The organism is Halorubrum lipolyticum DSM 21995 (genome assembly GCF_000337375.1).
GTDB classification, from domain to species: domain Archaea; phylum Halobacteriota; class Halobacteria; order Halobacteriales; family Haloferacaceae; genus Halorubrum; species Halorubrum lipolyticum.
The window spans coordinates 1-57,671 of the sequence record NZ_AOJG01000039.1 but is presented as its reverse complement, the minus strand read 5'-3'; the positions used below and the strand labels follow the sequence as shown (position 1 = coordinate 57,671).

Below are 57,671 nucleotides of genomic sequence, written 5' to 3'. Positions count from 1 at the left end.
ATCCCCGCCGTTTATGACCTCGTCTCCATTCATGAACTCCTTGATTGTCCGATGGATACCACCGCCGTATAGGCTGGAATCAGTGCCACCGGCATAGAAGTTCACCACCGGTAGCAAATTGGGCGTCTCCAGTTCGGTATCGTTTATACTGATCACCCCACTTCGAGCGTCTCCAGCCTCGTCAACAATCTCAAATATTCCATCATCAAGGCGCTGTGAGCCGGAAGAGGCCATCAGAGAATCACCGAGGGAACAGTATCCGACCGGACGAAACGCTTCAGCTGTTTTCCCTTCTCCCCGATCCCTCCACCTTGGACTGTCGATATGTCGACATCGTATCGGTCAGATAAGTCGCCAACCGCTTCTAGGTACTCCTTCCCCAAGTTTAGGACTATCTCGTCATATCTCGATTTTTCGATACGTTTACTAATGGCACCGGTCACCTCCTCACGGAGCTCCTCAGCACGAGAAGGGGTCATTCGCCGGTCATACGTAGTAATCGTGTCTTCAGCGTCGATAAGTCCGTATTCTGCAGAGAGAATACAAATGTCGATGTCGGAATTGAAGGCATCCTCTCGTTTCGCCTTTTTGATTATTCTGAAAAAGTATCCGTCGTAGACGTCTAGTGCCCGTGTCGGCCCTGTCACCTGATTCTTTGTGGCCGAGCAGGACTGTACTAGCAGCGAAGGCATTGAGAGCTTATCCAACGCGGGGGACCTAAAATCTTCCCACGTAGCGGTCCGGCGGCTAATTCGAGAAGCACGCTCTATTATACTGCCTCCTCCGAGAGTGTATTTCGCCCTTCGTCGTCATATTAGTCAATAAGATGCCACTTCCGCTAAAAATGGAACTTTAGATAGGCAGTCACCATGTCACAGTCGATGTAACTCGGCTGTCTGTCGCTCAAGCTGGTCCGATCACCTCGAAGGCGTTGAGGACTACCTCAGTGGGAAAACTGATCGCCTTCCCTGTCACGCTCTCCAGTTCCTACCTCGTGTCTACCAACGCGTTTCACAAAGCGTTGACTCAGATACCGTAGACGAGGATCAATAACTGCCATACTGATGGGTGGCCTAGTTGGCTTCAACTAACTCTCGCATGCTCCGGCACCCGAACCGCGGCTCAGAGATGTGATTGAATCCAGTCCGATTTAACGATCTGCTTCATCCTGTCGCAACCGATCTTCGTCGGTGAAATCTGACATCGTTCCAGTTGAGCGTGCGTCACTGATACGCTGAGATGTCGAGTCGTATGCGGCTCTGGCCCCCTTCCCCGAATGAGCCATATTGAGAGATCTGTCCGCATCGATACCCATGCTATCAGCAGCTAGTGCAGCATCCTGATTCGCGCCGATGAAGAGGAATTCCCATTCACACTCCTGCTGCCGCGTTTCGATCTGCTCCCGAATAACATCCTGCGGCGTTTCGGAGGCGTTCTCCTTACCGTCAGTCAGAATCACGACGACGACCGTCTCGGGTCGGTTCGCAGGATCGATACCGTCGATGAAGCTTGTAGTATCTTCTATTGCAGTCGCGATCGCGTCGTAGAGTGCGGTCTGACCACCTGGCGTGTACGAATCTTTCGACAACGCGGGAGCGCCTTCAATCGCCGTTCCGCGATACGTTATATTGACTGTCGAATTGAAGTCAACGAGAGATACAGTTGCAGTCCCTTCCTCGTTGCGTTGATCAGCGAGAAATGTATTGAACCCGCCGATGGTATCCTCTCGAATGGCCGACATAGACCCCGACGAATCGAGGACAAAGGTAACATGTGCATTCATGATGCACTCAACGGAGGTGCACTATTCCTAATAAAGAGATATTCGTCTATACCCACTCAGTCTCCGCAATAAATTTCCTAGCCGAGTCCGCGGGCGGAGGTACGGGGTACCGCTGTCTACCCAGAAAACCTTCGGACTGTAATCTATGCGTTCCAGGGTGTTATAGAATTCTTGTCACATAGTAATTATTATGATTCTTGGATTGACTCCGCATTCTTAATTGATAAACCAAATAGTATTTCTACTAAAGATCAAACACTGTCGGAGCTTGTCTTTAGAATATTAACCTTGTTGGCCGACTGTCATACTGTCCACATAATTTATTGTTGCTACTCCGGTAGAGGTACCACGATGCCGATAGGTGAGTGGTGGGTATGTTACTGACTGCGGCGATTGTGTTGCTTCTGATTGCGCTGTTCACGCAAAGCGAAGCGTGGGATGGATTCGGTATGCTGGTTTATTTCCTTGGCGTAGGGGTTGCGGTTGTCGGTTGGGGTTTCAACGCCTTATCGACGGTTCTGCCAGTCGTATCTGGATGGGGTGGTGTCTTATTATCGCTCGTGACTGGGCCACTTGGCCTTCCAGTGTGGCAGTCGCTTGTGATTGGTACAATCCTGTTTTTTGTTGCTATCGCTACTGCTGACACGGAGTCATCAACGTCCAGTAGCACGACAGATAGCGCCTCACCTGCTTCAGATAGTGCTGTAGTCCCAAACGTTGAGGAACTCCCAGGGATTGGAGAGCAGAAAGCAGCGGCGCTGCGTGACGCTGGGTATGAAGACGCCAACGATATTCTCGCAGCGTCGAAAGCGGAGTTGACAACTGTTGATGGAATCGGGACGGCGCTCGCCGCGCGCCTCATCGTATCAGTTGAAGATCGGTATGAAGAGAGCAATGCAGATGGCTTGACAGCTGTGGAGTCAGACGGTTCGACTAATGGGGCTGGACTTTCATCCGGTACCGAGTCACCTGACCAGGCGTCCGATGACACAGCCACACTGGAAATGTACACTGACCGTGAGAAACTCCGATTAGTGGCTGGACTTGAGGCGACGTGCGACCGGATCGAAACACTGGTTGCAACCGGTGAGGTGGCTGAGGCGAACGACCGGATACCAGCGATGCGTGCCGCGGCGAGTGAGACACGAGAAGCATTAACCACACTGTCAGGAGATCGTGATTTGCGGCTGCGTGTGAATGACGTCGAAGATCGGTTAGACGCGATTCCATCCGAAGCTGAAGCCCAGTACGACAAAGTCGTAAGTGATGGAGACGCACACGTCACAACAGCGCAGGATGCAGTCGAAACTGGTGATGTCGATACGGGGCTAGAAGCCTGTAAGAATGCGCATGCCGCGTATCGGGCGGCACAGGATGTGGGACAATCAGCGGATGCAGAGTGGTTTGCGGAGGAAGAAGCTACAGTGTACAATCGGATTGAGACCGTCGAGTCGCTTACTGACCGGCTTGAACACGAGAAACAGGTGCAGCAGGCAGAAGAAACGATTAACACGCTGACGCAGCGGGGTTCATCACTCAAAGAAACGTCCCAACTAGGGGAAGCGGAAGACGTCATGCAATCGGTTGTCGAAGACGGAAAAGACGCGCTTGAGCGTCTACCTGATAACATTACTGCGTCAGAGCTGGAACACCGCGTGGCACACCTGCGCGAGCAAGTAGCAGAATTCGAATCAGTGGCCGACCAACTCGCAGCACAGTCCTCGTCCACTCCACCCACGTCGGACACTGAAGCGAGGTCTCTGAGCAGGGAAGAGCCCGGTGATAAGCCGGACTCAGCGGCGACAGCGACTGAGGAACCCCAGAACGTGGAGTCAGCTGCGTCGGAACAACCGAGTGAACCAGAACATGATGCGGCGGAGTCGCGTTCGTTCGTACGGACCGTAGACAAGATCGACGAAACGGCACAGCATTCCACACCCGTGGTGTTACAGATTCGTGAGCACCTGACTGAAGACGGTCGACGGCACGTGTTCCGCGCAGTCACCGTTGACGGGGAGTCGGTGCAGCTTGACGTGTGGAACCGACATATATGCGAATTTAACTGGGAGTCAGGTGCGTGGTACGTATTCGAGTCGGTGCGTGGCCAGCACTGGACGGTGAACGGTGAGACGGGTGTGACGGTAAGCACGACACCGAACACGATCGTCACGCAGCGCGAGTCGATACCGAACGCCGAAGCGACGACGGGGTAGCGGAACCGGCGATACTATTTTATTTGGTGGTTGATGACAGGATGGCAAGCAGTTATCACCTCAATAATGGATCCGTTCAAAAATCAAGTCGATGATCGTACTTCGTACACGGATCTTGACGAGCAGTTCTATGACGCGCGGCTCTCCAAAAACTCGTTGACACAGGGCGATTGGCCATCACAGATTGACCGCGCCGCGATAGATGTTACGTACGGCGTCGCGCTCGGAACGACTGACGCTTCCTTCGATCACGGAGCGACGATCGGCCGTATGGATTTTGGTACGGCGTGCGGATCACACTATGTTGACGGGTTGCAAGCCCTTGCTGGGTCACAGTCAGACCTGCCACAACTCATCACTGAATACGACGCAAGCGACATCGGCGACTTGGTCTTCCGACTCAATGAACTCCGCGTTGAACTCACGAAACTCGGGTTAGACGACAGCGAAATTGGAGATCTCAACCGCGCAACCGAAGCGCTCATCGAGAAACTCATCACGCAACACGGCGACGAAGAGTTGTCTCGGCAGCCACTGCAACAACCGGAAGCCGTCGCTGACCTGCTGTATCAACTGTTCTCCGACCCGGCCGTAACGAACTACGCAGATATTCTCATCGACTCAATCACCGCGGACTCTGGAAACAGTATCGGCGGGGATAGCCTATTAACACACCTCGATAGACCGCAAATGGTCACGCCACTGTGGGACCATCAGCAACGCGCGATCGCGAACTGGGTCGCCAACGGGACGACCGGGTACGTGAACATGGCGACCGCCACCGGGAAAACCGTGCTCGGCCTCGCCGCCATTGCGCACCTGTTCGGCGATTTACACCCTGCAGACACGGCTGGCATCCCGGCAGCAACACGATCACCGACGGGCCGTGCAACCGTGCTTATCGTCGCCGGACAGGATTTACTCCTTGAACAGTGGCAAAGCGAGTTCGACGAGCATCTGAACATCCCACGGAGCCGTACCGAAACAGGCAGTGACGGTGACCGGCACATCGAACTGGCGTGGGGCGACATCGAATTCCGCACCGCACAGGAACTCCTCGCAGCCGACCCCGGGCTGCACTACGACCTCGTCATTTTAGACGAAGCCCACCGATACAGCAGCGGGCGGCGTGGCAGTCGCGGGTGGCGTGACTTATTCGATGACCTCACGACGAACGCCGACAGCGTCTTGGCGATGTCCGGGTCGATCGATGACGAGTGGCTCGGCGACTCCGGCGTCAAAGACGCGCTCGAAGCGAACCTGGCTCAATGTATCGAGTTCGGTATCACCGAAGCCCGCGAGCAGAACGTCATCGCGGATTTTCGGTGGGACGTGTGTTACGCCGCGAGTAACTCCGACGACACGCTTGCCGGTGTCGCAGACTCGACCACCACGCTCACACCGACATACGACACCAACACGCACAAATTCACGCCGCAGGAACTCTCCGGTGACGTCCCAGCCACCGTCCCGGACACGTTCGAAACGCTCCGGGACCTCCGGTCGTTCGCACAGAGCAAAGACGGGAAAGACGCGCGGGATCAGTCGGAAGCGTTCGACACGTTCGCCACCGCCGCGTTCTCCCGCCGACCGAAACGCTGGCAACTGAACCCGCCGCACAACATAATCGGGCAACTCCTCACCGAACACGTCCCGGACCGGAAGGCCGTCGTGCTGGTTCAGAGTTACGCACAAGCCGACGCAGTCTCCGAATATCTTGTCGATTACTTCGACGCGAACACCGTGTACACGCCGGCGAAAGACGAAGCCGCGCCGTACGACACGATCACGGAGTTCAAACAAGCAGATGCCGGCGTGCTCGTCGGACCAGGAGACGTGCTCGGCGTCGGCGTTGACCTGCCCGACGCCGGGATCGCCGTGAACCTCGCTAAAGGCGGGGTGAACGCGTCACTCATTCAACGCATCGGCCGGATACTCCGGAACCCGACCGGTAACAAGCACGCGCACTTCTACCACGTCGTCACCATCCCGGGCGAGACCGACGCGCGAATCCCCGGCGAGGACGGCAGACGACTCCTCCGCCGTGCCAGCGAATTCCGCGCACTCGGTTCCCGATTCCGCGAACACCCCGGATTCGTCGCCGTCAGCGACACCACCAGTCAAATACTCCGGGAACTGGAGACTGCCGGAGCACGCGCCACCATCGCCGACAACCGCGATACAAGCGACATGGTTGACGACGACGTCGCCCGCGCTTTGTTAGATGAACTGATCGACGAGATTGAATCGACACTGGACGAAGCTCGGGAGCAACCTGTACTTACAACGTACTGGCAGCCCGAATCGCTCACTCCTGGCATAATGCCCGTCCAAGACTCTGTCAGTCATACCGTTACTCCGGAGCCCTCCGAAGCCACAGCCGACTCTGCTCCGACACGTCTCACCGTCACTGTAACTGACACCGACGGTGAGGCGATTAAGAACGCCGCAGTCATCGCCGAAACCACCACGGACTCAGCCGAGCAGATTACCGACGCGGACGGCACCGTTACCATCACGCCCCCCACCTCCGGAAGCGACCCATGCCTGTTCGTTTCCCGGGCCGGATACCAGAACCAAACACACGATATTCCAGGCGAAGAGGACACGGTCACGATCACGCTACCGAATGCAAGCCACACTGCTCTGAGCGCGCACACGGCCGAAAAAACGGCATCCGACACCACCACAGAGCCCGCTGAGTCGTCCGACGAGCCGAGAACTCCGAGCAGAGACGAACTCCGTACCGAAATTCAGCGTGTTGACGGTGTCCTTGCCGGATATCCAACCCTCAGTGAGATGGACACACACAGCAGATACGCGTCCGCACGCTACACGGACGCGTTCGAATCGTGGACCGATGCGCTACACGCCGCCGACATCGACCCAGACCAACGTGTAATCAGTGACGTACAACGCGTTGCTGACCAAGTCGACGGCGTCCCAACGATGGGAGATATCGCCACGCACAGCCACTTCACACCAGCCACACTCGGCGAACATTTCGGAAGTTTCGACGCCGCGATCGCTGCCGCCGGTGTCCATGACTCGGGACAGTCTCCAACACCGTCGACTAACACTGGCCCCGAACCCACAGAGAGCAACCCTACCACTGCCACACAAGATGTAGACGAGACAGCGGACACAACTAGTACATCGTCCAGTACCTCGAATCCCGACACGACCACCACGAGAACAAGCAGCGAGACCTCAACGCCCGATGACCTTATCAGCGAACTACGGGAGTTAGCCAGCGACTGGGACGAGATCGACCGAAAGCTCCTTTACTCGGTTGGTGATCACCATCCGGACGAGTACAAAGACGCTTTCGGGAGTTTAGACGCCGCACTCGTCAAAGCAGGTGTGGCCGACGAAGACACAGTGGAAACGTTCAAAATAAATCAATCATCACTAACAGAGGAACAAGAGGAGCTCATCACCGAGCTCCAAAACCTTGCGAGCGACTGGGACAAAATCGATCGAAAACTTCTGTATTCCGTCGGCAGTCACCACCCAGATGAATACGAAGATGCCTTTGGAAGTATAGAGGATGCACTCATCGAAGCAGAACTTGTTGACACTGAAACAGTAGACAAAGTAAACACGAGAAACCCAAAGCGATCACAACCACCGGATGACCATACCGGTCCGGTCACAGGGACTACCGGGCACCGCGAGACAGACCAGCCGGTGTCTGATAAAACGACATCCTCCGCATCCTCGACGGTTTCGCTGCCCGACGGCCGCGTCGACAAAGTAACAATCACCGTCCTCGAAATTGACTCGAATCCCGGTAGCAAACGCGACGCCTGCCTCCAAGTAGAACTCCAAGACGGTAGCGAACTGCCGCTTGACATCTGGACAACACACAACCTCTCGCTGGAGTGGACCATCGGGGCCACATACACAATTGAGCAAGCTCGACACAAAAGATGGGAGACAGACGCGGGGACTGGTCAGGAGCTCAGTAGCACGAAAGATTTCCAAGCCAAACGAATCGATACCAGCTCACGGAACAATACGTCTGACTCCGTTTCATCGTCATCGCCAAGCGAAGACGAAACATCGAGTAGTGGGGAAACCACCACAGGAAGCAGCGGTACTCCAAGCCGCCGTGACCTCCTTGACGCAGTTCAACACGTTGCCGGAACATTTGAACGACCGCTCAAGGCAACGGACGTAAGCGACACCACACAGTACTCAGTTAACGATATCACTCGTGTGTTCGGATCCTGGCAGAATTGCCTTGATGCGGCCGGAATCGACAACGAAGCCCGACTTATTGAAGACCTACACCGAGTGGCCAATGAACTCGGTCACAAACCCTCTACTGCTGAAATGAACGAACATGGTCATGTGACTGCTAGTACCATCGCCAACTACTTTGACACGTACACGGCAGCCACCGAGCAAGCCTTTGATAAAACGAAATCCTTCCAGCCACCGTCCGACCCCGCTAAGGACGACAACTCAGAGACTTCCAACGGAGAGAACGTCTCTACAGACACGGACACCGGCTCAGGAGAGCTAAGAGACGTAAATGGTGTCACAGACAGAATTGAACAATCGCTTCGTCAATCAGGGTTCGATACGCGAAGCAAACTGAAGAAGGCATCAGTAGACGATCTCGCCGAGGTTGACGGAGTCAGCAAACAGGTGGCGATGCGAATCAAACTTGATGTCGGCGGATAATCAGGAGACGGAAGAAATACAACCACAGAAACATCTCGTAATAACTACTCTAACTTTCTAATGCATTCACCACAGCGAACACTCGACTCCGCGATTGACCGTGCGGCAGAGATCACTTGGTGGAACCGCCAAATGACTCGACTCGATGAAGTAGTCGGCGATGAGGAAGCGACATCGTTCATCCGGAACGAAATCGTCGAACAAAAGGGTCCATACGTCGAGTTCGTCGATGCTCCGAAATTCCATGAGCGATCAGCGGCAGAGTTCCTCGGCGATCTCGACTACAGTGACGAACTCATCGACGCGATCATCGGTGACCTATTTGATGGCGACCCGGGCGGGTCGCTTTACGAACATCAGGCTGAGACGATTGAATCGATTTCGGCTGATTCGAACGACAACGTCTTAGCGGTGCCAACTGCGACGGGGAAGACGGAGTCGTTCTTTTTCCCGATCCTTGATCACTGTATCTCCACAGACGAACCGGGGTTGAAGTCGCTAATAGTCTACCCGATGAAGACTCTCGGTGTTGACCAGCTCAATCGGTTTATTTCGTACCTCGATCGGATTAACCGCCACCGTGACCCCGAAGACAGGATTACGATCGGGATTTGGGATTCCGACACACCGACTCGGATAGGGACCCGTGAACACGAAATCGAGGAGGGTTCGTACGTTCGAGGACTCGAATGTCCGCGAGAGGAGGGCGAGAAGCTCCGGATGCTCGGCGACATGACGGTGGGAACGGAAGATAACAAATATTCGTGGATCCGGGTGACACGGGACGCTATCAGAAACGGCGCAGATATCCTTCTCACGAACCCCGAGGCGCTCGACCATATGTTCGTGAGCAACAACTCCGAAACACGCCAGATACTCGGAGAAGACCCGGGCCAACACCCCGTCGAGCACGTCGTTTTCGACGAAGCCCACGTTTGGAGCGGCATCTCCGGAGCCTCAGTTCGGCTCCTCTCGGAGCGGCTCAAATCGTTCTACGCCGAGAGAGATCCCCAGATCACGATGGTCTCTGCCACCGTGGACAACCCCAGGGAACTCGCACACAAACTCACTGGAACGCCAGAAGCCGAAATCAACTCAATCGATTTCACGCCACGGAAGTTCCCGATACAATCATCGCCCTCGTTCGATCGGTTTGCGCCGTGTGACCTCGGTGAGATCGCCGCTGTACTCGCCCTTGCCGACCTCGGCGAATCAACCCCCGATGACCTCGCCGAAGCCGGCCTCAAGGATGCCTACGAAACGGTCAGCGAAGTCGGTCTCGTGTCTGTCAGTGCTGCGGATGTCGTAACCCTCCCATCAAGCCTCGATTGGGTTCGGAACCCTCTCACTGACGAAGTCGATGCTCTCCTTGCGGACAACACGTTCGACTCGGTGTCGGAGGTTGCATCCACTGAATCGGGACAGAACCATCTTGCCGACACGTTGCTTGAGGCCGGCGGCCTCGATAGCGAGTGGTTCGATTTCGTCACCTCGCAGGTCCCCGAGGCTGCGGCGTTCGCTAGCTGGTTCGACGAAGGGACGACCGGCGACGTCGGGTTCAGACACTATGACGGACTCCTCGCAGAGCTCGCCGACGAAGGTGTCGACGAGACCGCCGGAGTGCTGGACGCGGTGATGGCGTTCGGTCGCCTTGCGGGGATGGTGACGGAGAAGTACCACGTCTTCCTGAAGCCGCCGACCCAGGCTTACCTCTGTGAGTCTTGCAGCGACGTTACGCGGGATAAACACTGCACGGTGTGCGATACACGAAACGCGGAGATCCAGTTCTGTAAGCGGTGTCACTATCCGTTTGTCGAACACGATACGGCCGACGACGAGGAGAGCTTCCGACCGTTCGACCATGCTGCCCCCGTCGACGACTGCCCGGGCTGTGGTCAGTGGCCCCGGCTCACAGATATCGGCGTGCCGACGACGAGCCTTCTGTCATACATGTTGACGGAGGTCTGCCGAACAAGCCCGTCGAAGAAGACGCTCGTCTTCTCGGACTCCCACAGCGCCGCCGAGTCTGTCGGTGACAGCATCATCGGGACGGAGTACGGCTTGATGGCCGAAACGCTCTACGTACAACATCTGATCGAGAACGGGGGCAGCGCCGGCAACTACGAGGCGTTCCGTGCAGTCGCCGACGAGCTCCGGGAAGCATACTGGGAGCCGCTCATCCAGAACGAGATCGACGAGGATGGGACGGCGTACAACTTCCTCCGTACGCTTCTCGACGATATCGAAGCTCACGCGATGCTTCACAACGCGGAAAACCTCCTCGATAGCGCACTTGTCACCGCGGAGCCTGTCATCCAGTTCGACGACCCGACCGAACGGGTCGTTGCGCACGAGGCCTACAAGCTGTTCGTGAAGGATCCTCGGGTGGGATTCTCGAAGAACACCATCGACATCGAGGGGCTCTCGCTCCCCAAGATTGCCGAACGAATTTCGTCGCGCTCTGGCTACGATACCGAAACCGTCTACAACGTCCTCCCTGAGGTCCTTGATGCGTTGCTCGACGACTCAATCGTCGTCGAGCAATCGTGGGAAGAGGTCAGGCAGACGATAGCGAACGCGAACGTCAGTGAGGACCGGAAAGAGGAAACCGTTGAATACGTTGAGCGAGTCCGCGACGAGTTCAACGAGGCCGGAATTCATGACGAGGAGTCAGAAACAGGAATTCTCACCCGCGTTGTGCGCCGCGACAACTCGACGCTTACGCTCTTAGAGCGGGCGTCATTCTGTACAGACTGCTACCGCTCGTACCCCGTCGGAGACGCCTCACTTACGGAATGTCCCGACTGTGGGACCCCGATTGAATCGTACCAACGGTTCACTCGTGACGAGGACGGAACGCTCGTCGCCGACCCTGGATATGCGGACGTCGACTCCGGCTGGTCGTATGCCGTCGACCACTGGGCTCACGACATCACGACGCCGATAAGGAATGGAGCCGACCCCGAGTTCATCAGTGTCGGAATTCACAAGGGAAACGTTCCACACACGCTTCGCGGAGCGATCGAGGAGGGATTCCGGAAAGACGACCCAGATGTCAATATCGTCAGCGCGACGCCGACGATGGAACTGGGGGTCGACATCGGCAGCCTCGATACCGTCGCCCAAGTGGGTATTCCACCAACGCTTACGAACTACGTCCAGCGAAGCGGTCGAACCGGCCGGACCCGCGGGAGTTCCTCACTCGTCGCCACCGCCATTCGGGGCGAACACCCGGTTGACGGGCACTACTACGGGAATCTCGAAACGTTCCTCGATGACTTCGAACCCGTCCGTGTCCCTGACCCTTACGAGTTCGAAGAGCTCCTCGCTGGCCATGTCGTGACTGAGACGTTCGCGTATCTGGCCCGCAACCCGCACCCCTCCAACGTTTTCGAGAGGAAGTACCTCCTGAACGAGACCAACCAGAACTTGGACGCGTTCGTCCACAGTGTCGAGGAGAGCCTCGATATTCTCCAGGAGTTCCTGCTTGCGGAACGCAGAGAAGCACTCGAGCGACATCTGCGGTCGATCTTCGGTCAACAGGGCATCGACGCGTTCGAGTCCGTGTTCGTCGACAGTGGACCTCTTTCGATGCCTCACCGTATCGAGAAAACGTTCTCACAGATCATATCGATGTCGGGGTCGGCGGAGACCAACAAAGCGTTCACCGAATCGAACAACCGCCTCGATCAATGGCTGGGCCGCCTCGGTTATCTAGCGAACTACCGCAGCTTCGGCCAGCAGTTCCCCGTGAAGTTCTCGGGACGTTCCGAGGGGATCGAGTTCGAGGGGTCCGGTCGACTCTACGACATGTTCCCCGGCCCGGAGAACGACTTGGGATCGCTCGTCACCCTCCACGGTACGGACTACATCGTGGATGACGTCCGCGGAAGTTCGACACCGCTCACGACGGTTATGGTGTGTACGAACGAGGACTGTGAGCGTCCGTTCGAAAGCTACGAACTCGACACGGAGCAGTGTCCGTACTGTGATACCCTCCTCGAAGAAACGAACGTTCATGGGGTGAGTTCGGTCGAGTGTAAACCAGCACGAGGCGGACAGAAGCGATACAACACTCGTGGATTGATGACGACTGCCGTCTCCGATAGCGACGTTCCCCCGCAAAAGACCGCCTCGATGACTGTGTTCGGACTGGACTGTGAGGCAAGTTACGGGGAACTCGATGTCACGGACTTCGTGTACGCGTTCGAGCGCCGCCACTCGTCGAGCCCCGATAAGTCGGTCCTTCGGTCGCAAGCCCTCATCGAGCGCGATCCGTCTTCGCCGGCGCCTGAAAGCGGGAAATCGTGGGAGGACCGCCTCGAGGAAAGCGAGACCGAAGAGTACGCACCCGTCGGCCAACAGTATCATACGCAGGGTCTGACTCTCGAGTTCGACCAGAATGACGTTGCCAATCGACTCGATGTCGGTGACGATGAGGAGATATGGCCACAGGCGCTTGTTAGCCTGAAGCAGGCCCTCGAGAAAGCGATTGCCGTCGTTGCACAATGCGAACGGTCGGATTTCCGAGTCGATACAGACAAGACTGAATCGACAATCAGCGTTAACATCGTGGATAGCCGCCAGGGTGGGAACGGGATCGCTTGGCAGGTCTGGAACGCGCTCGATGACATCCAGGCCCGGGTCGAAGAGGTCGCCGACTGCGATCGATGCGAGGACTACTGTGACGAGTGCTTACTCCTTTCGCGCACGCCCGCCTACTACCTCGAGAACGACTTGCTCGATAATCAGGTTCTCAGTGCCCTAATCACCGTTCCCTCCAACACATGACAGAGCCATCGACGTTCAAGCGGCTCAGCAACGCCGATATCGCGGCCATCCACGACGACACCGGACAGACGTACTGGTGGATGCTACGATCGCTTCCGGCCATCAATTATCTCGGGTTCCAGACGTTCACCTACCCTACGTCGTGGCGCTCACTCAACACCGGTGGGGAGTTCCCGTCGTACACGCATCAGTACGACTACCTCGACTACGACTACAAAGTCCTCGGCCAACTCGAGGAGGACGCGTTTCGCAACGATTTGGTCGTCACGACGAGTGAGTATTATGAGGGCGAAACCGAGTATTCAATCGATCATCTAATCAGCCGCTACGCAGCCCGTCCTGAGACGCTCATCGTGGTCACGGACTCACGTCGGTTCACGCCACGTGGTGGACAGCGTCCGCTCTACCAGGAACAGTTCGTCGAAAACGTTGGCTCCTATCAGCGTCTGTACACCGGATTCGAGCAGGTGTATAAGAACGCCGGGTGGGACCTCCCGCTACTGGACACAAAGAATCTCTTCATCCACGACAACGCGAACCTCTATGAGTTCATCACCGGGGAGGAACTCGAGGATACCGAAGACCTGTTCAAAGTTCTTCCCGATGCACCGTTCCTGCCGCTCTACGCAGTATTCGGGCAGATATTTGCGCGACCAGACGAGTACGGCTCCGTTCCACTCGACGAGGACGACGTGACGGGTCTCGAACGGTGGCTACGCAGGCGCATTGAGTGGGACCGGGAAACCGCGTCCGATGTCGCTCGAAGCCTCAACCGTGCGGTGAGCGACGATGGACAGACGTTCGACCCGTCTTACGCGGCACGGACGCCGGTAGTGAAGGACGCCGCAGACAGAGCGGCCGAGATTGACCCCGACGAATCATCAATTCATAAACGATACCATGCCTGGTTACAACAGCCTAACAGATGAGTAGTAGCGAAGGATATCTCCTCAACGCGATTCAGACGCCAGGGCCACTCCTCCCGGTATATCGATCGATCAGTCAGGGGAGCGAGACGAAGTCTCACATCAAGAGTGACACGCAAATCGATTCTGGGCTTGATTCCATCCTAGACGGGCTTCGGCTCCTCCGCATGATCGGCAAAGAGGAGGAAGCGTACTACGCTCGTGAGTATGAGTGGGATGTCGGAGACGAGCGCTGGAACTTCCGACTAACCGTACTCCACAACCTTGCACAGGAGTGCCAGTCGAATGACTGGGGCAAGCAAGCCGCTGTCTTGCTCAATTACAAGTTCTTACTCGACAAGGACATCCAGCATTTCGAAAATAACGAGGAACCGATCTACACCGATATCGACGACTGGTACGCCGAAATCAATTATCGGCCACAGTCCCAGCAGGGATTAATAATGCATAATGATAACAAGTTCGCAAACTGGACGCGGCTCGTCCATTTCCTCGGACTGGTACACAAAGTGAGTGGCCGGGAGCATACCGTCTACCCTGATCCAGCATTAATTCGATACTCACTTGATCTCGCTGCTGAAGACAGTGCGATAAATATCGATGGGACACCCGGCATCGTGATTGAGCAGTATCTCCGCTGGCTCCGTGAGAATCTGCTCTATGTCGAAACGACGTCTGACGGTGCGATCCCAGAAGGGATTGCTCGTGTCCTGTTCGAACTCATCCGAGATGATGAAATACGGATCGTTGAGTACGGTGATGCCGGCGCCGTTACCCTTGGCGGTATCCCTCCGTATGATGGAATTGATAGCCAAGCAAACGCGATTAAATTGATCTAAGATGAGTACGATTCAGCAAGACTCGGAGCTTCAGTGCCCGCACTTCGAGGCAGTCGACGAGAAGACGCTCCGACAATTGTTCTCGAAAGTCGCAGCGGTACGCTCAGACAACAAAGACCTGTTCGAGTTCACACACCGGCCGATCGAGGTATTCCGGTCGCCGCAGGGGACTCGATCAGAAGAGGAAGTCGTCGGAGAGAAGGAAGTGTACCGCGAGTTCACCGACCAGCGAGTCGGGAATTTCTCGGTCGTTATCGAGGGAGAGGTAGGGACCGGGAAGTCAGAGTTGTGTGCTTTCTTATCACACCAACTTGAGGAAGACGGTCGACCAATCCTGCACGTCGACAAGGACGACGACCTGATGACGCTCCTCTCGGAACGAATCCCGGAGTTCTACGAGAAGCACTTCGACGAAGAACTGCCCGGCGCATCGAATTTTCAGCAGCTCCGGGAGGACCTCAAGAAAAACGCGAGTGTTGTCGCCAACAACGCAACATCCGGCGCGATCCTCAACCTCAGTGCGCGCGGCAACGAAGTTGACGCACAGGGGAAAGAAGAAAAGATCCGAGAATTTGTTCAGGACCAACTCTCACTTCTCGTCGAAAAGGGTGAATACGCGAAAGAGATCAAGTTTGTTACCGAGCAAGCGTACCGCCGGAACGATTTCCTACAGGTCATTGAGGATTCTATTGATGTCGAAGACGCCGTGGAAGCGTTCAATGAGGAACTCTGGCGGGAGATCAGGGAGCGCTACCAGACGGCATCCCTCGGCGATGTTCTTGAGCGCGTGGGAGACCGGTTCACGGATACGCGCCCGGTGATCATCTTCGAGGACTTCGCTATCACGGCAATGGAGGGGAAGCGGCTCCGAAACTACATGGAACGTGATAAACCAAGCGACAATTGGGACTTCGTGGTCGCTGGCACTCGAGACTCAACGGACGTTCTCCACACGCAGACTGCTGAGGACCGTTTCGAATTTTATCGAACGAACCGCCAGAACTCGAACAGCGTCCTTTTCCTCGACGAGGACTCCGCTGTCGACTTCATCCGGCCGTACCTCGGCTACTTCAAGTCCTTCGACGGGAGCGTGGAGTACGACCGTAGTGGGGATGGGCTCGACCTCTCGTTGAATCCCGCTCCTTCTGAGTCAATCTGTGCTGACTGCGGGTTCTGTGATGAGTCATTCCGAGACCTCTTCCCGTTCAACGAGCCCTTCCTCGAGCGCGTCTACGCTGGGCTCCAAGACGACGAACAGTCCCCGCGAGAGTACGTTATGGCCGTATTCGATGTGCTCCGTGATTACTACGAAGGGTACGTCGACGCCCCGTCGAGTGCTGACCGTCTAAACGTGTTAACTAACAATGTTGATCCAGCCACCCCAATCTATGAGAGCGCAGAATCTCTCGCGAACCTTGCGCGGTGGTACGGAGTTCCGACAACTGACGGGATCAAGGTCGACGCTAGGTTCGTCGACGCCTTCGGAGAATCTGAAGCAGTGGAGGGAACTGACGGGGTCACTCGTTCGGATGGTTTCGTCACAGTCCCGACTGATATCGAGTCCCCGGGCCCAACTGGACCGGGACCCACGGGACCGGGACCCACGGGACCGGAACCTCCTGAACCGCCACAGCTCAGCAAAGCCGAACGGTTAATCCAAGATCTCCGACCGAACGTCCAGCCGTGGCAGAGCAATCCCGGGGAGTTCTCTGAGATCACCCGATACCTCCGTATCGGGCTGACCGATTCGATCAAACATCTCACCAACGACTTGGAACTGTTCGATGGGATGGGACTGCGGTATAATTTGAGCAGCCAGAAGGATCCGTTCGTCTTTGCGAGTCAACAGCGGTCGCCTGATGACGATCAGATCGTGATCGATCCACAAGAGTTCCGCCTATCCGATCTGAAAAAGCTCCTCAAGTTCGGTATCTACCGGGAGGAAGAGAAATCACAGGCGGACTTCGACGAGTTGCTCAGAGGCCTTGGAACGCAGTTGACAGGGTATGCACGACAGTGGCAGCAGGAGATCGTCGAACATCATCTTCGTTCGGACCTGAAATTCTTCAAAAAGAACGCAAACCACACATTCGAGGATTTCGCTCTCGCGGGCTACGCGTACGTGGTTCTTCTAAGTTCTCCGTTCGAGGAAGTCACCGCCGAGCGACTGAGCGAGCGATTCAGCGAATCTGGCTCCTACACGCTTGATTCGGAACTTCGAGAAGCACTGAGACAAGAGGTCTCGAAAGATGGGTTCAATGACCTCGTCAAGTTCATGAACCAAGCCGACCGGTTCGAGGAGATGGTCAGTGCCTTTTATGGCGCTAACGCGAACACGCTCGATGTGGCTCGTGTCCGTGAGCGGCTCGAAGAGCATCCTCCTACTGCCGTCTTCGAAGGGCTTGGTCGAGGTCGAATCCAGCGTGTCTCGTCTCGTGTGCGCTTCGATACGGACAGCAAGATTCGGGATATTGCGGATATCTCGTACGACCTCAACCAATTGTTCGAAGAGCTGGAAGGCGAGTATAGAGAGGAGACGGTCACCACAGTCTCCGATGAACTCGCCTCAGTCTCTATCTCGAATATCGATGGCATTCTCGAAACGCTCCGGACGTATGACCACGTGGACACCGACATGGTCGAGTCACTCGGTAAGTTCGTGGCGTTAGATCAGCAAGCTATCGACGAGGCGGCGGACGCCGCTCGTCTCGCTGGTGACCTTGAGAACAGGTCGGCTGACGAACGGCTACAAGCGATACTGATCAGCATGAAACTCACGAAAACCAACGTCTACGAGCGTTACGACGATATTTCGATTGTCGGCGGTGGCACCGAATCCGACTTTGCAAAGAACTTCCTCGAGATCGGAGGCTACTATGTCGACTGACAGTGAGTCGCTCGAAGCCAAGCTGCAAAGCGTACAGAAGCAGTATCGACGTCAGCATCTCGCTGACGAACTGGACGAACTAGCGGAGACGATGGAGGAAACACTCCTCCAGCGTGAACTCGCAAGTGCGTTCTTCGACGAACGTGTCGAAATCGACACCTCGGCACGCCAGTCTGTCGACGAGGTCATGGATTTGCTCGAACGCGGGGAATACGAAACCATTGAGGAACGTCTCTCGGCGCTCGAATCAGAAGTAGAGAGTGCGGAGACGACGGTACAGAACCGGATCCAGGAACTTCGCCTGAAGCACAATTCCACGGTTACCGCGATGCAGCGGCTGAACGATCGCGTCGAACGCGTGGACGAGTTGCGACTCCGAGCTCTCGGCGGCCTCCTCGACGACTGGCGGTGGAAGGAGCACGTCTATTCGGAGGAAGACGTGAAGTTTGAGGAGTTAGCTCAGAATGCCCGCGAATACGGTCAGGAGATGCGTGAGGCGTTTGATGAACTTCAAGAGACACTGTTTGGCCACTATCCTCCGGATATCAGGTCGCTGATCGAGCGGATGATCGACGATGAACGCCTCTCATACGCCGACCTCAAACCCGAACAGCGGACGCTGCTCGCTGAGTCTGATATCGGCGAATATATTGAGCTGACACTCTCGTAGTCTCCTTTCCTCCCGTCGTTACGAGGTGTTAGTAAGCTTGAAGAACGGGCGGGTAAACGACAATAGTATCCCTTTCTTCTCATGCAATTTGTAGACCGGAACACGAAGCCATCTCGGCTAAACGACGATATTCAGCCGCTGATCGAGGCGATGCTTCATAACCGCCGGATATTCAAGACGGAGCAGGCGGATCCTCCCTTCGTTACCGAGGCACTCAAGTACAGACGTGAGCGTCAGAAGCGACGACAGACGAGCCCGTACACCGGGTCTGATGAGTTTGTTCAAGAAATCATCGACCTGTTCGGATTCGATCCACTAGACTTCCAAGTCGAGAGCTGGCAGACGGTCGATGAACTCGACCGGGAACGGCGAGAGTCGAATCAGAACAAGGCTGCCGTGTTTTCTGCACCCACCGGATTCGGCAAGACGGAGGCGTTCCTGGGTCCACTCTACCAGCTGCTTCGTGATGGACGACAGGAGTCGACGGCCATCGTCTACCCGAGTCGGGCGTTGCTACAGGATCAACTGGGTCGTGTCCTCGAACACATCCACCAGATCAATTCAAACACCGATGATCAGCTCTCCGTCGGTGTCTACGTCGGTGGCATGCCGTACAAAATGAACGAGGTCGAGGGCGATCAGACCTTCTTCACTGGTGATAGCGGCCGCCCTCGGTTCAAACTCGCCAACTGCTGGTGTGGCGAGGAAGGCAGCCCGAACGCGTTCGAGTACCACGGAACTTCCCAGAGTTACACGCTCCGTTGTGAGGCCAACCCGGACCACTCGTTCACCGATCGTGAGCTGATCTTGTCGCGCCACGATATGGTGTTCAACAATCGTCCCGACATCGTTCTCACGACACTTGAGTCACTGGAAGGGTTCGCTCTCAAGCCCCACTATTCGCTGGTCGATGACTTCGAAACAATCGTCCTAGACGAGGTCCACATGAACACCCAGATTCGAGGGGCTCATGCGTCGAAGATCATCGAGAACGTCAACGCGATTACCGAGCAGCCAATCCTCTGGTTGGGGTCGAGCGCTACCATCGACAATGCGGCTCGATTCGGAAAGCGCCTCTTCGGTGTGTCGAACGACGACATCCACACCGTCGAACCCGGCGCATCGGATTTCGATGACGACCACGACGATTACGAACACTACTACTTCATGCTCGCCGCGCCTGATGGGCCAGGGGCGTCGTCGATGTCGATCCAACAGCATCTTCTCCTCGGACACAGCCTCCTTGAGCAGTCCTCCGGGCAGCGTGGGAAGATGCTCGCCTTCATCGATAGTATCTCGCAAATCAATCAAAAATACACGCAGCTTCTCGACGCGGACCACAACCGAGAGCTCTGGCGCTACCACCTCGGTGACGGCGACGATGATGTCGAAGACTGGGCGGCCGTTGCTGAGGCGATGGATCACAGGTTCCTCGATGAACACCTCTCGTTCATGCCGGTCTCTGCCGAACACGGTTTCGACTCGGGTGACGTCGGTTCCAGCGACGTCCTTCTGTCCACGTCGTTCTTAGAAGTAGGAATCGACGTCGGGGAAATCAAGACGATTACGCAGTATAGGACACCTTGGGACCTTTCCTCGTTCAAGCAGCGTGCTGGTCGCGCCGCGCGGAAGGAAGGGATGGACGCACACGTTGCGGTGATGCTCTCCAGTCTGACGGGGGACTCGAACATGTTCTACCGGGCGGACCGGTTCCTCGACTCTGACATCCGCACACCACTCAAGACAGACAACGATGTCATTGAATGGGTCCACTCACGGTTCCGTGAGTACTACGAGGTGTCGCTCGGAATCGCAGACCAGCCCAATCTCAGCCTTCGTGACCCCGGTGAACAGTTCCTCGACGAATATCTCGGAGATCGACTCGAGTTCGACGCCTACCGTAATCTACTGCTTTCGCCGGGGGAATTCTTCGACGAGGAGTTTGGAATCGACGTCGCTTCACAGCCTCTACTCTCAGAGGAACTCGTCGGCGAGGCGCGTGCGAGGCTCAGGTCACACCTCGAAGACCAACGCGAGACGTTCGAGGAGATTGAGTCATTCTTCGAGCTCGATGACGGAAACGTAGTACGAGGAGAAGAAACGGTCAACACCTATGTTCACAAGGTCCAAGATCAGGTACTCGAACTGATCAACGCTTTCTCCGGACAGGTGTCGGGCTATGAGGATGAGCTCGAGGCGCTCGGGGAAACGGGATATGAAGAAGAAGTAGACTCGCTTGAATCTAACCTAGCAGACCTCCGAGAGACTGCATCAGAAATCCCCGACGGGGATACACACGGTAAGATACGACATTTCGATGACCTGCTCGCGGATCTGTTCAGCCTTACCGGCCCGTTGATGAAATTCCGGAGCCGTGTGGACCGTGCAACGGACCGAGAGATTCCACAAGTTCGGACAGACAGACTCAATGACGTCCACGACGCTGCTATGCAGCTCTACAATCTGAGCGACGATGAACGGATCAAGGATTACTACCGCACACAGAAACGTATCCACTACCTCATCGAGGCACTCGACGAATTAGAGGAATACGTCGCGTTTAGCAACCCACACCTCAGTCTCTACGCCGTCAAGCGGCTCCTCCGCGGCGCGTATTACTTCGAGCAGTATCTCGGCGTGAACGACCGTAGCCTCGGAGAGGTTTGGTACATCCCTCAAAACTACTTCGGCGGTGCTGGGCGCTTCTTTAGCGTCTTCAATCCCGATAACGGCGACAGTACTGATGAGTCGATCGACAAGCTCGTGAGTACCTACACGCCGTATCGATCGGAGTACCAATCGGAGACCAACCAGATGTACGCGTTCCTACCGCGTACTCGAGTTACGGAAGACGGCGTCGAATTGGACTACTCTCAGCACGTCAGTGGAGAGATTCAGGACGGTATCCTCATCCCTGATTCAATCGAGCTGTCCGCGATGGCCGATTTGAGTGAGGATGCAATGAATATCGTCCGGTACTGTCCCGTGTGCTACCAGGTAATCACCGATATCGATAGCTGCCTACGCCACGACAAAAGTGAACTGGGGAAAATCCATTCGAACCCCCAGGTGAGTACGAACGTCGAACTCCGCTCAGAAACGGAGCGGACAGGTTCGGTAACGCTTGCGGACGTCTCCTCGGAGGTAACTCTCGACGGAGTTACGCTGAGTATCCGTCCTGCTCAGTCATGGGGGACGCAGGTGAGTTTCGATCAGCGGGACCCGTTCGAGGTGGAACTCGACAGCCCGGAAGAGAAACTCGGCTTCCAAATCGACACACGAGGACTCGTGTTCGATCTCGAGTCGTTCCTCGAGAGAGTCGCAGACGAGGACGTTCGTTCGCTCGTCGAACGCTACCACGAGTTCGAGGAAATCGACTACGAGTACGTCGCGTATCATACGGCAGCACACTTCTACCTCCAGATCGTCTCGGATATCAGCGCCGTTAACACCTCGATGCTGTTCTACGGCTTCGACCGCGATGCAGGCGAGGTGTACATCTTCGAACGAACAGAGGGTGGCCAGGGAGTCGTCGACTTGGTCTTCGAGGACCTATCGAACGACCCCGGGACAGTGTTGGAAGCGATCAACCGGGTCGGATACAACTCACAAGTTATCAACGAACGCCTGTGGGCGAGTGAACCCTTCGTCGACCAGCTCTGTACATCGACCGCTGAACCCGATGTCGAGGCGGCGGTCAGAGAAGCACTCGATACCCCGTTCGAGTCAGTGGTGGATCGGGTCGTTCAAGAAGTCCTGTCCAGCGTTGACAAAGCCGAACAGTTCGCAATCGACGAGGAAATCGACGCCACCGACGCGTTTCGGGTCAAGCAGACAATCGCTCAGAAGCAGGTAGACGGGGTAGACGAGTTCCCCGATACTGCCGTCGATGCGCTAAGCGTCGATCTATCCGATGTCGACCGGGCAAAAACGGTGTTCTACTCCCCCGATATCGACGGCTGCGTGGAGAACCTCCATCTCGGGGAGTGTATCGCCGCGACGGATCAGAGTGACTCACTCAGTTACGTCCTGCTCGAAGCCCTTCGAGAGGATATTACTGAAACAGTTCCCGCTGACCAGACTAGCACTGAGATGTTTGACCGAGAACTACCTCCAGCAGGTGAATTCGATGACAAGAGCGTTTTCCTTACCTTCTGAGAGCCTCTCGTATTTCATCGGGTTCACGCTACTGCACTGCGACCCTGTCGTCGTGGTCTCGCCCTGGCTGAGCGACGTCTCCCTCAGTCTCCCGATCAACGACCGGTTCGAGTCTCGAGAGGTGTCCCTTATTGAAGCGCTGGAAACGCTCTCGGAGAAGGAAATCCATCTTTTGCTTCGCTCCGGGGAATCGCACAACGATTACATCAAACGGAGACTCCCCGAGCACGTCCATGTTCAGGAGATCGACGGACTTCACGCGAAGGCTGTCGTCTCGGACTCGTTCGTCTACCTCGGCTCGGCAAATATCACACGTGGTGGTCTCACCCTAAACCGGGAACTCTGTGAGGTAATCGAGAACGAGTACGGTTCGGCGACTGAGTACGTCAAACTGACACTCGATCTTACTGTGTGACGGAAGCGCTCAGTTTTTCCGGAGAGTGTCTTGTGATGCCACCCCATGAAATGTCAAAATCTGTATGGAATTATGTAGAGTACGACCAACATGGTAGAGACAAATTTCGTTATACATTTGATATTTGAGCTACCTTCTCGTCATCTTGTGCTGTTACACAACTAACATAGCGGCCGAACAGCAGGAAAGACACGGATAACCACGTTAGCGGTACTACCTCTTAAAACTCACAAGGCCGATAATAAATCGTTCCAGAAAATCCATATGAGCCATCAGTTGTCGTTAATTCCGGCTCTCCTCCCCAAACGAGCTCGGAGTGACCTTCTACGAGTTCCCTCATTTTGAGGACTCCCTCTCGACATTCTGGACTAATATCACGTAATAACGTCACGTGTTGTTGGGTGACTCTTTTTTCAATTTCCGCCCGCTCTGCTAATTCAGGTGGCTCGGTCGGATAGTGTTCGTAAGCTGCTTCAGCTTCCTCACTCCCGACGTACAGTGATAGGTCAACAGCGTCGTGGCTGTCTTCACCTACCTGATGTTCGGCAAAAATCATTTGTCGAATATTAATGCTAAGACCAATACGCCCCCAGTCGAGGAGGTGTCCACCCAGTACAATATCGCGGTCATCTGATTCAAGATGTGTTGAATCTCCATCAATTGCAGATACTAATGCTTGATTGAATTTATCCTCATCAAAGGGGAATCGGATGTGGGGGCGGAGAAAGCAATCATTTTCAACGAGCTGATTAAATTGCTCTCCCTGGTGTTTCATATAATCGCCACGATCAAATTCTTGATCTGTTGTGTCAGTAATGTCGCTTTTTGATTTTTCATTTTTGTCCATAGGACGTTGATTGTCTGAATGATTATAAGTTCTGTTGTTGTAACTTATCCTAATAGATGTTTTAGGGTTTCTAACAGTATAACACTCCAGGATACGAGTCTTGAGGACTGGGATTAATGAGTTGATATGATTCAGGAAGTAGGTGAATCGAGTGATCGGAACTCATCGACGATTGAGAGATTTCTTGGATGGACAATCGCAATTGTCCACTCCTCCCCCTTCGCGTCTTTGAGAACCTCGTTTATTTCGTCCGCGAGATCGAGTAGGTCATCTCGGTCAGTCGTGGTGAACACGCCCGAACTCTCCTCAGCCTCTGCTGACCAGAGCGCAGCATCGCCAACGACGCTTCGATCCTTGTCGTTCGGAATAACGTCCTGCAGCGCGAATAGTACTGTCAATCCTGGCTGTTGGTCGAACAAGCCGTCCGGAACGACTTCATCGGCAAGATAGCTAAGTCGACGCTCGATCGAACGAAGTGCATGGCGGAGATCTCGTTGGATCTTACGCCGGTCGTCCAACTGAGCAAGCTTCATCTGAATGTTTCGTACGTGCCGCTCATCGTTCGTCTGAAAATATGGACGCCGTGACGCCGGGTCATACTCACCGATGTCTTCCGCGTCGTCGATGAGGTACGCGAGGAAATCCTCGTAGATGTGTTCACGGCGTTCTCGGACCTCTTCAAGTTCGTCAGCGACGGTCACTCCGACGACAACCTCGACGTCGTCACTATCGATTAACGGAGACGTGTGGTCGCGTTCAATAACCCGCTGGGCGTAGTTGAGGAGGATACTCGTGTCAACGAAGACGTTGTCGGGACTCAGTGTCCCCACCCCTGCATCGTCATCTCCGATACCGGGCATGTTCTCTCATTCGAGATACTGTGTTGATAAATCGCATAGTCTTTCGGACAGGACATTATCGTCGATCGGTTCGTAGTCGCCTGGTGCTGGGAGGAGGTCGACCGAAGCGAGATCGGCCGCGATTGTGCTTCGTTCGTCGAGGACGCGATCGTCAAACTCTTCGAAGGCGGCTAGCTGCTCTGCCCGCAAGCGGTCAGCCTGAGAGCCACTCGCGGTGTTCGCTGAGATGAGGAGACAGGGATACTTCCAGACGTAGTAGTAGAAGAAGTCCTGAAGGCGTTCGATGGCCGACCGGTGTTCAGGAGTGAGATCTGCTGTCGAATGCTGATCGAGTCGCATTACGGCGTCCTCAATGAGGTCGGTACCCTCAACGACGACACTGAGAGTCTGACTGAGGTCTTCGCGGCGACCTATATGGTAATGAAGGTCAGAAATCGAGAGTCCGATAGACTCCCGAATCGAAGTGATCGACCGTTCCGGGGTGCCGCCATCGATGATGGTGTCAATCGCGCAGACAAGGTCGGCGAGATGCGTCCGGAGATGTGTGCTCTCGATGTACAGAAGACGGTACTCGTCGGGAGCCGTCTCTTGGTAGAAGTTCTGGAGGAATCGCATCGTCTGTTGGTGCCAGAGGTCGGGGATCTCTTGGCGGTAGAACGTCAGCAGATCGCTTCGGGAGACGTACGCTTCGAGGGCGGACGATGGCTCCGAATCGAATTCCTCCCCTGACGAGTCGGTGAATAGAATCGGATCGACCGTGCTAACGCTTTCAATCACGTCCTCAGAATCTGTTTCCGGAACTGACGGACTGCTTGGTCCTGTCGGTCCGTCAGCCGTTTGGAGTGCATTCGGACCGATCGACCGATCAGGGACGACAGCACCGGCGAGATACCAGCTATGAGTGACCGGGATCTCGAACTCGTCGATTGCGAAAAACAGGAGCTTCTGTATTTTCGTCTTGTTCGCGTAGCTCTTATCGATTTCCGGGAGTGAATCTATCGCCTCTCCGAGGACGTCGAGAAGCTGATCAACGAGTTCGAATTCAGTTTCAGTGAGGTCAATCATCAATTCTCGACGGTAGTGGCGGTTGTGCCGATGATCGCAGTGAGAGTATGCAGCAGTAAATCTCTTCGGTCGTTTAGTCATCCTAGTCGGAGGTTTTCGGGCAGGTACCGTTCAGTCAGTTTAGAGGGCATATCCCACTTAAATTGACACCTGACGAAACCCGCTAGTTGTTGACGTTCAGTCTTCCGGCGGGTGGATTATGACCCTGACACGTGTAACGAGAGTATGACTTCCACATCACCGCTTAATATCGAATACTGGGCACTCCAGTACTCGGCCCAACAAGATGACAATTCGGAATACACAAACGCAATCCGAGATCGTTCGGACGCGCTTGAGCGCGCGCGAGCCCTCTGGGATTGGAAAGACCTCAGTCGCGGAGTTGATGTCGATGATGTTACCGATGTCCTCACAACTGATGAGCTGATCGACCTCCTCGAAGACAGTCCCGGTGATGCGGTCGGCCAGTTAGCCGACTTACTCGTGGAGCGCGGCGCACTTACAAACCGGACCGTCGTCACTCCCGCGTTTCTCCTCCATCTCGCTGACAGCGGTCCCGGCCAATACTCCGTTCGCTTCCCGATTTTTGATGTTCGATGCTGGGTCGCGTATGTCTACCTAACGAGACGGCGTGGTGGAGAACGACCACTTCCAAGGAGTGCGACCCAATCGCCGTCACGCTTTGGCGAGTTCAGTGAGTTCTTCCAACAAACGATTCCGGAGCATATTGACGGGCGACGGTACGAACAGGCGTTGTTTCGGTTCGGAGCGTATATTTCTGCGCTTCCATCTGACACAATCAGCGACATACAGGCCCATCTGAACGAGCTGGAGAATGCGATCTCGAGCGTGTACGAGTCTTCCGGCTTCGCACTCACATCTGATTCCGCTCAAGGGTTCGAATACTGATCTCGGTTATCAATTTAAGTCAGATACTGTTGCTCTGTCGTACTGGGCGAACCCGGCACAGAACGTGCCTCTGACAATCGCCCACCCTTTCAAGCGTCGAACGAGGGTAAAGCTCAAGAGAACGCCGGACAAATTACAGGATAAGCACCGAACTGCTGCATCAGCAGCACCGGCTTGTTGGCACCGACAACGAATTCCCGTCAGCCCCAACGTCTTGCCAGTAGTGTAGCTTCGGCCACAACAGCCGGGCCCCACGTCAAAAGTCGCAGTGAAACGACTTCGGGGACAGAGTGTCCAGATTGCGTCGACGGCGAACTCCTCACCGAGGATGGAGTTACCTATTGTAACGGCTGCGGCGTCGTAGTCGAAGACTCCCCGATTGAGCACAGCGAGCCCCAGTGGCGCGAGTATAAAGACCGTCGACTCGGGCCAGGGCAGAGTCAACAGTGGGTGAATACCGGCACCACGATTACTCGATCTGTTCACGGTGACACGGATCGGCTCAGCCGATACAACGAGCGGCTGCGGAGTGATGAACGCTCACTCGTAAGCGGCCTCCGCGAGCTCCGCGATGTCGCGGCAGCAGTCGAGCTATCTCAGCCGATACGTGAGCGGGCAGCGTACTGGTACCGAAAAACCGTCCAGAAGGAATTATTAAAGGGCCGATCAATTGAGGGGTTCGCCGCCGCGTGCGTGTTTATCTCGGCAAGAGAGCGTCGACATCCGATGACGCTCAGCCGGCTCTCTCCGTACTCTCCTCTCTCGGAGTCGAAAATCCGCAATCACGTGAGTATCCTTCGTGTTGAGTTCGAGCCGTCGATTCCTCCCGCCCGGCCACAGGATTTCCTCCCGCGTGTCGTCTCTGAGCTTGAGTTCGACCCGAATGTCGAACACAGAGCAAGCGGGTATCTCACCCGGGCCGCTAACGAGGAATTGCATATCGGGAAACATCCTGCTGGAATCGCTGCGACAGCGGTGTACGCTGCCGCGGTCGACCTGAGTCTGCCGGTTAACCAGCAGGCAGTAGCAGAGGCCGCCGACGTCTCGGCGGTCACTATTTCACGTCACTACCAAGATATTCGGGAACTCTCTCCGCCCGAGTCCAGCCTCTAGCTCGATAGCACCTGTAGATATTCGATGCTGGCTGATCTCGTTCGCGTCCCGGTTATCTATTTAAGTAAGGTGCTGTTCCACTAATATATTGATGACGAAAGATCTATCTCGCTATCCAATCGAGGGGCACCTCACACCAGTTGGTGCACTCACGTTCAGCAAATCCGGGGGCTGGTGGCGCGCAATCGTCCATTCCGAGGACGAATACGGAAACGAGAAGATCCGACTGTACCTCTGGCGAGACAACGACACCAAGGGATGGGTTACGAAGCATAAGTGGAACATCGACCCAGACCACTGGGAAGCGGAACGACGCGTCGTCGAAGACTACGCCGGTTCGGCCGTTGATGCCGATACACCCTACTTTCCCGTCCAACACTACAACGTGGTCGGCGGAGAGACGATTAAAAAGACAGACGACTGGTGGACTGCCGTCGTCCAGTACGAGGACGACTACTCATCGACGCACAAGACGCGTCTCTACATGTGGCAACTCGAAGATAACGAAGCGAAAGGTACCGGATTCAAATGGAACGTTCGCAGCGATACGTGGCCGGAGGAACGTGACGCCGTCGGTCGCTACGTAGAGAACCTCCAGTGACAGCGATAGCCCCGAGCAAGAGCCAGCAGACTCTCACCCGACACATTTCGATCCATGACTAACTCTCAGCGAACGACCGTCAGTCCGAGTGCGATCGCACAGTTCTACAAGCTTCAGCAGTGCCCGATGTACCTGTACCACCGTTACGTCGACGAGAACCTCGGTTCCATCTCGGATATCTCGCTGAGTCCTCTCCTCGCCGCGACAGGCCAAGCGTTCGAAGCTGGGCAGCTCCGCCACCTTCTCGAGGCAGACATCTACAGCATCGGTCCGGCCGATGAGGACCACCCCTTCGACGAACGCTGGAGCGGTGAGCCGGAGACAGACATCGAACGGCTTCGAACAGTCGTCGAAGACCTTGCGACAGGCGATAGGTCGAACCCAATCGTCTTCTTCCAACCACGGATCGAGGGGACTGTCGGTGCGTGGCCCATTCGTGGTGATGCGGACGTCGTCATCGCTAGCCCGGACACGACCGCTCCCGGTCCCCGAAGCGTGGAGGTACGCGTTGTCGAACTCAAGTCCTCGAGTTCGGTGAAAACTCACCACCAGCTACAAGCTGCCATCTACTCGCTTCTGCTTGAGTCTCTGTTTGCGGACATCAATACGAGCGTCTCAGCGAGCATCGTGTCACAGGAACCGGAACGGAACGACCTCGCGGCTCTCGTGACATCCACCGGCGATCTCGATTTGCGACGAGTCGGAACATTCGATCTGAGCACGCGCCAGAACGATATCCAACTCCTGCTCGAACCCGACGGTGCGCTTGACGCTGAGCTCCTCGACGGCGACGAGATGCGAGAATCCGGCGACCCGCCCACCTACCGAATCGACGCCCGTTGTGACGACTGTGCTAAGCAGTCGAAGTGTATCGCACACTCGGTGACGAACCACAACCTCGCTCTGCTTGGGCTCAGTGAGGGTGTACAGGAGTCCCTCAATAGTCTCGGCATCGAAGACCTCCATGACCTCGCAACGCTCTTTGACTGGCCGACTGAGGAACGTAATCGGAGAGCGACTTCTCATGTCCACCCGCGCCCCAAGGAGCCGGAATTAGTCACGCGCATCCTACGGGAAACGGAGATCTCGAACCTCCGCGATACCGCACAGATCGCCCACCGCTTCCTGCGGCAGATCGACCCTGATTACGAAGATCAGTGGCAACAACGATCTGACAAGGCCGGTCCGTGGGGAGACTACCTCATCGGCTCCGGTCGAAACCTTCCCGATGATAATCCGCCGGATAGCTTCAATCTCGATTATCCTCGGAAGTCGCTCGTGCGAGTCTATCCCTACGTCCAGTACGATTTCGTACGCAACCGGGTCGTGCTTCTCGCGGCGAAGGTAACGTCCAGCCGATACGAGGATGAGCACGATACTGGGAAGTTTATTGTCAGCCACCCGGATGAGCTTCCGAACCTAAACAAGGAACGCAAAGATCAAGAAGAGCGCCGGTTGATCGAGCGGTTCTTCGAGAGGCTCTCCTCTGCGGTCAACGAGGTTCGCCCTGACCTCAGTGAGGAGGGGTATAGCGATACGGAAGGCTTCGTCCATATCTATCCGTACGGGGAGTCCCAGCGGCGGACACTTATTGACGCTGTCAAGCGCCATCCCGAATCGGATGCCGCACAGGCGATTCGGACGCTTCTCGGGTACCGTGAAGAAATCGACCAGACGAGTGTGAGTGTCCTTCGGGACGAGTTCCGCGACAGACACGCGTTCCGATACCCGGGACTGGGCGTTGTTCAAACGGCAGCTCAGTTCTACTCGAGAGATACGGAACTCGACTGGGAGCGTCCACGGGACGCTGAAGAGGTGCCACTCAAGCAGGTATTCGACCTTGGCTTCTTCGAGACGACCGTTTCGTACGATCAGATGGGCTCTCGTATCATCCTCGATTTCAACGATGGTCTCCAAATTGCCTCGGACCACTTGAGAGGTGAATTCCCGATTCTCGGTCGGAATCAGGACACGCTTCCGCTGGAGTACCTCTACGCTACCGAGGAATTCGATCTCCTCAAACCAGATCTGGCTGAAGATCCGGAGATGCAGTCACAGATCGAGCGATACCGTCACCATACCGATGCGGGTTCACCACGAGTTACACTGGATGACATTGAGGACATCGTTCACTCCATTTGTGAGGCCTATGAGCATATCGAGCGCTCGATTCGGGACAAGGACGCGACGATGACGAAAGAGCCTATTGAGCTTGGAGACCTCCGCGAAAATACGCTCGGCGTATCCGAGCTTCAGTCGACCTGTCTGGAGTATCAGGAACTCGAATTCGGTGCGAATCGGCGCGAACTCGTCTCCCACTACCGGACACCGCTCAGTCAACGCACGACAACTGGCCGCGCAATCCCGTTCGAGGTTACTGAACCGCCTGAAGAGGGCGATGATGACTCAGAGCCACGGATGTGGCTCGGTGGGTCGATACTCCGGTCGCTCGGGGACGATTCAAAGGACGGGATTCAGGCCGACACTCCCCTCTCGCTTGAGAAAGGGAGTTTCGTCGTAATGACGCCGTTGAAACGTAACGGCGACGGGAACCTAACTGAGGACGTGAGATCACCACAGCGGATCGCAAATCAGGTACTGGGACGACTCACTCGTGTCGATACCGAGACGGGTACGGTCCGGGTTTCGTTCCTTGGAGCTCAAAATAGGTCCAGGGAGAAATTCAAACCGAACCATTCTGGCTGGACGACCGACGAGGACGACGAGTGGGATCGTCAACTCATCGAGGAAGGGATGCAGTTCGTGTTGGACCCGGCACTCGATGACTTCGTCGCCCACCGCGCTCACGCCGCGCTGCAAAATGCCGGCCAAAACGACGTGCATAATCGGCTGGTCAATCTGTACGACGACGAGATCTCCGACGCGCTCCGACGGGACTCCCCGCAGTTCGACCCTGCAGCTGTCCGATCCTTCCTCGAGAAGTTCGACCAAGTAATGCCTGAATCGACGAACTACGACCAAACGGCGTTCGTCTCACAAACGGACCACACGGTTGCCGCGCTCCAGGGACCGCCCGGAACCGGGAAAACGAGGTATGCGTCTGCCCCGGCGATACTCGCGCGCGCTAACGCTGCGACCGGATCGTTTTCGGGGATCGCAACGGCCCACTCACACAACGCCGTCGACGAACTCGCTAGGTCAGTTGCGGACGCGCAACAACGGCTCGCCGAGGATGGGGTACTTGACAACGCGCGTCTCATCCGGGTGCAATCCGGATCTCTTTCGGGCGACCTCCCCGGAAACGTCCGGGAGTACAGGGCCCACGATGACCGTGACGAACTACAAGATATCTTCGAAGAATACGTCCTCGGAAACGAGGCGCCAGGTCCCCTCATCGTGTTCACGACGCCGGTAACCCTTCGGAACTTCGTGAACGGTGTGCGCTGGAGTATCGATGACGATGCCGATTCGGTCGAGGAGTTCATGGCCGATGGCCGTTCTCGACTCTTCGATTTCGCCCTCGTTGATGAGGCGAGTATGATGGATCTCCCCCTGCTGTTTCTCGTCGGTGCGTTCCTTGGCCGGGACAAGCAGCTGATGCTCGTGGGAGACCACCGTCAGATGCAGCCCATCCAAGCACACGATTGGGAGAGCGAGGATCGCCAAACGATCGAAGAGAACACTCCTGCAGTCTCCGCACTTGATTTCGTTCGGTTCCTCCGCGGTGATCAGGACAGTAACTTCGAACAGTTCGATCGTGAACCGCCGACTTGGAGTGAAAAGGATGCGGTACTCCCGATGGACCAACTGAAACTAACCTATCGGCTACCTCCCGCAATGGCTCGTTTCGAAACCGAGCTGTTCTACCACCGGGACAACATCACGCTTGAGTCGGCCGGATCGGCACAAACGATTCCGGACGTCCGCAGTGACGATCTCCCTCCCTGGGTGAACGCCGCACTTGATCCGGATACACGTGTAACCGTCTTACTGCACGATGATAACGTCTACACCAAAGACAGTCCCGTAGAGGCGTATTTGGCTGGCAGGGTGCTTGATCCGCTTCCAGTTGTCGCCCAAGAGCCCGAATCCGACGAACTGAGCGCGGGTGTCGTGGTTCCCTTCCGCTTGATGCGTCGGCGAATGCAAAACCATATTGACCTAACTGTCGATACGGTTGAACGGTTCCAGGGCGGCGAACGTGACGTGATGGCGCTGGCGATGACTGCCGGCAACCAAGGATACGTGAATCAGATCTCTGAGTTCCTGCTTGATGCGAATCGGTTCAACGTCGGTGCCAGTCGAATGAAGCGGAAGCTCTTCATCGTCGTCTCGAAATCTCTGTTTCGGGCTGTCAGCAGTGACCCCGAAAAATACGAGCAACAGAAAGCGTGGAAACAGCTCTACCAAGCGCTCATCGCTGATCAAGACCCCGTTGAGACGGTGCAACTCTCTCGCACAGAGGTTCCCGAACTCGATGGGCGGACCGTCTCCGTACAGGTGTACACCGGATTCCAAGACTGATCGAGATCAATTTTGTACCGTTCCGTCTCCGATCGATCCGTTTGACACCTTGACGAACAAGACGTTCGGGATTGCCTCCTAGCTAACTCACCAGTTGCTGACAATTGTTGTGCTGTAAGTGCCACATGAGTTGGGTCGCAGACAGGCTATTGAGAACGTAGAGGACTGATACGAAAGACTTGCTGGAGACGGAGGACCAACGTTGCTTAGACGTTCGTGAAAGGCCCTTTTGAGATTCGAGAGACTGTATCTATAAGATCACTCAAACTCGTCTTCAAAATGATCCTGTGCAGAATTCACCCAATCGTCATTAAGCACCTCACTAGCAGTGGGTTTCCACTCCAAGCGCTCTTTAGCCCATTCAGTAGTATCCACTCCCTGTCGGTCGTGTTCCTTTGATTCGATAATAGAATCTTCAGTGAGTGAGATATCACCATCTATTAATTCATAGAATTTATCATCTTTGTACCGTCCAGACGGTGCATTCTCTGGAACTTTGTACATTCCTGTGCTATTGAAGCTCTCGCCATCATAGTAGTATTCAAGCCCCTCAGCATAGGTGCCATCTATATGACCTATTTTGAAATCTACCCGACGTTTTCCCTGTTGAGCAGTTTTGACCGCGTAAACAGTTCCCTCACCTTCATATTCAACATCGGTTCGGATTTCTGTTTGGACACCTTCCTTACTATCCTCAACATCATGTTCGCCCATACACATATATGGTGAAGTACATGTTATAAAGTTGTCTCAGTCCGTTTGATGATTAATAGACATCTTTTGTTAGCATAGTACGACTATTCGCGTCATATTTAACGAACCTGTTAAGGGTTGTAAGCAATCGAGGAATCTGACAAACCCAAATTCAATACACGTTGTGGCTAACCCGGTCGTTCCACAAATTCTGTGACGGCGTAGAACGGGAGCGTATCAATCAACGCGACAAGCAGCTTCACGATGTACTGCCCAGCAACGATCGAGACGAGCGCCCAACCCCACGTCGGGTCCCCACCAAGGCCGAGTGCCGGAAAGATAGCGAATCCGAGCGTAATGAACACGATTGTGTCCACACCCTGACTAATTGCAGTGGAACCGCAGTTTCGGAGCCAGCGATGGCGACCAGCGGTCCGGTCCTTCAAATTAGCGAATAACCGAACGTCGAGGTGCTGGGCGAACGCGAGCGCGACGACGGAGGCGAGGATGATCGATGCCGAGCCGCCAAGCGTCGAGACGAACGCATCTTGCCCACCGTAGAAGGGGGCGGATGGCATCCAAATGGCGAGGAATACGAGCGCATACGCGAAGACGAGCGTGACGACGGTGCCGTTGACCACAGTCGCAGCGTACTCCTTCCCGTGGTACTCGACGAGCAAGTCCGAGGCGAGGTACGCGACGCCGAACGCAACGAACCCAGCGGGGACGGCGACACCGCCAAGCCCCGGCAGCTCGATCCACGTCAGTTTCGCTGCGAGGACGTTTGCGAGGACGATTGAGCCGGCGAATACGGCTGTAAAGATCGCACGAGTATCCTCAGTCTCCATCAGCTGTCACCACCGTCTGTGACCGGGCAGTTGCGTGTGATGCTATGAAGCGGCTCGGCCAGAGTGGATACTGGGGGGCAACGAGAGAGTCGGCGGAGAGACGATCGTGAGTGGTGCTGCTGTGCCATCGATAGAGTAACGAAACTCAATATTTATATATTCCCCGAATATTCTTCGAGTATGGCTCGGAGTATATCAAGAGACGAATCCGAAGCAGATGTGCTTCAGGAAGCAGGCCAACGAACCCTCCACATCGGAGCGGACAACCCCATCCGGATTAGCTCGGGCCATCGAATTCTCCATCACGATGGGAAGTGCTCGCGGCCACACGGCCACAATTACGAGATCACTGTCCAAGTGACCGGGGAACTCACCGAAGAAGGCTGGGTCGTCGACAAGGGCGACGTGACGGACGTCATCGATGCGTGGGACCATCGTTTCCTCGTCGAAGAGGGCGATCCGCTCGTCGATGCGTTCGAGGCGTCCGACGACGGTGACGCACTCGTCGTGTTGGACCACCCACCGACGGCGGAGGTGATGAGCGTCCTCCTCGAACAACGGATGCTCGAGGCGTTCCCGGACACCGTCTCGGACGTGTCGGTGTCGGTGAGTGAAACTGGCGAGCTCTGTGCGTCGTACTAATGCCGGTCGCTAGCGATATCGAGGAGCCCACAACGGACGCTGACGCGGCTGGTGAGGGGCTCCCGATAAACGAGGTGTTCTACTCGTTACAGGGTGAGGGAACGCTCGCAGGGGTCCCCTCTGTCTTTGTGCGGACTTCTGGGTGTAACCTCCGGTGTTGGTTCTGTGATTCGTACCATACGTCGTGGGAGCCGACCGGGGCGTGGCGTGACGTCGACTCGATCATCGAGCAGGTGCAGTCCCACGAGCAGGCTGGCCACGTCGTACTCACGGGCGGGGAGCCGCTCATCCACGAGGAGTCAGTAGAACTGTTAGAGCGACTGGCCGCAGAGGGGTATCACACGACAGTGGAGACGAACGGGACAATCTACCGGGACGCGCCGATTGATCTGGCGAGCATCAGCCCAAAGCTGGCGAGCAGCACGCCGACACCGGAGCGTGACCCCAAGGGGGAGGGCGAGTGGGAGGAGAAACACGAACAGAATCGGATCGATATGGATGCGTTGTCCCAGATGGTCGACGACTACGAGACGCAACTCAAGTTCGTCGTGACCGACGAGTCGGATCTCCCAGAGATCACGAATCTGGTTGATCGAGTTCGGAAGGCGACGGCGACGACCGTCGCTGATGATGACGTGTTGTTGATGCCCGAGGGCATGACGCGCGAGCAACTCGACGGGACGCGAAGCGAGGTCGCCGAGCTGGCGATGGAGTATGGCTACCGGTACACGCCGCGACTGCACGTGGACCTGTGGAACGACGCCCCGGGAACATGAGTACGTCATTCTCAGAGGCCGGTCGGAAGAGCGCGGTGCCGCGAGTGCGGTGTAGTGAACAGAGCGACAACAAATTCGACGTAACTGAGCAACCATGAGCAACAAAAGCGCGGTCATTCTGGTGTCGGGCGGGATGGATAGTGCGACGGCTGTGTACGAGGCGATCGAGCAGGGGTACGAGCCGTACTTTCTCCATACGTCGTACGGACAGCGCACAGAAGACAAGGAGTACGAGTGTGCGAATGCGCTTGCCAAGGAAGTCGATGCGGCTGACTTCCTGCACATCGAAACGGGGCATCTCTCCCAGATCGGCGCGTCGAGCCTGACGGACGAAGAGATGGACGTGGCTGACGCGGATCTTGAGAGTGACGAAATTCCGACATCGTACGTTCCCTTCCGGAACGCGAATCTGTTGTCGATGGCGACCTCGTACGCGGAAGCGACCGAGTCGGAGGCGCTCTTTATCGGCGCACACTCGGAGGATTTCTCTGGGTATCCCGACTGTCGTCCGGCGTTCTTCGACGCTTTTCAGAACGTAATCGACGTTGGCACAAAACCGGAGACGGAGATTGAGTTGAAAGCCCCCTTCGTCGAGTGGTCGAAGACGGACATCGCCGAGCGGGGGTTAGAACTGGGTGTGCCGTACGAGATGACGTGGTCGTGTTACCGCGACGAGGAGCCGGCGTGTGGAACGTGTGATGCGTGTGCGTTCCGGCTCGAAGCGTTCCGGAATGCTGGGTCACGCGATCCGATCACATACGCAGCGCGGCCAGAGTACTCGTAGGTAGGTATCAACTCCACCTATAATATGTTCTGAGAGCAAATTTTTGGAAGGCCTTCCAGAGAGTCGTCTCGGCGACAAAATGAAGATATTCCTCTGAGAATATAGACGTATGCCGAAAGTAAGTGTTGAGATACCACAGGAACTGCTTGATGACCTCGACGAGCATGTTGGTGATGACGGAAAGTTCGTGAATCGGAGTGACGCCATACGCGCCTCAATACGGAAGACGCTAGATATGCTCGATGAGATCGACTCTCGCCGCGGCCGAATCGATCCAGAAAAACTGAATGAAAACACGAGAGAATTAACAAAATATGTGTGACCAAGTCTTAGAAGTGGTCAGTCTGACTATTCCCACTCTATCTCAAAATCACCTGCTCTCTGCATCGTTTCAACGATCTCGTCAGCCTCTTCGTGGGTGAGTGATACCTCAGAAGAGTTGTTTGTGAGGAGGATGTTACCATTCTGATATCGAAGCCGTTCCTCACTGAATTTTGTCTCAGTTAATAGAACATTCTTTGATCCCGTTAATTCAGGATGGTTGTTTTCGATGTGCTCAACGAGGACTTCCACGGCGTCAACATCTAGCAAGACCGAAGATTCATTTTGATGGTTGTAGATGACCAAGTCTCCATCCATGTATCGGCGGATTATATAATCATTTAGTTTCCAAGTCCATGCAGAATCAGTTTCACAGCCTTGTCCAATAGTGACGTAAGAGCCGTCTCTGGAGTCTACATCTACCATTCTACATTTTAAAACACATCAGTGATATATAAGGGCCCGTGAATGAAGAACCATGATATATTGTTCCTCTGTAGGTGATGGTTGATGCGGTTACCACTGTCTGAGGAAGAGATGTTCGACCCGGGCGCTCACACATAAAACATTATTTAGCGAAGTCATTAATCTGTGAGCGCTTGATATATTAGACCGATACTCTGCGGTCTCACCAGTACTCAAACGCTGTCGTACAACGAATTACAGCTCTGTCTTTACGGTGTTCCGCGGACAGGGGACTCGCGGGTTATCTCGCCGTCCATCAGTTGATTGTATAGTTCACTCTCGCTGAGTCCTGGTGAAAGAGGGAGCGTCCGCTGCCCATTGCTGTCCACTTCAGCCATAGCATATAAATAGCCATTAATTGCTACCAGCGCTGTGCGAACCGAATTTATCATGAAGTCGCCGAAGTCATAGCACGTGGACGAGCGTTCGTACGTCGGGACATAGAATTCCTTCCAAGGAGGGACACCGGGGTTTCGGTCGAGCGTTCCCGGTGTAACGCCGTTACCAAGAATTAGTTCACCGCCTTCTGTGATCCTACCAAGAATTGGCGGCTCAGACATGTTCGCTTCCAGTTGCTCAGCGAGCCGTCGGCGGTAATCACTGGCCTTCTCTGGATAGATATAGAAAACAGTGTATCCATGCCGGTTGAAACGCTCAATTCGCTGTAAGATGCTGGTATTCGACTCTCGTGTTTGGATTTCAAACACACATCTGTCAGGAATTCCCTTGACCGACTTGTCAAGAGTACACTTGACATCGGCAATAAGATCTTCAACCTTGGTTTCAGCTTCAATTTCTCCTTGTATTCCATCGATATTCTTGAGCCAAGCGATAACTGAGGCTTTTCGCGACCAATGTGTTCTACCTTCGCCTCCTTGTTGTCGGATAGAGGGGTCCGGTTCGGGAAGTTTATACTCGGTAGTTGGATCAACTTGTTGCACATCCATACAACAGAAATTGAGCTACATATCAAATAGGTGCTTTAATTCAGAATATAGTTGATTGACACAGGTGTTTCAGCACGCTCGGTAGGGGGCGTTGATGAGCGTGCTGAAAACACTCACAACACGATACGCTGGACCGATTGATACCGATGACCTCTACTATGTACTCAGCAATCGTCGGAGGCGAATGACTCTGAGATATCTCTTGGACCATGATAGCTCGGAGCCAATTACTCGTCGAACACTGGTTGACCATCTCGTAGAACAGGGTATTTCGCGTGATAGTGCGAATGTGTCGCTATATCAAGTACACCTACCAACTCTTGCTGAACGTGGAATGGTGAATTACAATTCTGACCGAGGGTTGATTTCAATCACTGAGCGTGGTGTAGTCACAATCACAGTCCACGGTTATATCCAAACCTTTCTGAACGCTAATAGATAGAAGCGAATTGGATACGCTAATCTAGGACCACGAAGCCACTTTTGAATCGGTGGTTAAGTTAATAGAATTAAGTAGACTCCTCGGCTGCGACACGTCCTTGTCGCCTATTGATCTCATCAAGGCAGTCTAGCGTTTTCCGTATTAACGTCCTAACCGCATCGCTCCGATTGACAAAATTTCCACCATCACCAACGTGCTTGTCAAGATCATCAAGCAATTCCTGGGGATCACGAAATACGACTCATTCTTACTGAGATTAGCGGTTTTTCGCGAAGTAGCGTCTCGTCGCGGATTATATTCAGCAAAATCTTCTCAGGCTTGACTCTCGGCCGAATATTCGGCGAAGCGGTGGTGCAGTGGCGAGCCGGCTAGTTTATCGCTTACATACCACATATATTCTTAGAATGACATAAAGTCTCGGTGTGGTTTACTCACAAAGCGAGAGGTCTCCCCTACCAACGGCGTTTACGAAACCGATGGGTGGTTTTTACCCCAAATACTCGCATATAGCACCTCAAATCGTTTTTTCAGGACATCAAATAACGGAATCGTATGAAATGTATTACTCACAGACACAGAATGAATCTGTAGAAAAGATATATGCGAGTATCCAGATCAAATACGCGCAAATACACCATCTGCCCCGAACGGTGCCGTATGAACTGGCATCAAATACCCTATCCAACCCTCTATCTGCGAGTATCCAACGCAGAAACCATCATATAGGCGCTCAAAAACAAGCCCAAATCCTCGATCTCGGACCAATAGAGAGGGGATGATGCATCGAAGTTGGGGTCGTTCACGGCCACTAGGACAAATACGTGTATTAGGGTAACTCCCTGCAGATATATTCTTTTTCTTATATATTTATCGAGATGCTGAGAACAGAAAAATAGCTTCAGTAATGAATTCGCACTCTCTCGTATGGTAAGTGCCAGAGCGGTTCGACCATTACATAATACGAGGTCTCTTGGCGCTTCTCCGGCACAACATTTTGCTCTAACACTCGCTCGAAATAAGAATAATAGTAGTCCCGCAAGCAACGTATTCGAATAGTTCTCAGAATCCTTCTCTCAGTTTCACAATCTGTCAGCGTCGCCCACGTCGCGGATCGATACCTTCCGTGGTTGTGACTCGCCGTCTTCGAGATGCAGCAAGTCACATGAATTCAGACATACCAAGCAGTTCGAAAGACAGTACAGAGAACATCGATATAGAGCAGACGACGTGGGCCGCGGACATATTGCGTAATCGACGGCGAATACAGGTGTTATTGGAACTGGCTTCTGCGGGTGAGGAGGGGGTATCGGTGAGTGAGCTGGCTGATCGACTCGCGGAGAGAGACCATGGAGCGGGGTTTGGGTCGGAGCAGCGGCGGAGAATCTTCATTGCCCTCTACCAGTCTCATCTCCCCAAATTGGAGGCGGATTCTGTAATTGACCGAAAGAAGAATCGCGACTACGTCGCGCGTGGGCGTAGATTCAACGAGGTGGTATCAACACTCGCTCAACTTCAGAAGTAGATGAAACCACTTGAGATTTGGCGCGTAGGTATTTCTTCTCGCCTCGATATACAGTCGGTATGAACCTGATACAGGTGATATCGAACTGCGACGTGACCTGCTCGAACATTTAGCCCAGTCAAAGTTCTCGAACTTCATGAACATCCGCACCAGCTGGCCGAGCTAGAATAATCTGCGAGATGGAGTGGTTCTTGAAATCCCTGAACCAAGGGTTAAAGGGAGAGAGAGTGCTGTATGCGTCCGTAACGCGATGTGAATCGCGTTATCGGACCATGGTCAGACCATGGAACCGCGTTTTAGATGACGCGGTTCTGCAGGTAGTCGAGGTGTTTCGCGTTGTAGACGATCTTGACCTCGTCGGTCGCCGGGCTGCCGATGCAGGTCAGGCGGACGTTCTTCTCTTCGACCTCCTCGTCGGAGAGGATCTGCTGCATGTCCATCTCGATGTCGCCCTCCTTGACGATGGAGGCGCAGTTCGCGCAGGCGCCGGCGCGGCACGAGAAGGGCCAGTCGTAGCCCTGGGCCTCGGCCGACTCGAGGATGTATTCGCCCTGGTTCACGTCGAGGGTACCGTAGTCCTCGGCGTCGAGGTCGGCGTCGGCCGCCTCCTCGAACAGGTCGTCGTCGTCCATCGACCAGCCGTGGTCGTCGAGCACTTCGTAGTTGAGGTATTCTACTGTGGGCATCACCCGGCGGTTTGATGCCCACCTCATTAGGCTTTGCTGTTCCTCGCTTTTGTCACGCGATCGGACCACCCCCGGCGGCCGAACCGGTTCGCATCCGAGCTGTCGGTGTGTTATCACGACTGATACGCCGTGAGTAACAGTAAATACCGAAGGGCCGCAATCGGGATTCGATGGAAGAGTCCGTCGTCGCCGACTTCGTCGGCCGCGTCCACACCTCCGACCTGGGAAGCGACGAACCCGTGACGGGCCGCGTCCTCCTGAGCCAGCGCCGGCTCGTGCTCGCTACCGACGGCGCGAAGACGACCGTTCCCCTCTCGAAGGTGTTCGACGTCGTCGTCGGCACCGTCCCCGGCGACCTCCGGTCGTTTTTCAGCGACAGCGTCACCGTCGCCTACAAACACCGCGGTAACAGGCGCACCGCCCTCGTGGAGGGCGAGCCGGAGGACATGGAGCGGTTCACCCGCCTGCTGTTCAAGGCCCTGCTGCGCGGCGTGACGGTCACGGTCCGCCACCCGGCGAAAGTCGGCGGGCGCGTCACGGACGCGTCGGACCACACCGCCTCGATCGGCCTCTCGTCCGGCGCGATCGGCTTCGCCGACTGCCCCGACCCGTTCACGGTCGACCTCTCCACGGTCATCGACTACGAGCGGACGGACCGCACGATCGCCGGCTCGAAGCGTCCAGCGCTCGTGTTCCGCCACGTCCCGGACGCGCAGACCGTGACGTCGATCGCGACCGTCCCCGACGAGCGGGTCCTGAACGTGCTCGGTCGGTACATCAAGCAGGAGTACGACGAGGTGATGGAGGACGTCGAGGCGTTCGATCCGACCGAGGAACAGCTAGAGATCCTCGTATCGATCTACTCCGCCGGCGGCGAGGCGACCATCGCCGACGTGGTCACCGGCGACGTCACCCAGACGGAGATGGTCCTCGACACGCTCCGCGACGAGGACCTCGTCGTCGACGGCGACGCGGGCGCCGCGCTCACGCGGAAGGGACAGATGATCGTCACCTCGTACCTGGAGTCGGTCAACTCCTGATCGCTCCCCGCACCCCGGGCGACGGCCGGGACTCAGATCGCGCCCCGATCGACTGCCGGGACTCAGATCGCCGAGAACCGGGGGGAAGTTTCATGGCGATACGGGTGCATGTGACTCACATGCCAGACGACCACCACGGGCGGTCGACGCGGCTCGACGCCGTGGTCCGCGATCGGGGGATCGACGCGCCGGCCGGGACCTCCTCGGCCGGCGCGTCGGGTTCCGGCGCCGGGCCGCAGGTCGCGCGGGTGCCCGAACCGCACGTCCACGACACCTTCTCCGTGGAGGGGATCGACACGAAGCGCCGCGAGGGGCTGTTGGAGGCCGTCCTCCGCGACCGCGACGGCGTGAGCGCCGCGTCGGCGACCGAGCGAAACGGCACCGTCGGCGTCCACCACGACCCGTCCGTCTCCCGCGACGACCTCCGGGAGACGCTGGAGTCGTGCGGGCTCGTCGTCGACACGGCGGACCGGGCGTTCGAGGTCCGACGGGCCTCGCAGTTCGCGTCGGCCCGCGTCGCCGTCGCGGTGCTGTTCGGGCTGATGGTCGCGACGCCGTACATCGCCGTCCTGTACCCGACTCGGATCGAGTGGCTGTTCTACGACCCCGTGACGGTCGCGTACCTCCAGTCGCTCCTCGACTCGCGGATGGCGACGCACTTCTTCGTCAACCTCGGCGCGCTCTCCGGGATCGCGTTCCTCGTCGCCTGCGGCCCGTTCATCCGCCGAGCGGTCCGCGGACTCGCCGACGGGCGGCTCACGACCGACGCGCTGTTCGTGGGGAGCGTCACCGCGCTGTTCGCGTACAGCACCGCCGCCGCGTTCACCGGCTTCGACGGGGTCGTCCACTACGACCTCGTCGCCTACGCGGTCGTCGGCGCCACCCTCTGGACCCACTTCGGCGTCGGCGAGACGGCGCCCGATTCCGCGGGCGTCGCGGAGCGGCCCGCCGACGGGAGCGACGCCCCGACCGACGCGGCGACAGACGACCCGGTCGCGATGACCGACGGCGGTCGCTAACCGACCGTTTTTCGCTTTTTTAGTTCCCGCCGTTCGGTTCCGGCTCGACGCCCTCGATAGCGACGGCGTCGCCGACCGTGAGCGTCGAGCCCCACTCGCCTTCCGGGACGACGGTGTTGACCATCAGCCGGAAGTCGTGGTCGAACCGGTCGCTCTCGGTCCACGCGGGGAGCGTCTCGCGGCGCTTCCGGAGGAACGTCTGTCGGAACCCGTCGATCGGCTCGCCCGTGTCCGGGTCCCGCGAGGGGACGACGCAGCGCTGACACGGGTTGACGCCGAGCAGCTCGGTCTCGCCGATCGAGACGCGCACGGCCTCGCCGCGGTCGGCGAACAGCCGGTCCTCCCAGAACGCCGGGCAGTCGTCGATCACGAGGTTCGGCCGGAGGCGCCGCCGCATCTCCGTCGCGTCCACGACCCCGTCGAACCACGAGGCGACGGTCTCCAGCGACGCCCGCGAGACGACCGTCGGGCCCGGCGCCGCCCGGTCGTCGGGGAGCCCCCCGTCCGGCTCGCGGACGAGGTCGACCGCGTAGCCGAGGTAGTCGCCGACCCACGCCGCCAGCGCCTCGCCGTCCTCGGGGAGCGCGAAGGTGCGCGCGTCGGCCTCGACCCCCGTCTCGGAACGCGCCGGCCGCGAGAGGGTCACCCCGGTCGGCGTCGCGTCGGTCGCCCCGGAACGCTCGTAGCTCGCCGAGAGCCCGTGGACCGCCGGCTCGCGCTTCCCGTTGACGTAGCCGCCGTCGCCGCCGACCGACGCCGCGTGCGGGTCGACGCCGGCCTCGACGAGCGCGTAGGTGCGGTCGCCGCGGAGGGCGCCGTTCGGTCCGAGTTCGGCGCGGTCGACCGGCGCGCCGTCGTTCGACTTCAGCGGGTACGCGACGAGCTCCGCGATGCGTGCCATACCTGCGATTCGCCGGGCGGCGACAAAAGGATCCGGGAGGGGGGAGGGCGGAGAGCGGAGGGGTTTACTCCTCGTCGTCGTCGTCCGCGCCCGCTTCCCCGTCGGCGTCTGCGCCCTCGTCGTCTTCGTCTTCGTCCTCGTCCTCGTCCTCGGTCGTCAGCCCGGCAGCCGCGAACGCCTCGGCGACCTCCTCGACGGGGACGGTCCGGTAGCCGTCGGCCTCGGTGACCGTGGCGACGGCCAGGTCGGCCGGCTCGAACTCGTCGTCGTGGGCGGCGAGCGCGGCGATACCGAGTTCGACGCCCGCGTCGAGCGAGAGCCCCTCGGTCCACTCCTCCTCGAGGTGGCCCTGGATGTCGGAGCGGCCGCCGCCGATGACGGTCGCCTTCCACTCGTTGGGGGTCCCGGAGGGGTCGGCGGCGAACAGACGCGGCTCGCCGTTCTCGATGCCGCCGATGAGGAGCGCGGCGCCGTACGGCCGAGTGCCGCCGCGCTGGGTGTTCTCCTGGATGTGGTCGGTGACGAACTTCGTCAGCGTCTCGACGCCGACGGCCTCGCCGTAGCGCAGGCGGTTCCCCTGCGACTGGCGGCGCGCGAGGTCGATCAGCTGGCGGGCGTCGGCGACGTGGCCGGCGCTCGCGGTGCCGAGATGGTCGTCGAGCTTGTGGAGCTTCTCGATGCTCTCGGCCTCCATCAGCGTCGAGGACGCGCGGGACATCGCGACGAAGACGACCCCGTCGGCCGTCCGGACGCCGACGCTCGGCGCACCGCGCGAGACCGCCTCGCGGGCGTACTCGACCTGATAGATCCGGCCGTCCGGCGAGAACAGCGACGTGCCGCGGTCGTACGCCTGCTGGTCGTTACCGCCCATCATCGTCGATCACCCGCTCTCGCGGTGTCGCGTCGGCTCATTACCCCTCTTTACGCCGGACGGTTGAAAAAGCATCCGTAACCGGTACCGGCGGTCCGGGACCCCGCATCATATACGTTCGCGTCGGTCCGCGGCCCGGGACGCCATGGGACGACGCTCGGCCGTCGTCGCCGCGACATCCCCACCTACGACGGATATATCCCGACCGGTCCCGTAACAGGGGTGACATTGACATCCACGAGAACTACAGCCGTGCTGGTGGCCCTGCTGGCGCTGTTGGGGGCCGTCGGCGCGGCCGCGGCGGTGCCCGACGCCCGGATCGCGATCGACGCGGTCGACGCGAGTTCGAGCGAGCCCGCGGTCGGCGAGCGGACGGCGCTGAACGTGACCCTCTCGAACTCCGGCGGCAGCCCGGCGGCGGCCGACGTGACGAGCGTCCGGCTCCTCGACGCGGGCGACGGCGACGACGGGACCGACGGCGACGACGCCCGCGACGAGGCGACCGCCGTGGGGGCGCTCTCGGCGGGCGACGCGACCGACGTGGTCTTATGGACCCGCTTCGACGAGCCGGGAGAACACCGGCTCACGGTCGAGGTCGTCGCCGAGCAGGAGGCGACGGGCGGCGAGGAGGACGGCGGCACCGTCACGGTGACGCGCGACGTGGTCGTCGACGTCCAGCCGGCCGAGGTCGCGCTCGACGTGCGGACCCGCGCGCTCTCGCCGGAGGACCTCCGGAGCGACGACGAGGACCAGAGCGCCGGCGGGATCAGCGTCGGCGGCCTCGAGGGCGTCTTCGGCGGCGGTGGCGGCGGCCTCCGAGCCAACGAGGACGGCGAGGGCGAAGCGGTTCAGTCCGCCGACTCCCCGGTCGCGGTGACCGTCGTCAACACGGGGACCTCGACCGCCGACCGCGTGAGCCTGACCGCCGTCGGCGCGCCGGTCGGGGCGGGCGAGGGTGAGGGCGACGGTGACGGGACCGACGGCGACGACGATGGGACCGACGGTGAGGACGACGGGACCGACGGTGATGGAGAGACCGACCCGACCGTCGAGGTCGGCCCGTTCGTCGTCGAGGACGTGGCGCCCGGCGAGGAGCGGCAGGTGGTCGTCGACCTCGGTCCCCTCGACGAGCGCTCGGACGTGACGGTCACGGCGGCGTTCCGGTCCCGCCCCGACGCGCGAGTGGGCGCCGGCGCGAACCGCACGGCGACGTCGACGGTGCGGTACCCGCCGCGGGAGGGGAGCCCGACGGTCACCGACGCGACCGTCCGGACGACCGACGACGGCGAGGTGGTCGTCGACGCCAACCTCGGCAACGAGGGCACCGGGGAGCTGGAGGGAGTCGTCGTCTCGGTCGCCGGCGCCGACGGGGTCGAGCCGACGCCGGCCGGGCGGGAGTACTTCGTCGGGAGCGTGGGCGCCGGCGACTTCGTCGCCTTCGACCTGCGGACCGCGGCGAACGTCTCCGCGGCGGAGGAGGTCCCGATCCGGATCGCGTACACCGAGCGCGGCGTCCGGTACACCGAGACCGCGACGGTCGCGCTCCCCGATACGAGCGACGGCGCGGGAGGCGGTTCCGGCTCCGGCTCCGGCGCCGTCGGAACGCTCGGGACCCTCGGACTCATCGGGCTCGTCGGCGGCGCGGGCGTCGCGGTCGCCGGGAGCGTGATCCGTCGCCGCGATGTATAGCGTCGAGCTGCGCGGCGTGACCAAGCGGTACCCGGGCGGGGGCGCCGAGCCGGTCGTGGCGCTCGACGACGTGGACTTCGCGGTCGAGCCGGGGGAGTTCGTCGCGGTCGTCGGTCCCAGCGGCTCCGGGAAGTCGACGCTGCTCAACGTGCTCGGCCTGCTCGACGACCCCACCGAGGGGCAGCGGCTCCTCGACGGGACGGACGTGACGAGCCTCTCGGTCGCCGAGCGCACCGCGGCCCGCAAGGAGTCGATCGGGTTCGTCTTCCAGGACTTCCACCTGTTGCCGACGCTGACCGCGGTCGAGAACGTCGCGCTCCCGACCGCGTTCGACCCCGGCGACGAGCGCGACCGCGCCGCCGCCCTGCTCGAGCGGTTCGGGCTCGGCGACCGGCTCGACCACGAGCCGTCGGAGCTGTCCGGCGGGCAGAAACAGCGGGTCGCGATCGCCCGGGCGCTCATCAACGAGCCGGCGGTGCTGCTCGCCGACGAGCCGACGGGGAACCTCGACACGGAGACCGGCGAGTCGATCCTCGCCGAGTTCGAGCGCGTGAAGGAGGAAGGGGTCGCGGTCATCGCCGTCACGCACGACCCGCTCGTCGAGGAGTTCGCGGACCGCGTCGTCGAGCTCACGGACGGGGTGTTGGAGGGCGGAATCGCGGGCGAAACTGACTCCGTTGGGGGGTCTTCGACGGACCGCGCCCCCGATTCGGCGCTCGCGCCGGAGGAACGATGAGCGACGGCAGCGGCGGGAAGACGAGCGACGGCAGCGGCGGGACGGCGAGCGACCATGGGGCCACCGGCTGGCTCCGGGGCTGGCGCCCCGCCGTCTCGATGGCGGCGCGGAACCTCCGGCGGAACCGCGTGCGAACGGTGCTGGCGGTGCTCGGCGTCTGCATCGGCGTGCTCGCGGTGGCGGCGCTGGGGATCTTCGGGAACGTGCTCGCGCTCGGCGCCGACGACGCCATCGGCGACATCGGCACGCAGGTGGTGGTGTCGCCGAACGCGGACGCCGGCGTGGAGTCGCTCTCGACGGCCGACGTGGCGGCGATCCGACGCGCCGTCGGCGACCCGGCGGTCGGAGACCCGGCAGTCGTCCCGTTATACTCCGACAACGCGGTCGTCGAGGGGGCGAGTTCGCAGACGTTCGCGACGGTATACGGCGTCGAGGAGCCGGGACTCGCGTTCGAGGCCGCGGAGGGGAGGCTCCCGGACCGCCACCGGCAGGGGGCGATCGTCGGCGCGGGCGTCGCCGAGGACCTCGGCGTCGGCGCGGGCGACACCGTCGGGATCGCGGGGACGCAGGTCCGGGTCGTCGCCGTGCTCGCCGAGAGCCAGACGTTCAGCCCGGTCGCGCCCGACGACGCGGTCTTCCTGCCGGAATCGGCGTTCGCCGCCGACGGCTACGCGCAGGCGCTGGTCGTCGCGGAGTCGGGGGAGACGGCGCGGGCCGCCGCCGACGCGATCCGCGAGGAGGTGAACGCCCGCGAGGAGCGCGTCGACCTGTTCGAGCTGGCGGCGATCGTCGACGAGATCAACGGCTTCTTCGACCTGCTGAGCACGTTCCTGCTCGGGCTCGGCGCCATCTCGCTCGTGGTCGCCGGCGTCTCGATCCTCAACGTCATGCTGATGAGCACCGTCGAGCGGAGACAGGAGATCGGCGTGATGCGCGCTGTCGGCGTGACCCGCCGGGACGTGTTGCGCGTGCTGCTCGCGGAGGCCGGCCTCATCGGCGCGGCGGGCGCGGCGGCGGGGACCGTGCTGACCGTGCTGCTCGTCGCCGGGCTCGTGGCCGCGACGCCCGCGGTCGACGCCGCGCTCGTGCTCGACCCGACGAACGGCTACTACCTCCTGTTGGCGCTCGGGTTCGGCGTCGGCGTCGGGCTCGTCAGCGGGGCGTACCCGGCGTGGAAAGCGGCGAACGAGCGCCCCGTGGAGGCGCTTCGGAGCTGACCGGTCTGCCTCGGGGCCCGGCGACCGCGTCGTGTCGTCGTCACCCCGCCCAGCCGCCCCGCATGTCGTCGCTGACGCGGTCGCGCCACGTCTCGAACGCGTCGCGACACTCGGGCTCGTCCTCGACGTGACGAATAAACCCCGCGCCGGGGGACGCGATGTCCGTCCCGCAGAACGGGCACTGTCTGGGCTCGATCGCTGTTTCCGCTAATGCCATGTTATCTTGTAACACACCCAAGGATAAAAAGTGTTGTTCCGATCGATATTTCTCGATAACGGTTCGTGATCAGTGTTGTTAATCGCTATATCACTGAGTGATTAGGCAGAAAATCTGCGCTCGTTTCGACATACCGCGCTGCGATCGGCAACCCGGTAGCGGGCTCGGACCCCCGACTTCAGTCGCCGGTTCGTTCGTAGGTGACGAACGCGAGGTCGCCGTCGTCGCCGGCCTCGTCGTCGCTCTCGGAGTCCCCGTCCTCGGCCGCAACGACCTCGCGCTCCGTTTCCGACCACTCCGCGGCGTCCCAGTCCGGGAAGCGCGTGTCGCCGTCGGGGCGCTCGGGGACCTCCGTCAACACCATTCGGTCGGTGCGGTCGAGGAACTGCTCGTAGACGGTCGCGCCGCCGATGACGTACGCCTCGTCGACGCCGCGGTCGGCGGCGTCGGCGGCCGCGAGGTCGACCGCCTCCTCGACGCCGTTCGCGACGACGGCGCCCTCGGGGAGATCGAGGTCGCGCGTCGTCAACACGACGCTGGTGCGGTCGGGGAGCGGACCGCCGAGCCGGGCGGCGATGCTCTCGTAGGTCGCGCGGCCGACGATCACGGGGTGACCGGTCGTGAGGCGCTTGAAGTGCGCCAGATCGGCCGGGTAGTGCCACGGCATGCCGCCGCTGTCGCCGATGACGCCGTTCTCGGCGACCGCGGCGACGAGGACCAGGTCCACCGCTCGCTCCGGTGCCATCGCTCCGGTCACTCCGCGACCGCGAACGAGATGCCGTCCGCGGAGTCGTAGTCGACGACCTCGACGTCCTCGTGGGTCAGCTCGTCGAGCGGCACGTCGGCGATCTCGATGCGGGGGCGCTCGCGCGGCTCCCGCGACAGCTGTTCGAGCAGGCCGGGGACGTGGTCGTACCCCGCCTCGCCGTCCGCCTCGTCGGGGGCGGTCCGCTCGACCCAGCTCTTCACGTCGAGGTAGTCGGCCTTGCTCTCGACGGTCGCGAGCCGGTCTTGCACGTACGGGAGGTTGTTCGCGTACCACTTCCCGCGCTCGCCGCGCCCGCAGTAGACGTGCGCGTCGACGACGGTGTGGCCGAACTCGCCCACATCGAACCCCGTCCGCTGCGCGAGCGCCTTCGCGAGCAGGGCGTACGCGGCGATGTTGAACGGGACCCCGAGGGCGATGTCGCCCGAGCGCTGCGTGAGGTGGAGGTTGAGCCGGCCGTCCTGCACGTTCACGACGAAGGTGTAGTGACACGGCGGGAGCGTCGAGACGGCGGCGTTGGCGGGGTGCCACGCGTTCACGACCATCCGGCGCGACTGCGGGTTCTCGTCGAGGGTGTCGAGCACGTACCCGATCTGGTCGAACGTCCGGCGCTCGGTGCCGTCGGGTCCCTCCTCGACGGTCACCCAGCGGTGGGCGTCCTCGGGCCACGTCTCGCCCGGGAGCGCGGCGTCCTCGTCCGGGACCGGAAACCGACGCCAGAACCGGCCGTAGGCGGTGTCGAGGCGTCCCTCGTCGTCGGCCCACGCGTCCCAGATCTTCGTCTCCTCGCGGAGGTTCCGGACGTGCTCCTCGCCGGAGAGGTACCAGAGCACCTCGTGGATCAGCGAGTTCCAGCGGTAGCCGTCCATCTTCTTGGTCGTGAGGAGGGGAAACCCCTCCGCGAGGTCGACGGTGTACTGCCCGCTGAACGTCGCGATCGTGTCGACGCCGGTCCGGTTCGGCTTGTACGTGCCCGTCGACAGGGTGTCGTCGACGAGATCGAGGTACTGTTGCATGGTGGGGTCGGACTCGTCGGCAGACTCGCCGGCGAGACGGGTTTACCTGTCCAAACGAACGGGCGAACCTAACCGTGACGGTCTGGGGTTCGGATCGGTGTGGGGAAGAGTTCGTCCGTGGTTCGATCGGAGCGGGGTCGCTGGTCGGGTCGATCGCTTATAAATGACGGATAGCTGATTGGCGGTGAACACCAAAGCCCCAGCCGCTCGCTTATAAATAGCTGTCTGCGGATCGACGGTGAACACCGCCAAAGCCCCAGCCGCGAGGCGCTTCGCGCCTCTGGCAGCCGGCGGCGTTGCCGCCGGCGACTGCCCCTTTGAGTCCCGCCCAACCGCAACCGCACCGCAGCCTCACACCTCCCCAGCCTCGTCGCTCACTCCGTTCGCGACTCCCTCGCGCGGGCTCCTCGCTCCCGGTGGGCGCTCGGAGGCACGCGCCAGCCGCAGACCTATTTCTAAGTGAAGTAGAGTCCAGCGGTACCCAAATAAACGTCGGCAAAAATAGAGGCTACCGACTAGATCAGTCAGAAAAAGCACCGGCCGAGACTCCCGTGAGCGGAGCGAACGGGAGGCAGGCCGGTGTATCTTCGAGCGTAGCGAGAAGATGCACCGGCCGAGATTTGAACTATGGAAAGACGGTCCTGCTCGCTCACTTCGTTCGCTGCGCGGGCTGCATCTTTCTGAGTTCAAATCACTCGGTGATTTCACTCACTACGTTCGAGAAATGCACCGGCCGAGATTTGAACTCGGGTTGCAACCATGGCAAGGTTGCGTGATACCACTACACTACCGGTGCGTGCTTCGCACTTGACGATTGGTCGGAGGATCACTTAAACTTGTCACATCCGACCGACGGCGGGCGGGCAGAGGCGACGAATCACGGGGAGGGCGGCGGCGCCCGTCAAGGGTCACTCCCCGCGCGTCGCCGCGATATCGTCGGCGTGAGCGCGCACGAGGTCGGCGAACGCGGCCGCCTCCGCGCGCTCCTGCGTCTCGTCGTCGCGGCGGTCGCGCATCCGGCGTTTGATCGCGCTGAGCGCGTCCGGCTTCCCGGTCGCGATCGCGTCGGCGACCGATCGCGGGTCGTCGACGACGCGGGAGACGAGCCCGGTGCGGAGCGCCTCGTCGGCGTCGAGCACGCGCCCCGAGAGCGCGAAGTCGAGCGCGTCGCCCTCGCCCATCACCCGCGGCAGGCGGACGGTCCCTCCCCACGCGCCGAACAGCCCGAACGCGACGCCGGGCTCCGCGAACGTCGCCGCGGGCGTGGCGACCCGGAGGTCGGCCGCGAGCGCGAGCTCGACGCCACCGCCGCGGGCCGCGCCGTCGATCCCGCAGACGACGACGGTCTCAGCGTCCGCGATGGTCGCGGCCGTGCGCTGTCCCGCGCGGGCGAACGATTCCGGATCGTCGAGGGCGGCGACCGCGTCGAGGTCGGCGCCGGCGCAGAACGCCTCGCCGGCGCCGCGGAGGTAGGTTACCGGCGCGTCGGCGTCGGCGACGGCGGTTCGGAGCGCGGTCAGCTCCTCGGTTCGGAGGGCGTTCCGGCGCGCCGGTCGGTCGATCGTCACGACGCGGACCGCGTCGTCGTCTCGGGTGCGGATCACGTCCGCGTATCCCGTTCGTTTCCAAAGGTCTTTGCCCCTCGATCGACTACCGTTACGTAATGGACGATGCCGCGCGAGCGCGTGACGCCGCGTGTGAGGCGCTCGCGGACGTCGAGCCCGATCAGCTGCGTGAGGCCCTCGAAGACCGGATCGCGAACGCCGCCGTGACGCCCGGGGTGCTGGCGCTGGTGACCGCCCGCGCGGTCGACCCAGAGGTCGACCCCGACGCGGTGGTCGACCGCGCGGCCGGGGTCCAGCTCATCTACGAAGGGCTCCGACTCACTCGGTCGGTGGCCCACGAGGAACCGTGGGTGACCGCGGCCACGCAGGAGTCGGACATCGACGCCGACATGGACGTGTTGACCGCCGACGTGCTCGTCTCGCGCGGCTTCTCTCTGCTCGCGTGCACCGACGCCGCCGCCGCCGCGGTCGAGGTCGTGCGCGCGTTCGGCCGCGACCAGACGGTCCGCGAGCGCGAGGGGACCGATCCAGCCGCGGCGACCGCGCTCGACCGGAACCTGGAGATCGACGCCCTCGAACTCGCGGTCGTCGCCGGCACCACCGCCGTCGGCGGCGACCCGCCCGAGGAACTGCTGACGTACGCCCGCGATCTGGCGGCGGACTACGACGGCGAGTTCCCGCCGCCGGGCCGCGCGCTCCCGGAGACGACCGCCGACCGGATCGCCGACATCTCCGACCGCGCCGTGAGCGCGACCGATCGGTGAACTCGCCCGACGACGCCGGGACGGTGTGTGTCCCCGTGACGGCACGCCCCCGAATCGAAACCCCTAAAGTCGACTCCCGACAACGACTGATTGCGCCTGGGTAGCTTAGCGGTAAAGCGCGTCCTTGGTAAGGACGAGACCCCGAGTTCAAATCTCGGCCTAGGCTCTTCTCGTACTTCCTCGATCGGCTAGTCCCGGCTCCGAGATTCCTTCCGACCGCCGGCCGCAAACTCGATACCCGTCGCCGCCAACATCGCACGTATGACCGCGACCTTCGCCGATCTCTTCGACCGGGCCGCCGAGTACGACGCGAGCGCCGAGGCGGTGAGCGCGGCGCTGGCCGAGCGTCGGTCCGAGTCCGAGGGCAACGATTCCACTGGCAGCGCCGAGAGCGACGCCACCGCCGACCTCCCGCCCGTCGACCGCGATCCGAGCCCGGCCCGCGTCGTCGCCGACGCCGACGCGCTCGCGGCCGACCTCCTCGTCGGCGGGTCGGCCCGCGAGGCGCTCGACGCGCTGCGCTCGCACGCGTGGACGACCCTCGTCGCCAGCGACCCGCTCCTTGACGACGCCGAGGCGGTGATCGCCGCGCTCGCGGACGACGAGCTGGCGGCCGACTGGCGCGCGGCGGTCGAGACGTGGCGCGAGCCGGCGGCCCAGCCCGCGGGCGACCACCCGGCGCTGGCGTCGGCGTACCGCGGCGGCGCGATGCAGGTCGTGAGCCTCGACCCGTCGCTCACGGGGGCGCGGGCCGCAGCCGGGCTGCGGAACCGGATGGCGGTGAGCGTCCGCGAACCGCGAGCGTTCGCGACCGTGTTCTCGCCGGCGCGGCTGTACCCGGAGGCCGTCGGCGGCGACTACCCCGGTCCCGACCGCGACCCGCGCTCGATGGAGCCGATCGACCCCGACGCGGAACGGCACCGCGACCGGGACGGACACCCCGACGCGGACCAGCACTGATAAACGACCGCCGGCCCGACCGACGGTAATGACCGATCCGGACGCGACCGCCGCCGCTGGGGGTCTCGCCGACGGCGACGCCCCCGCGCTGCCGGCCGACCTCGACGCCGTCCGCGAGGCGCTCGTCGACTGGTACGAGGCGGACCACCGCGAGTTCCCGTGGCGGCGCACCGAGGACCCATACGAGATCCTCGTCAGCGAGGTGATGAGCCAGCAGACCCAGCTCGACCGGGTCGTCCCCGCGTGGGAGGCCTTCCTTGAGGAGTGGTCGACGACCGCGGCGCTGGCCGACGCCGACCGCGGCGACGTGGTCGCGTTCTGGTCGGACCACTCGCTCGGCTACAACAACCGCGCGAAGTACCTCCACGAGGCCGCGGGGCAGATCGAAGACGACTACGACGGCGCGTTTCCCGAGTCGCCCGCGGAGCTGCGGGAGCTGATGGGCGTCGGTCCCTACACCGCGAACGCGGTGGCGTCGTTCGCGTTCAATAACGGCGACGCCGTCGTCGACACCAACGTGAAGCGGGTGCTCCACCGCGCGTTCGCGGTGCCGGACGACGACTCGGCGTTCGCGCGGGTCGCCTCGCGCGTGATGCCCGACGGCGAGTCCCGCGTCTGGAACAACGCGATTATGGAACTCGGCGGCGTCGCCTGCGGGACGACCCCCCGCTGCGACGAGGCCGGCTGCCCGTGGCGCGGGTGGTGTCACGCCTACGAGACCGGCGACTTCACCGCGCCCGACGTGCCCGAGCAGCCGAGCTTCGAGGGGAGTCGGCGGCAGTTCCGGGGGCGCGTGGTCCGGATCCTCGGCGAGTACGACGAGCTGGCGCTCGACGAGCTCGGGCCCCGCGTCCGCGTGGACTACGCACCCGGCGGCGAGCACGGCCGAGAGTGGCTGCGCGGGCTGATCGAGGACCTCGCGGACGACGGGCTCGTGGCGGTCGAGGAGCGCTCGGCGGTCGAGGAGAGCGCGACGGGCGACGGGAGCGCGGCGGACGGAGCGAGCGAACTCGTCGTCTCCCTGCGCCGATGAATCCCGGAGAGCGGGAAGTCGGTCAGGAACCGTCACCCGTTTATCGCGGGAGCCGGAACGGTCGGCTATGAGCGAAACCGTCGATTCCGACCTCTACACGCGGACGAAGGCCTTACTCGAGCCGGGCGACATCGACCTCGTCGGCTGTATCGTCCACACGACGCTCGGCGGACAGGAGGACCTGGAGATGCACGAGCTCACGGTCGCGATCAACGACGTCATCGCCGACCGCGCCGGCAAGGGCGAGGCGTACATCGAGGCCGGCAACGACGACACGAACTTCTCGTCGAACCAGTTTCAGGGACTCACGCTTGACGACGAGGAGTTCGTCTGGGAGTGCCAGCAGCTCCTCCGCGACGGCACCTTCGATCTGGTCTTCTACTACGAGGCGAACGTGGACCAGGAGGCGCTCGCGGACGACCTCGCCGCGCTCGACGACGTCGACCGCGTGACGCAGGTGCCCTGACGCGGCGACTCCCTCGAACCCGTGAGCGACACCGTCCTCATCCCCGGCGGCCGCGACGTGCGCGCCACCCTCGACGGCGCCGCGAGCGACGGCAACGGCGACACCACCGACGACGGCTCTCGCTCCGACGCGGTCGTCGTCGCCTGCCCGCCGCACCCGCGACACGGGGGACACCGCGGCGACGAGCGCCTGACCGCCGTCAGCGACGCCCTGACCGAACGGGGGATCGACTGCCTCCGGTTCGACTACGGCGACTGGGACGAGGGGTACGGCGAGAGCACCGACGCCGACAACGCGGTCGGCTGGGCGGCCGAGCGCTACGAGCGGGTCGGGCTGTTCGGCTTCTCGTTCGGCGGGACCGTCGCGCTCGTCACTGCCGCGTCCCGTCCCGAACTCGCCGGGGTCTGCGCGCTCGCGCCGACCGCGCGGCTGAACCCCGACGTGGACGCGGTCGCGGCTCTCGACGCCCTCGTCGATCTCGGCGTGGAAGCCCGGATCCTGTACGCGACCCGCGACTCGACGGCCGACTGGGAGCCCGTGGTGGAGCGGGCGGACCGGCTGGGGCTCGAGACGGTCGCTTTCGAGTCCGACCACTTTTTCGTCGGGCGAGCGGGCGACGCCGGAGCGGCGGCGGCGGAGTTTCTCGGGCCGCGGCTGCGGGACGATTGATAAATAGCAGGTAGCTGCGGCAGGCTGTTGTAACCGATACTGGTTATGTCTCGCGTTGGCGCGATCGCCGACGGTTTCTGAACACGCTCAAGAGCGTCGGGGTCCGAGAGCGTTCTGTCCGTGACAAACGTTCGACGGTCGGGCGGCGGGAACGTCGCGTTCGGTCCGGGAGCGCTCACCGGCGCGATAGGGGATTCGATTACGGTGATCCCGCTGGTCGTCGCGCTCGCGCTGCTGACCGACGTGTCGCTCCCGCACGCGCTCGTCGGGTTCGGGGTCTTCCAGATCGTCTGGGGGGTCCGGTACGGGCTCCCGGTGTCGGTCGAGCCGATGAAGGCGCTGGCGGCGCTGGCGATCGCCGGCGCGCTGACGTACGCCGAGCTCGCGCTCGCCGGGCTCGTCCTCGGCGTCCTCCTCCTCGCGATCGGGCTCACGGGGACGCTCGCGCGGGTCGAGCGCTGGATCGGCGAGCCGGTGATCCGCGGGGTGCAGTTCGCGGTCGGGCTGGTCCTCCTGGAGACCGGGGTCGACCTCGCGCTCGGCGACCCCGTCCTCGCGGCCGCGGGGGTGGCGATCGCCGCGGCGGCCGCGTTCGCCGGACACGGGAAGGCGAGCGCGCTCGCGGTGGCGGTCGTCGGAATCGCGCTCGCGCTCGTCACCGCCGGGGTCCCGGCGCCGCGGTGGCCCGGAGCGCCGCCGGGTCTCTCCCCCCAGGTGCTCTCCGGAGCGGTCACCCGGAGCGCCGCCGACGGGATCGCCGCGCAGCTCGCGATGACGATCGGGAACGCCGCGCTGGCGACCTCGCTCCTGTTCGCCGACCTGTTCGACGCCGAGGTCACGCCGGACGAGCTGTCGGCGAGCATGGGCGCGACGAACCTGATCGCGGTGCCGCTCGGCGCGATCCCGATGTGCCACGGCTGCGACGGCGTCGCGGGCAAGCACGCGTTCGGCGCGCGGACCGGCGGCGCGAACGTCGTGCTCGGCGTCGGCTACCTCGTCGCGGTCCCCTTCGCGACCCCCGCGCTGCTCGATGCGTTCCCGGTGGCGATGCTCGGCGCGCTGCTCGCGATCGTCGCCGTCTCGCTCGCGCGCAACGCGCTCGACTCTGAGAACGTCGCGCTCTCGGTCGCGATCGGCCTCCTCGCGCTGGCGACGAACCTCGGCGTCGCGTTCCTGCTCGGGATCGTCGCGCATCTGGCGTGGGCGCGAGTGGGAGAGGACGCTAGGGAAGACGATAGCTTATAAATGATCCGTGCGGTGGCGCGTCCCGGCGAGCGGCCCGCAGGGCCGCGAGCCGCGAGGGACCTTCGGTCCCTCTGGCAGCCGGCGGCGGAGCCGCCGGCGACGCCGGCGCGAGGGAGT

At 59.6% G+C, this 57,671-nt stretch carries 48 protein-coding genes and 2 tRNA genes (1 of these 50 running past the window's edge); 31 read left to right on the top strand and 19 right to left on the bottom strand.

Going from position 1 to position 57,671, the window contains the following annotated elements:
• The 3 genes from C469_RS13975 to C469_RS16490 all read right to left on the bottom strand — a co-directional run.
• Window positions 1–234, bottom strand: the start of a protein-coding gene (locus C469_RS13975) for a tRNA-guanine transglycosylase (protein ID WP_241430034.1). 1,008 nt of this gene lie to the left of the window's left edge; only the first 234 of its 1,242 coding nucleotides appear in the window; its start codon is at window positions 232–234; the stop codon falls past the left edge of the window.
• Entirely contained in the window at window positions 234–692 is a 459-nt protein-coding gene (locus tag C469_RS13970; protein WP_008007695.1) for a DUF6884 domain-containing protein, read from the bottom strand. The genes C469_RS13975 and C469_RS13970 overlap by 1 nt, the downstream gene beginning before the upstream one ends.
• Before the next feature lie 458 nt (window positions 693–1,150).
• Window positions 1,151–1,783, bottom strand: a complete 633-nt coding sequence (locus C469_RS16490) for a vWA domain-containing protein (RefSeq protein ID WP_008007694.1) — start codon at window positions 1,781–1,783, stop codon at window positions 1,151–1,153.
• Window positions 1,784–2,157: 374 nt separating this feature from the next.
• Between C469_RS16490 and C469_RS16485 the strand changes: the two genes are divergently transcribed.
• The 9 genes from C469_RS16485 to C469_RS17565 all read left to right on the top strand — a co-directional run bounded on the left by C469_RS16485 (window position 2,158) and on the right by C469_RS17565 (window position 23,374).
• The gene (locus C469_RS16485) at window positions 2,158–3,996 is read left to right on the top strand and encodes a helix-hairpin-helix domain-containing protein (RefSeq protein ID WP_206536639.1); all 1,839 of its coding nucleotides are present in this window, start codon (window positions 2,158–2,160) and stop codon (window positions 3,994–3,996) included.
• A 66-nt stretch (window positions 3,997–4,062) separates the two neighbouring features.
• Entirely contained in the window at window positions 4,063–8,688 is a 4,626-nt protein-coding gene (locus C469_RS13965) for a homing endonuclease associated repeat-containing protein (RefSeq protein WP_008007692.1), read from the top strand.
• 132 nt (window positions 8,689–8,820) lie between these two features.
• Window positions 8,821–13,479, top strand: coding sequence for a DEAD/DEAH box helicase (locus tag C469_RS13960; protein ID WP_008007691.1), 4,659 nt, complete (start codon window positions 8,821–8,823; stop codon window positions 13,477–13,479).
• Window positions 13,476–14,408, top strand: a complete 933-nt coding sequence (locus C469_RS13955) for a hypothetical protein (RefSeq protein ID WP_008007689.1) — start codon at window positions 13,476–13,478, stop codon at window positions 14,406–14,408. Before C469_RS13960 ends, C469_RS13955 begins: the two co-directional genes overlap by 4 nt.
• Window positions 14,405–15,244 (top strand): hypothetical protein, encoded by an 840-nt coding sequence (locus C469_RS13950; protein WP_008007687.1) that lies wholly within the window; start codon window positions 14,405–14,407, stop codon window positions 15,242–15,244. Before C469_RS13955 ends, C469_RS13950 begins: the two co-directional genes overlap by 4 nt.
• Before the next feature lies 1 nt (window position 15,245).
• Window positions 15,246–18,131 carry an ATP-binding protein gene (locus C469_RS13945; RefSeq protein WP_008007685.1) on the top strand — a complete coding sequence of 962 codons (2,886 nt, stop codon included), beginning with the start codon at window positions 15,246–15,248 and terminating at the stop codon, window positions 18,129–18,131.
• Window positions 18,121–18,801, top strand: coding sequence for a hypothetical protein (locus C469_RS13940; RefSeq protein WP_008007683.1), 681 nt, complete (start codon window positions 18,121–18,123; stop codon window positions 18,799–18,801). The genes C469_RS13945 and C469_RS13940 overlap by 11 nt, the downstream gene beginning before the upstream one ends.
• 81 nt (window positions 18,802–18,882) lie before the next feature.
• Window positions 18,883–22,959 carry a DEAD/DEAH box helicase gene (locus C469_RS13935; protein WP_008007682.1) on the top strand — a complete coding sequence of 1,359 codons (4,077 nt, stop codon included), beginning with the start codon at window positions 18,883–18,885 and terminating at the stop codon, window positions 22,957–22,959.
• The gene (locus C469_RS17565) at window positions 22,898–23,374 is read left to right on the top strand and encodes a phospholipase D-like domain-containing protein (protein WP_241430033.1); all 477 of its coding nucleotides are present in this window, start codon (window positions 22,898–22,900) and stop codon (window positions 23,372–23,374) included. Before C469_RS13935 ends, C469_RS17565 begins: the two co-directional genes overlap by 62 nt.
• A gap of 220 nt (window positions 23,375–23,594) precedes the next feature.
• On the opposite strand, the gene C469_RS16930 is transcribed toward C469_RS17565, so the two are convergent.
• The 3 genes from C469_RS16930 to C469_RS13920 form a co-directional block, all read right to left on the bottom strand.
• Window positions 23,595–24,221 (bottom strand): hypothetical protein, encoded by a 627-nt coding sequence (locus C469_RS16930; RefSeq protein WP_147587322.1) that lies wholly within the window; start codon window positions 24,219–24,221, stop codon window positions 23,595–23,597.
• A gap of 131 nt (window positions 24,222–24,352) precedes the next feature.
• A complete protein-coding gene (locus C469_RS13925; RefSeq protein WP_008007677.1) occupies window positions 24,353–25,081 on the bottom strand; it encodes a hypothetical protein in 729 nt (242 codons plus the stop codon).
• A gap of 6 nt (window positions 25,082–25,087) precedes the next feature.
• On the bottom strand, window positions 25,088–26,146 hold the full coding sequence (locus C469_RS13920; protein ID WP_008007675.1) for a hypothetical protein: 1,059 nt from the start codon (window positions 26,144–26,146) through the stop codon (window positions 25,088–25,090).
• A gap of 225 nt (window positions 26,147–26,371) precedes the next feature.
• On the opposite strand from C469_RS13920, the gene C469_RS16925 reads away from it, so the two are divergent.
• The 4 genes from C469_RS16925 to C469_RS13905 all read left to right on the top strand — a co-directional run bounded on the left by C469_RS16925 (window position 26,372) and on the right by C469_RS13905 (window position 33,254).
• Window positions 26,372–27,055, top strand: a complete 684-nt coding sequence (locus C469_RS16925) for a hypothetical protein (RefSeq protein WP_147587321.1) — start codon at window positions 26,372–26,374, stop codon at window positions 27,053–27,055.
• A gap of 450 nt (window positions 27,056–27,505) precedes the next feature.
• Window positions 27,506–28,168, top strand: a complete 663-nt coding sequence (locus C469_RS17640; protein ID WP_160163071.1) for a transcription initiation factor IIB family protein — start codon at window positions 27,506–27,508, stop codon at window positions 28,166–28,168.
• Window positions 28,169–28,259: 91 nt separating this feature from the next.
• Window positions 28,260–28,769, top strand: coding sequence for a hypothetical protein (locus C469_RS13910; protein WP_008007674.1), 510 nt, complete (start codon window positions 28,260–28,262; stop codon window positions 28,767–28,769).
• 126 nt (window positions 28,770–28,895) lie between these two features.
• Window positions 28,896–33,254: an AAA domain-containing protein gene (locus tag C469_RS13905; RefSeq protein ID WP_160163070.1), complete on the top strand. Its 4,359-nt coding sequence runs from the start codon at window positions 28,896–28,898 to the stop codon at window positions 33,252–33,254.
• A 258-nt stretch (window positions 33,255–33,512) separates the two neighbouring features.
• On the opposite strand, the gene C469_RS16915 is transcribed toward C469_RS13905, so the two are convergent.
• Together C469_RS16915 and C469_RS13900 are read right to left on the bottom strand one after the other, a co-directional pair.
• A complete protein-coding gene (locus C469_RS16915) occupies window positions 33,513–33,968 on the bottom strand; it encodes a hypothetical protein (protein ID WP_147587320.1) in 456 nt (151 codons plus the stop codon).
• Between the two features lie 167 nt (window positions 33,969–34,135).
• A complete protein-coding gene (locus C469_RS13900; protein ID WP_008007670.1) occupies window positions 34,136–34,795 on the bottom strand; it encodes a queuosine precursor transporter in 660 nt (219 codons plus the stop codon).
• Between the two features lie 180 nt (window positions 34,796–34,975).
• On the opposite strand from C469_RS13900, the gene C469_RS13895 reads away from it, so the two are divergent.
• The 4 genes from C469_RS13895 to C469_RS16475 all read left to right on the top strand — a co-directional run bounded on the left by C469_RS13895 (window position 34,976) and on the right by C469_RS16475 (window position 37,319).
• Window positions 34,976–35,437, top strand: coding sequence for a 6-pyruvoyl trahydropterin synthase family protein (locus C469_RS13895; RefSeq protein WP_049911455.1), 462 nt, complete (start codon window positions 34,976–34,978; stop codon window positions 35,435–35,437).
• Window positions 35,437–36,213 (top strand): 7-carboxy-7-deazaguanine synthase QueE, encoded by a 777-nt coding sequence (locus C469_RS13890; RefSeq protein WP_008007667.1) that lies wholly within the window; start codon window positions 35,437–35,439, stop codon window positions 36,211–36,213. The genes C469_RS13895 and C469_RS13890 overlap by 1 nt, the downstream gene beginning before the upstream one ends.
• Before the next feature lie 94 nt (window positions 36,214–36,307).
• Window positions 36,308–36,997, top strand: a complete 690-nt coding sequence (queC, locus tag C469_RS13885; protein ID WP_008007664.1) for a 7-cyano-7-deazaguanine synthase QueC — start codon at window positions 36,308–36,310, stop codon at window positions 36,995–36,997.
• Between the two features lie 109 nt (window positions 36,998–37,106).
• A complete protein-coding gene (locus C469_RS16475; RefSeq protein WP_008007662.1) occupies window positions 37,107–37,319 on the top strand; it encodes a ribbon-helix-helix domain-containing protein in 213 nt (70 codons plus the stop codon).
• Between the two features lie 26 nt (window positions 37,320–37,345).
• On the opposite strand, the gene C469_RS16910 is transcribed toward C469_RS16475, so the two are convergent.
• Window positions 37,346–37,744, bottom strand: coding sequence for a hypothetical protein (locus C469_RS16910; protein ID WP_147587319.1), 399 nt, complete (start codon window positions 37,742–37,744; stop codon window positions 37,346–37,348).
• Window positions 37,745–37,992: 248 nt separating this feature from the next.
• Window positions 37,993–38,730, bottom strand: coding sequence for a hypothetical protein (locus tag C469_RS16905; RefSeq protein ID WP_147587318.1), 738 nt, complete (start codon window positions 38,728–38,730; stop codon window positions 37,993–37,995).
• Window positions 38,731–38,824: 94 nt separating this feature from the next.
• Between C469_RS16905 and C469_RS17875 the strand changes: the two genes are divergently transcribed.
• Window positions 38,825–39,172, top strand: coding sequence for a DUF7344 domain-containing protein (locus tag C469_RS17875; RefSeq protein WP_449272121.1), 348 nt, complete (start codon window positions 38,825–38,827; stop codon window positions 39,170–39,172).
• 67 nt (window positions 39,173–39,239) lie between these two features.
• Here C469_RS17875 and C469_RS17555 read toward each other — a convergent pair whose 3' ends face one another.
• Entirely contained in the window at window positions 39,240–39,389 is a 150-nt protein-coding gene (locus tag C469_RS17555; RefSeq protein ID WP_082230154.1) for a ribbon-helix-helix domain-containing protein, read from the bottom strand.
• A 945-nt stretch (window positions 39,390–40,334) separates the two neighbouring features.
• Here C469_RS17555 and C469_RS17870 point away from each other — a divergent pair.
• Entirely contained in the window at window positions 40,335–40,694 is a 360-nt protein-coding gene (locus C469_RS17870) for a DUF7344 domain-containing protein (RefSeq protein WP_449272120.1), read from the top strand.
• A 296-nt stretch (window positions 40,695–40,990) separates the two neighbouring features.
• Here C469_RS17870 and fer read toward each other — a convergent pair whose 3' ends face one another.
• Entirely contained in the window at window positions 40,991–41,380 is a 390-nt protein-coding gene (gene fer, locus C469_RS13880) for a ferredoxin Fer (protein WP_008007660.1), read from the bottom strand.
• Between the two features lie 170 nt (window positions 41,381–41,550).
• Between fer and C469_RS13875 the strand changes: the two genes are divergently transcribed.
• Together C469_RS13875 and C469_RS13870 are read left to right on the top strand one after the other, a co-directional pair.
• On the top strand, window positions 41,551–42,420 hold the full coding sequence (locus C469_RS13875; RefSeq protein ID WP_008007658.1) for a CheF family chemotaxis protein: 870 nt from the start codon (window positions 41,551–41,553) through the stop codon (window positions 42,418–42,420).
• A gap of 119 nt (window positions 42,421–42,539) precedes the next feature.
• Complete coding sequence (locus C469_RS13870) at window positions 42,540–43,439, top strand: hypothetical protein (RefSeq protein ID WP_008007656.1); 900 nt, start codon at window positions 42,540–42,542, stop codon at window positions 43,437–43,439.
• 19 nt (window positions 43,440–43,458) lie between these two features.
• On the opposite strand, the gene C469_RS13865 is transcribed toward C469_RS13870, so the two are convergent.
• Window positions 43,459–44,340: an MOSC domain-containing protein gene (locus C469_RS13865; RefSeq protein ID WP_008007654.1), complete on the bottom strand. Its 882-nt coding sequence runs from the start codon at window positions 44,338–44,340 to the stop codon at window positions 43,459–43,461.
• A gap of 64 nt (window positions 44,341–44,404) precedes the next feature.
• Window positions 44,405–45,214: an archaeal proteasome endopeptidase complex subunit alpha gene (locus C469_RS13860; protein ID WP_082230153.1), complete on the bottom strand. Its 810-nt coding sequence runs from the start codon at window positions 45,212–45,214 to the stop codon at window positions 44,405–44,407.
• 219 nt (window positions 45,215–45,433) lie between these two features.
• Here C469_RS13860 and C469_RS13855 point away from each other — a divergent pair, with 219 nt between their 5' ends.
• Genes C469_RS13855 through C469_RS13845 form a run of 3 tightly spaced genes read left to right on the top strand, consistent with a single transcriptional unit; the run spans window position 45,434 to window position 48,853 of the window.
• Entirely contained in the window at window positions 45,434–46,900 is a 1,467-nt protein-coding gene (locus C469_RS13855; protein WP_049911453.1) for a hypothetical protein, read from the top strand.
• Window positions 46,893–47,636: an ABC transporter ATP-binding protein gene (locus tag C469_RS13850; protein ID WP_008007648.1), complete on the top strand. Its 744-nt coding sequence runs from the start codon at window positions 46,893–46,895 to the stop codon at window positions 47,634–47,636. The genes C469_RS13855 and C469_RS13850 overlap by 8 nt, the downstream gene beginning before the upstream one ends.
• A complete protein-coding gene (locus C469_RS13845) occupies window positions 47,633–48,853 on the top strand; it encodes an ABC transporter permease (RefSeq protein WP_008007646.1) in 1,221 nt (406 codons plus the stop codon). The genes C469_RS13850 and C469_RS13845 overlap by 4 nt, the downstream gene beginning before the upstream one ends.
• Before the next feature lie 40 nt (window positions 48,854–48,893).
• Here C469_RS13845 and C469_RS17285 read toward each other — a convergent pair whose 3' ends face one another.
• From C469_RS17285 to C469_RS13825, 5 genes are all read right to left on the bottom strand, one after another.
• A complete protein-coding gene (locus tag C469_RS17285; protein ID WP_008007645.1) occupies window positions 48,894–49,070 on the bottom strand; it encodes a DUF7501 family protein in 177 nt (58 codons plus the stop codon).
• A gap of 178 nt (window positions 49,071–49,248) precedes the next feature.
• Window positions 49,249–49,815 (bottom strand): dihydrofolate reductase, encoded by a 567-nt coding sequence (locus C469_RS13840; protein ID WP_008007642.1) that lies wholly within the window; start codon window positions 49,813–49,815, stop codon window positions 49,249–49,251.
• Between the two features lie 8 nt (window positions 49,816–49,823).
• Entirely contained in the window at window positions 49,824–50,852 is a 1,029-nt protein-coding gene (thyA, locus tag C469_RS13835) for a thymidylate synthase (protein WP_008007640.1), read from the bottom strand.
• Between the two features lie 725 nt (window positions 50,853–51,577).
• Window positions 51,578–51,648, bottom strand: a tRNA-Gly gene (locus tag C469_RS13830).
• A 112-nt stretch (window positions 51,649–51,760) separates the two neighbouring features.
• Complete coding sequence (locus tag C469_RS13825; RefSeq protein ID WP_008007638.1) at window positions 51,761–52,456, bottom strand: enoyl-CoA hydratase/isomerase family protein; 696 nt, start codon at window positions 52,454–52,456, stop codon at window positions 51,761–51,763.
• A 59-nt stretch (window positions 52,457–52,515) separates the two neighbouring features.
• Between C469_RS13825 and C469_RS13820 the strand changes: the two genes are divergently transcribed.
• The 7 genes from C469_RS13820 to C469_RS13790 all read left to right on the top strand — a co-directional run bounded on the left by C469_RS13820 (window position 52,516) and on the right by C469_RS13790 (window position 57,554).
• On the top strand, window positions 52,516–53,181 hold the full coding sequence (locus C469_RS13820; RefSeq protein ID WP_008007636.1) for a DUF7114 family protein: 666 nt from the start codon (window positions 52,516–52,518) through the stop codon (window positions 53,179–53,181).
• Window positions 53,182–53,275: 94 nt separating this feature from the next.
• A tRNA-Thr gene (locus C469_RS13815) sits at window positions 53,276–53,347 on the top strand.
• A 95-nt stretch (window positions 53,348–53,442) separates the two neighbouring features.
• Complete coding sequence (locus C469_RS13810) at window positions 53,443–54,141, top strand: DUF7384 family protein (protein ID WP_008007633.1); 699 nt, start codon at window positions 53,443–53,445, stop codon at window positions 54,139–54,141.
• Window positions 54,142–54,169: 28 nt separating this feature from the next.
• Window positions 54,170–55,174 carry an A/G-specific adenine glycosylase gene (locus C469_RS13805; RefSeq protein ID WP_008007631.1) on the top strand — a complete coding sequence of 335 codons (1,005 nt, stop codon included), beginning with the start codon at window positions 54,170–54,172 and terminating at the stop codon, window positions 55,172–55,174.
• 67 nt (window positions 55,175–55,241) lie between these two features.
• On the top strand, window positions 55,242–55,640 hold the full coding sequence (locus C469_RS13800) for a DUF5778 family protein (RefSeq protein WP_008007629.1): 399 nt from the start codon (window positions 55,242–55,244) through the stop codon (window positions 55,638–55,640).
• A 21-nt stretch (window positions 55,641–55,661) separates the two neighbouring features.
• Window positions 55,662–56,309 (top strand): hypothetical protein, encoded by a 648-nt coding sequence (locus C469_RS13795; protein WP_008007626.1) that lies wholly within the window; start codon window positions 55,662–55,664, stop codon window positions 56,307–56,309.
• Between the two features lie 120 nt (window positions 56,310–56,429).
• Complete coding sequence (locus C469_RS13790) at window positions 56,430–57,554, top strand: putative sulfate/molybdate transporter (protein ID WP_008007624.1); 1,125 nt, start codon at window positions 56,430–56,432, stop codon at window positions 57,552–57,554.
• Window positions 57,555–57,671: the final 117 nt, after the last annotated feature.

Bases quoted from the DNA above. Each gene is read 5' to 3' on its own strand.
- C469_RS13970 (WP_008007695.1), bottom strand. From the start codon at position 692: ATGCCTTCGCTGCTAGTACAGTCCTGCTCGGCCACAAAGAATCAGGTG.
- C469_RS16490 (WP_008007694.1), bottom strand. From the start codon at position 1,783: ATGAATGCACATGTTACCTTTGTCCTCGATTCGTCGGGGTCTATGTCG.
- C469_RS16485 (WP_206536639.1), top strand. From the start codon at position 2,158: ATGTTACTGACTGCGGCGATTGTGTTGCTTCTGATTGCGCTGTTCACG.
- C469_RS13965 (WP_008007692.1), top strand. From the start codon at position 4,063: ATGGATCCGTTCAAAAATCAAGTCGATGATCGTACTTCGTACACGGAT.
- C469_RS13960 (WP_008007691.1), top strand. From the start codon at position 8,821: ATGACTCGACTCGATGAAGTAGTCGGCGATGAGGAAGCGACATCGTTC.
- C469_RS13955 (WP_008007689.1), top strand. From the start codon at position 13,476: ATGACAGAGCCATCGACGTTCAAGCGGCTCAGCAACGCCGATATCGCG.
- C469_RS13950 (WP_008007687.1), top strand. From the start codon at position 14,405: ATGAGTAGTAGCGAAGGATATCTCCTCAACGCGATTCAGACGCCAGGG.
- C469_RS13945 (WP_008007685.1), top strand. From the start codon at position 15,246: ATGAGTACGATTCAGCAAGACTCGGAGCTTCAGTGCCCGCACTTCGAG.
- C469_RS13940 (WP_008007683.1), top strand. From the start codon at position 18,121: ATGTCGACTGACAGTGAGTCGCTCGAAGCCAAGCTGCAAAGCGTACAG.
- C469_RS13935 (WP_008007682.1), top strand. From the start codon at position 18,883: ATGCAATTTGTAGACCGGAACACGAAGCCATCTCGGCTAAACGACGAT.
- C469_RS16930 (WP_147587322.1), bottom strand. From the start codon at position 24,221: ATGGACAAAAATGAAAAATCAAAAAGCGACATTACTGACACAACAGAT.
- C469_RS13925 (WP_008007677.1), bottom strand. From the start codon at position 25,081: ATGCCCGGTATCGGAGATGACGATGCAGGGGTGGGGACACTGAGTCCC.
- C469_RS13920 (WP_008007675.1), bottom strand. From the start codon at position 26,146: ATGATTGACCTCACTGAAACTGAATTCGAACTCGTTGATCAGCTTCTC.
- C469_RS16925 (WP_147587321.1), top strand. From the start codon at position 26,372: ATGACTTCCACATCACCGCTTAATATCGAATACTGGGCACTCCAGTAC.
- C469_RS13910 (WP_008007674.1), top strand. From the start codon at position 28,260: ATGACGAAAGATCTATCTCGCTATCCAATCGAGGGGCACCTCACACCA.
- C469_RS13905 (WP_160163070.1), top strand. From the start codon at position 28,896: ATGTACCTGTACCACCGTTACGTCGACGAGAACCTCGGTTCCATCTCG.
- C469_RS16915 (WP_147587320.1), bottom strand. From the start codon at position 33,968: ATGGGCGAACATGATGTTGAGGATAGTAAGGAAGGTGTCCAAACAGAA.
- C469_RS13900 (WP_008007670.1), bottom strand. From the start codon at position 34,795: ATGGAGACTGAGGATACTCGTGCGATCTTTACAGCCGTATTCGCCGGC.
- C469_RS13895 (WP_049911455.1), top strand. From the start codon at position 34,976: ATGGCTCGGAGTATATCAAGAGACGAATCCGAAGCAGATGTGCTTCAG.
- C469_RS13890 (WP_008007667.1), top strand. From the start codon at position 35,437: ATGCCGGTCGCTAGCGATATCGAGGAGCCCACAACGGACGCTGACGCG.
- queC (WP_008007664.1), top strand. From the start codon at position 36,308: ATGAGCAACAAAAGCGCGGTCATTCTGGTGTCGGGCGGGATGGATAGT.
- C469_RS16475 (WP_008007662.1), top strand. From the start codon at position 37,107: ATGCCGAAAGTAAGTGTTGAGATACCACAGGAACTGCTTGATGACCTC.
- C469_RS16910 (WP_147587319.1), bottom strand. From the start codon at position 37,744: ATGGTAGATGTAGACTCCAGAGACGGCTCTTACGTCACTATTGGACAA.
- C469_RS16905 (WP_147587318.1), bottom strand. From the start codon at position 38,730: ATGGATGTGCAACAAGTTGATCCAACTACCGAGTATAAACTTCCCGAA.
- C469_RS17875 (WP_449272121.1), top strand. From the start codon at position 38,825: ATGAGCGTGCTGAAAACACTCACAACACGATACGCTGGACCGATTGAT.
- C469_RS17870 (WP_449272120.1), top strand. From the start codon at position 40,335: ATGAATTCAGACATACCAAGCAGTTCGAAAGACAGTACAGAGAACATC.
- fer (WP_008007660.1), bottom strand. From the start codon at position 41,380: ATGCCCACAGTAGAATACCTCAACTACGAAGTGCTCGACGACCACGGC.
- C469_RS13875 (WP_008007658.1), top strand. From the start codon at position 41,551: ATGGAAGAGTCCGTCGTCGCCGACTTCGTCGGCCGCGTCCACACCTCC.
- C469_RS13870 (WP_008007656.1), top strand. From the start codon at position 42,540: ATGCCAGACGACCACCACGGGCGGTCGACGCGGCTCGACGCCGTGGTC.
- C469_RS13865 (WP_008007654.1), bottom strand. From the start codon at position 44,340: ATGGCACGCATCGCGGAGCTCGTCGCGTACCCGCTGAAGTCGAACGAC.
- C469_RS13860 (WP_082230153.1), bottom strand. From the start codon at position 45,214: ATGATGGGCGGTAACGACCAGCAGGCGTACGACCGCGGCACGTCGCTG.
- C469_RS13850 (WP_008007648.1), top strand. From the start codon at position 46,893: ATGTATAGCGTCGAGCTGCGCGGCGTGACCAAGCGGTACCCGGGCGGG.
- C469_RS13845 (WP_008007646.1), top strand. From the start codon at position 47,633: ATGAGCGACGGCAGCGGCGGGAAGACGAGCGACGGCAGCGGCGGGACG.
- C469_RS17285 (WP_008007645.1), bottom strand. From the start codon at position 49,070: ATGGCATTAGCGGAAACAGCGATCGAGCCCAGACAGTGCCCGTTCTGC.
- C469_RS13840 (WP_008007642.1), bottom strand. From the start codon at position 49,815: ATGGCACCGGAGCGAGCGGTGGACCTGGTCCTCGTCGCCGCGGTCGCC.
- thyA (WP_008007640.1), bottom strand. From the start codon at position 50,852: ATGCAACAGTACCTCGATCTCGTCGACGACACCCTGTCGACGGGCACG.
- C469_RS13820 (WP_008007636.1), top strand. From the start codon at position 52,516: ATGGACGATGCCGCGCGAGCGCGTGACGCCGCGTGTGAGGCGCTCGCG.
- C469_RS13810 (WP_008007633.1), top strand. From the start codon at position 53,443: ATGACCGCGACCTTCGCCGATCTCTTCGACCGGGCCGCCGAGTACGAC.
- C469_RS13805 (WP_008007631.1), top strand. From the start codon at position 54,170: ATGACCGATCCGGACGCGACCGCCGCCGCTGGGGGTCTCGCCGACGGC.
- C469_RS13800 (WP_008007629.1), top strand. From the start codon at position 55,242: ATGAGCGAAACCGTCGATTCCGACCTCTACACGCGGACGAAGGCCTTA.